Source organism: Buttiauxella sp. B2, from assembly GCF_006376615.1.
Lineage (GTDB): Bacteria > Pseudomonadota > Gammaproteobacteria > Enterobacterales > Enterobacteriaceae > Buttiauxella.
On the sequence record NZ_VEXQ01000024.1, the window covers coordinates 1 to 52,393 of the forward strand.

The window sequence follows — 52,393 nt, forward strand, 5'->3', positions numbered from 1 at the left end:
CAAAGAAAACATGACATCATCATATGAATCTTCGCTTTTTAGTTGTTCAATACGTTTTACCGCTTCACGTATTGATTCCATATTCAGGGGTTCTATGCCGGAACCGCCGAAATTTCCGGCAAAGAACCCCTACCAACGTCAGATAATGTCCACCCTGACAAGCCGGTGATAGCTGCTTTTTACCTGCAAAATGCTCCCCTGCACCGTGAGCTGGACGTTGCCACCCGGCTGTAGGAAAGCAACACTTTCAGCCAACGTGATATTGTTTGTAGCTATCCGAAGCCATCCGTCTTCTTCGTTGAAGAGGACACCAAAAAAAATGACTTCAGACGTGCTGGTCATCACATGCGCTGTTTGTTTTATCGTTCCCGTAAACGTTCTTTTGTTGCCTGTCATAACGTCATTGGTCCCATACGATCATTAAAAAATAGGTAGCGGAGTCTCTGATATAAAGAGTCAGAAATTAAACAGAGGCGTGAAATAGGCCGCTTGCACGGCCTATTTATCTTAACCAGTAGGCGATCATTGCTATGGCAATACAGACTGGTGAAAATACGGTCAGGAAATTATTTATCCTTGAAGGAATACCACCTTTAAGACCGAAACCCGTTGTTTCTAACGGAAGCATAAAGAACATGGTTAGTGTGCCGCCGATCCCAAGACTCATGAAAACATAAAATATCAATGATGTAGTTACCGTCATTCTTATTACCTATCAGGCTATTCATTTGACTTATTTTAGCAGGTCAGATCTTGTGCATCCAGCAGAACTGGACAGAATTACCTTTGTGTCCAACGTCGAAGGGATATAAACGGGAGACGTAAATTTTATTATTTCCAGATTAACCATTGGGATAGCCTGATAATATCAGGCCAGATCACAGCCAGCCAGCAGAGTTACGCTATGGATTCGTGGTAATCACTAGCAGTTTGCCGTCATCCATTTTAACAATGGTAAGGGCGAGGCCGCCTTGTGGAACCTGAAAATACTGACTGGCAGTTTCAGACTTCCCGGCATAAATAATATTGTAGGATTGATTTATTACCGTACCTCCCTCATTCAATGAAAGCGGCGTGTTTTTTATTAATATTGCATCCTGAGCAGATAACTTTTCTACCTGCATGTTTTTTTTGAATGCCGCCAGTGCTTTCTCAGAAGAAAGCGGCTTGCCATTTGCACTGGATTTGAAAATAATCACACTACCCTTATATGAATTTAAATCCAGTGTATTTGTCACCACTGCTGTATTAAAACCGTCTTTCTCCAGTAGCTTCACTGATTTAATCAATGCATCAGTATCGATAGATTTAAATACTCCGTAATCAGCCCCAAACACCCCGATGCTTTGTGGATTAACAACAGTAGTTGTAATGTCAGGTGTACTGGAAATAGCAGAGAACGTAGCGGCAGATGAGCAGATATAAATGATAGGCAATATTGATTTAATATTTTTCATAAAACTTCCTGTTCTGTCAAGGAGTTAATCCCGTAGGGGCTTAATTGAATCGTCCATGCTCACGATCATAGGTTTTTGCATCAAAACATAGCTCTTCAAGCCACACATCCCACGCTTTATTCATAAATACCGATTCATGTGCTCTGCCTTGTGCTTCAAGATATTCACTTTCTTTTTTGAAAAGCTCCTCATAAAAATCACGCGCATAGTCATAATTGAAATTAAAAACTATATAGCGAACCCCGCAACCAGTCAGCTCTTTAAAGTGTTTTTTTAGATACTGGCTTTCCCATTCCCACATGAATTCATTAAACGCAAGCGCATCGAGAAGGGTATCTAAATTATAAACTTTCTTTAATTTTCTGTTAATACAGGTGGCAATATGACGATGTTTTGTTGAATAGGTGCCAGATGATAATAAATCCGAACAAACAAGCGACAGACGTTGAACATCGTTGTTGATAACTGAGTTAGATATTTGTTTTAGAATACTGTTTCCCACAAAATGTTTATCGCTGGTTGACAACTGCATGAGCGAGGATAAATCATCAGTGAAATTAATATCAAGTTCAGTGAACGTAGGCTTACCGGGAATGTTATCAGGAGCCAGCAGATATTTACTTTTGACCAAAAAATAGATTCGAATTTCAGACCAGACTTCATTAATGGCACGTTTAGCAAAAACATCAAATTCATCACCAACAATGGATTTTGCATCTTCTATTATTTCTGGGTGTAAATAATCATCCACAGAAAACCGGCATTGTATTGCCTCTTGACCATCCCAGACATAGTTATCCGTCACCGAACCGTAATTGATACAAAAACGTCTTATTTTTTCCTGTACATCGTCATGCTCAGTGCAATTAATCTCATACCAATAATTTTCTGGTTCCTCTATATCAGAGGACATTAAAACAAAGCGCACGACAGGAGACTGACAAAAAAAGTTCAAATACCGGGAATTAAAATCTTTATCAATTTTCACATATCACCTTCCTATTAATTATTTCATAAAAATACCAGACCAGATCCCGCACTGCCAGCAGAACTGGGCAGAATTACCGGGATATCCTAGTACCTATGGAATTAACTGACAGCTATATTATTTGCCACTCATTAAACAAGCGAGCTTTTAAATATGTTTTATTATTCGTTTAGAACGCAAAGAAACAAAAATATAATTAAAAATAAACAATGAAAGAAATAACACAGGTGTTGCTATAAACATCCAACCTATTGGTTTTGAGTCTAATACTGTTGTGAAACAACCACTAGGGCAAGATAAAACAGGAGCTGTTACAATTTCGATTCCTGTAAAGAACATCCAAACCAAACCCGTTATAATAGCAGCATAAAATGCAGCACCAACCGCAAGACCACCTAGTAGTAAAACAATGCCTAAAACTTCAAGAATCCACATACTGATTACCCCCCAGACGTATATTAATAATCCTTTATGCACCCTAGTTATCTTATAACCAGTATGCGATCATGCAAATGGCACCAACGCTAATTACCCCTCCAGCTATAAACATATTACGCCGCCATCTAACAAGACTCTTTGCGGGATCTGTTTTCGCAAACTCTTTGAGTTGCTTATCAGTAAAGCGATCACCCGCTTTATCTGTAGTACCAGGGTGAATGTACCAGGCAGTCCAGAAACACCTGACCCCAAACCCAGAAATTACTATCAAAATACCTATTTTAAACAGTTCCATTGCCCACCTAACCTTGAGTGAAAAAATTAACCTTAATTAGTTTTATCGGCATGACAGCTTAGAACTCCAGCTAAAATTGAAGTACTAAAGACAAAAACCACCATCCCGACTGGCACCATCCACATAGACCCCGATTCCACAATACTAGAGAAGTAATCGCCTAAATCAAAAACAGCAGAACAGAAAAATAAAAATCCAGAAATTACCAAAATCCTACTAATTATAAATATTACCCTATTATCCTAAATTTCTTGATGTCGATTGTAACCCATTTCATTCTTCCCGGTTGGGGTTATATGCATAGTAGTAAACCCATTCAGAGATATGCCATTTGCGGCGATATACGATTTATTTAACAGTGCCTTTGCGGAAACAGTGCAGTTAATGACGTTTAAGCCAAGAAAGAATCGCCCCTTACTGTCCATCCTGAGCATAGCCCCGGCGCTCATTTCCCTAAGTATCTTTAATTGTCCTTTCGCCATCCACCATCCCGCCATTTAGTCCTCCTGTTTGTTAGGTAATCCCGGTAGCCCGTTAGCTGCATCTATATCACGCTGTTTAGCCGCTGCTGCGATGCGTGACATTTGTCGAGGGGAAACTTCCCAACGGTGAGCCAATTCTTCAAACGTCCATCCCTTGCTGTTGGCTATTTCCTGAATCTGCGTTACTTTTTTGCGCCTACTGGTCATATATGTCTAGTTTGCTCCTTTCCATACTACCTGTCAAATATGTCAGGTAATATTAACTTAAAACTAGTCTTTTGTTAAGAATGGGTTGTTGGTTATGGACAGAATGTTCAGGGGTGCGGGAATTAAATGAAGGGCATTAAAAAGGCCGCTGGCGCGGCCTTAGTTCGGTAACTGGTATTGTTGCAATTTCGACAAGCAATACAGGAAACCTTTACGACAGAGGGCGGCTGCAACGAAACAAACGGTAGCAAGGAAAAAAGCCATTCCTGCACTGCCAAGGCTAAGACCTTCGAAGGAATACATCCATACAGATGCAAAAAGCCTCACAGCAGCGTTAATCATAAAAATGAGTCCTGTTAAACCAAAAAAGAACAGCCCAATAAATGCTAAGAGCGTTGTATTGTTAACAGCATAACTTTTTGGCTCAATGATCTCTTTTTTAAATTTAGGCATATTCTTTCCCTTTTTCGCCAACAAGATTATAGGACAATCAACCAATCAATTCCCCACATGAGTTATGGCCTATCCAAACTGGTGACGAAATCACATTTTCTCTGAACACTGCCAGAATCGGTTGTGATAATGTTTTACCCTCCACTGAATGCCTGTCTACTTCATGACCAAATAACCCATCATAGCCCATATCAAAAGCACACTTACAAATACTCTCGATTAAACTGCGTGTTAAGTTGAGGTTAAAAACATATGTCCCATATTCTTTTGACATATCATACTCTTCGCAGTTTCGCCGGATTTCTTTATGAAAATGATGTTCAAGATCTACATCAGTCCATGCATACCTAAGAACATCCCCAGAAAGCCAGCCACGATGCCAAAAGTCGTGTTGCACATTCAATGACTTTTCCATTAACTGTATTTTCGATGTCATTACTCTTAATTTTTCAGATGCTGCATAATTACTAATAGTATTTAAAATGTTTGCATCTTTTTTTAGTGATGATACCGCTAATCTCTTACCTGCCCCCAGCGCATACTCCTTGTTAGCAGTAAAAAAAACAGGGGAATGACGAATCAAATAATTTTGATTTTTTTTCATCGGTGGAGGAAATGACCATTCCTGAAAGATGTCATCTCCACCATGAAACCATGATATTTCTGCTAATTCATTAATGTTCATTATGCACCATCTGTTATATGATTATTTTTCTTTTATAATTGAAGTTACGGTATTGTAAACAATGGAATTGTCAGGTATGTCTTTATTGACAAATGTCATGGCTCCTATTGTCACATTTTCACCAATCTTAATGTCACCAATAATACAACTATGTGCTCCTATATCAACATTATCACCGATTGTTATTATTCCTATATCCCCTATTGATGATTTACGTCCAATCGTTGTATTTTGTCTAATATTCATGTTGCGCCCAATGATACATTCTGAGCGGATTACTATCCCTACGCAGTGATTAACCTTCATACCTGCACCGATATGTGCGTATGTACTAATATCTGCACCATATTTTCGAAATATTTTTGCATTGATCTTTCTCGACCATTTTTGATAACGATTACTGGGTAAACCACTCAGATAGTTTGCCACACGCCACCAAAAATAAAATCGTTTCCTAGAGCTAAATAAACCTCTGTGTATTACCTTAAACCACGAAAACTTTTTCTTCCCACCCCGGCTGATAACTTCAATTCTTAAACATTCTTTAAGATGCTCAAGTGTATTTCTGGTCTGTATATTGCTGTATAAACCGTTATCCATATATTTAATCCTCTGCTTCCAAACAACACTCGCAGTCACCACATTTAAGATGCGCTGTAGGTTTAGCCCACGCATTAAGCCCACAGTCCGGGCAACTAAATTTAGTACGGGTTCCCGTTCCTTTTATCGGGGGAAGAAAATCAATAACCTGATCCGAACCATCGTCGTTATCATCAGGAACGATAGCGCCCTGGTTGACGGTTTTAGTCAGTTTTTGAATCAACACCATATCATTTCCGTCAGTTACCTTTAACCAATCATCAAGAATATCACTGTTAGTTTTAGCCGAAGGTGCCAGCCCTGTTGACCACTTATCATACCAGGATATTGAAAATCCATTTTTTAGCAGGTCATAAACTGCCGTTTGAAAATGCCCACCCCGGATAATGTAATGCGTCATTTGTTGGCCTGTTTTTTTACCTCCAGGCATTCCAGTATTCGAGGGCATTAAACCAATTTCCTCCATTTTCTTCCCCCAGACACGATCATGATATCCACCACGGCAGTTTTTAATGGGGATGTAATGCCTCCAAACATGGCATTGTTCATGCACTAGGGTAGAAAGTGTATCTGCCAGCGAACGACCACCAAAGTAATCTGGGTTCATTGCAAGTTCAGATATATTCGACTGCCCGGTAAAACGCTCCGGTGCAAAATACCCAAACGTCCTTTTACCGCGCTGTAGTGTGAGCAACAAATCCGGTAAAGCATTCTCGAAGAGGGTTGTATTGAAATAGTCATAAGCCTGTTGCAGTTCGGCATATGCCTGAATAGCGGGTTTAGTCATGGCTAGTGTCCGTGTTAATCTCTGTTAATTGTATTGTACAATACAATATATAAATAAAAAAACGGATTATTCAACGTATACCTGAGTACAAACATTCCTCATGCAGACATGCCAATGCACCTGCCCATTCTGAAAAAAAAAGCATCAGTGGATGGGTGATTTTTACGTTAAATTGGTAATTGCATATCTGAACTACCAAAAATCAGGTAGTTCAGATATTGAAGGAAATTATTCGTCAGATGATTTAATCAGGAACTCTTCTTTCGTGTGGCCGTTCTCGAAAGCTTCTTTAAATGCTGATTTTATTCTACCCCGTCCAGACCATTCATGAACAACCCCATCTTTATCCGTCAGACGGTACTTAGGTTTCACCTCAGAAGCCGGTTTCTTACCTGTTTTTTTTGCCTCTGGGTTTTCTGGCTGTAAACTCAGTAATGCAGGATCAAGCCCGATTGACTCCATGTACTTTTTCACTTTCTCGAGTTTTTCTTGTTCCTCTTGCTTTTGGCGTTGTTCAGCCAGGTACTCATCTTGTCTTTCAGCGATAACCGCCTGGAGTTTCTCACTAGCCTCTTGCAAAAACTCATAACTAACTTCACGAGCATAAACACGTAAAGACCGGATGTTAGACAATACAGACGTTACCGCACCAAAACGTTCATCACTACTCATTAAAATAACCCCTTGTTTACATGCAATTCCGATTAATCTGATTTATTTAATCAGTGATTTTATACGGGCAATGCTGGGTGCCACCAGTTCACTAGAAGAATGCTATTAATATAGCAGTTTTAACCAATGACAGCAGATCACCTATGTTGCCACTTATTTATAGACTGAATGGTACGTTTACAACCCCTGCGACAAAAACACCCATTACCACAATAGAAAACGGTAATGGGTAGAATCTTAGTCCTTATTCTTAGATATGGTTTTAGGCTTTAGTTCTGGTTTTCCTTTCACATCCGGGAAAAAACTTTTGCAGGATTGGTCAAACACCCCTTCACATGCCCAATAAAATTCACCCTCATTCTTTTTACTTTTGATGCGTTTTAATTTCTTTTTACATTTTGGGCAAGTGGTGGCTTTTTCTTCCCGCGCTTTTTTAGACTCCGCAGCCGCTTTGCCTTTCCCGTCAAAATCAGGTTGGCCCTTATAATCTGGCAGCGTTTTCTTGCATTGCGGATCAGACCGGAATCCGGTACATGCCCAAAATTCACCATTGGCTCCATTTACCTTGCGCAACGGTTTTCCACAATCGGGACACAGTGCAATATTGGCTGAGATATTGATCCCATGCTTATCCAGATCAGCAATTAGGCCGCAGATATAGTCATCAGTCACATGAATAAAATCATTTATCGTCAGCTTACCAGACCTGATAAGGGCTTGTTGTTCAGCCCATCGCGCTGAGATATCCGGTTGCGTGATTTCATCCGGCAACGTCTCGCACAATTCCTGCCCCTGCTTCGTCGTTTTCCAGACAGGCTCTGAATAACCTTTAATTTTCTCGATACAGATAAGACCCGTATTCCCCGCCAGCTTTTCAAGAATCCCCGCGCGAGTGGCCTCAGTTCCGAGGGTTCCCCCTCCTTCTTTTTCTTCCAGGGCTTTTCGTAACACAGGATCTTTAATAAATTTACCAGCATTTTTCATCGCTGCTATCAGCGTGGATGCCGTAAAATATTTTGGTGGTTTTGTCGGTTTTTTATCAATTTCTGACGACTCGCATCTACCCGTATCGTTAAACTTCAAGCTGAACAGATCGAGGCCAGTGATTTCCGTTGTTTCGGCTTCTTCCTCATCATCCTCTTTACCCAGGTTTTTACCCAGAATTTCCCAGCCTTTATTAACCAAAACACTCTGTGTAGATGTAAATGTATCTCCATTAATATCAAAGTGAACTTTGGTTTTGTTCCTTACGGAATCTGGATAAAACAGTCCAAGAAAATGGATAGCAACCAGGTTATAAACATGCCTTTCCTTTTGACTAAGACGAATATCGGCACCGTTTTTTAAGGATGGTACGATAGCATGGTGCGCTTCACCTTCCATTTTTTTGGTATTGAACGCTTTGTGCTTCTGTTCTTTATGCATCCCTGCCACGATGCCAGATAGCTCCGGCATCGTGAGACTAACAGCCGCTGCAATATCAGACGCCTGATAGTAATGTTCATCGGATAAATAACAGCAGTTTGTGCGAGGATAGCTCACAAGCTTATGCGTTTCATAAAGGCTCTGGAGTATGTCCGACGTATCTTGAGCACTATAGCCATACTTTTTTGCACAAATAATTTGAAGTGTGCCAAGATCGAGTGGTAACGGCGGTGCTACGCTTTCAGGTTTTGTAGTGGCAATCGTCACCATCGCTTTTTTATCTTTGATCCGTTCAGCGATATGTCGCGCCTGCGCTTCTGAAATCAGGCGTTTTTTATCATCAACCTGGTCACTCTCAACAACCTGATATTTAGCTTTAATGGTATGACCATTCAAGGCGATACCGCTATAAACATCATAGAAATAACTTATAGTGTGATTTTGATTCGCAAGCGTTCTGGAGTTTATCAGACCCAACGTGGCACTCTGTACACGCCCCACGTTAAGAACCCCGTCATACCCTTTTTCACGACCTTTTAATGTAAACCCCCTAGTCAGATTATAGCCAAAGCTCTGATCGGCTAATGACCGCGCTAGGGCGCTGTTAGACATTCCGCGAAACTTGCTGTTAGGCTGCATATTCGCTAGAGCCTTTTGTACTGGTGCCAGGTTTAAATCAACAATTAGAAGGCGTTCAACCTGCTTCGTGTTACGGGCATAATCAAGAATTTCATCAACCAGTAAGCACCCCTCTTCATCTGGATCGCCAGCATTAACGATGCTTGAGGCATCCTTAATTAGAGACAAAATAATGTTTGTTTGTGCAGCAGTTTGTGGCTTAATTTTTAAAGAAGGGGGATAAACTGTTTTAATGGCTAAATCACTAAAATTCCATTTGCTGTATTTTTCATCATAATCCTGTGGATCATAAAGCTCCAACATATGTCCCACACACCACGTCACTACATCATCACCACGTTTAAAATAACCTCCTTTTTTTTCGGTATCAGGATTTCCACCCAGACCTTCAAAAATTGCTTTTGCTAATGATGGTTTTTCTGCAATAAAAAGACGCATAAGTTCAGTCCTTATGTAATTTGTAACTAAGTTAATTTAAATTATTTTAACTGCGGAACTTTCAATGAGATTATTGCTTATCACACTAATTGTGTTTTCTGACAAAAGACCATAAAGAGTTAAATCTCTTAGCATCGAATCCATACTATTAGTATAAAGCCCTCGATAGTAGTGGTGAGCGGTAAGATCTTTTCTGTATTTCAAACACTCTTTATGTGCCTTTTTCATTTCATTACAAGAAAAATATACATTTGGGGTTTCAATAGGAATAGAATCAACAAAATCACCACTTGATTTATAAAGCAATTCAATAACGTTGCAAGCTTGCCCAAACCAACGTTCTTCATCGGCATTTATAGCCCAATATTCCCCACTATTATTATATTTTTCTATATAAACGCCTCTACGAAAATCAAACCTTTCGGGGTAGTCGTAACACTCCCTTGCGGCAAGTTGACGAGCTACCTCGTTAATTTTGATGAAACATTCATATTCACGCTCAGTGTAACCACGTTTATTAGCATTGAGTTCATTCAAACTTAAATCAAGTACTGCTAATTCATTATAAGCCATGCGATTACCCCCCATTGTAATCAACAGAAAAAACCCCTGCATCTAAGTAAAAGTTAACAAACTGTCTTATATATTTATTCACGCACCTTATATAAAACATCTGTACTTAACTCCCTCTTCACGTTATCAATATTTTCATTAAATCTATCAATACATTTCTCACGTTCTTCTTTGCTATCATTTCTATCTGCTTTTTGTAAACAAACCATTTGTTCATACCCTGTTGCCATTAAAATTAAGTACGAACCTAAATTTCTCGATTTACTTTCAAGGCAGGTGAATGATTCATTGTAAAACGTGTCACCATCGGCATGGTGCCACTTGTCAGAGAAAAGGTTATAATTATTTTCACTCTGACATTCTCTCATATGCAATGTACTGACCAAATATTTAATATCGCTACGCTGTGAATCAATGAAATTATAATGATAGGCAAAATTTAGATATCCTATACATGCAATCCATCCAATAGAAAACACAGTGATAACCAATAGAAAACACCTAACTTTAAGTTTTTTAAAAAAACTTATATTATTCATGTCATTTCCTTCCTTATCTTAATATCCGGTAAGAACCAGATACCTGGCATACACTTTTTTAGCGTATTTCATTCTAAATGGTGCATTCGCATTTTTAAATCCGGCATTATATGCTCCAACTGATTCCCAATTAACTCCATTTGCAGAGATGTTACTAGCCAAAATCCAAGCACCAACAAAAATGTTCTGACAGGGGGTTTCAAGCAAGTCTTTACGAGTAATCCCCATACTTGCTAACTTAGGGAACCATGAAGAGTTAATTTGCATTAGACCAACATCTTCACTAATCACCTTCCCGTTTTTCTTGTTTTGCCCTATTGCGCTAGGAACCATAGAACTTTCTACTTCCGCTATAGCAATTAACAATCGGTGATCTATCTGATACCGGGACGCAGCCTGAACAAAACACTCCCGATATGGATTTGCAGTAGTATTAGCGAAAGCCACGCTTGTGATAGTCATCAAGATAGGGATCAACAAGAGTTTCAACATTACCGTTTTATGAAAACGCATAAGGCATTACCCCTTCGAAAGTTTTATAGGCAATAAATATCAGGGACAGGAAAGGGATAAAAGGAACGGTGACTGTTTTAAACACTTTACCGACCACACATGCAAGCAAATAGGCAACACCACATAATGCAAAAGCATACTCAGGCTGAACCCACCAACCAATAGATGGCAACAAGTAAATATCGCCACTGGCAATAAGATATTTTTTATTTCTTAGCCATTCGACAAAATTCAGTAATAAAGGAAAGACCAGAATCAGCCCTGAGCTAATCAGGGACTGATTAACATTAGTATGATGAAAAGCAACGCTATACCACAACGCCCCGTAGATAACCCAATCAGGCACCCACTCGCAGACTTTATCAATGTAAGCTGCTACCGCCAAAATGAGCACAAAACCACACAATACAAGACTATGTGTACCTGAAAGCCAGAACGCGATAACCAAAACCATCCAGACAAGACACGCCAGTGGCTGTGGTTGAAGAATTTCATTACTTTCAAGTGCCGTAATTTGCTCAATTACAGAGTTTCTGGCATTACTATAGAGAAGGGGCAATATTACATATATTGCCCCCATAATTGATACAACAATGGTAATTATAATTGGAGTCATAGGATGTAAACCACGTAGTTAGCTGGTATATAACCAGGTTTACTGACCGTACCACTGGCTGTATTAATAGATGTTGCATTTGTTACCCCGATAGAAGAAGAGGACTTTGTCATTTCCATGAGTTCTTTCATCAATCCGGGCTTCAACGTGGTATAGACATATCCTTTACCATTAACAGCATACAGTTGTATGTCATTACGTGGTGACAACCACGGAGGAAGTGTTATTTGCCCGGTAACTACACCTGTGTAACCAGGGTTGCTGGCGACATATTTTTGCAGTAGTTCTTTATAAATAACAAATGTCGTAGCGGTGACATTAACATTTATGTCGGTATTCACATTTTCATCAATGGATTTACTTTCAAAGGTTAAATACGCCGCACCAAAAAAAAGGCCGAAAACAAATATGTATATCATATTCATGTTATCAATCTCGCCATTTGCGCATACAATTCATTTACACTCATATAAATCATTGACTATGAATCATACATCCGGGCACCTGGCTAATGCCAGCACCCCGAAACATATAAAATCAGATGGTCAGTAATTTAATAATAATTTGAAGCAAGAACATTGCCCTTGTTGTTGCCCTGGGTAAATTACTGGGCACCGATTATCATTTACCGGTGTATTACCAATATAATCCCATGATTTATTTTCGCTCATTGACGTATATCGGCAATAGTAACCAGGTGTACCACTGGTCGGCTTACTCCAGACATTATTAATACAAGAAAGTAAAGCCCCTGAACCATCCTGACCTATCAACCCATTTGATTGGCACCATGCACCAAGGCCCGCCCTACCATTAATTTGTAAAAACTCCCCCGTAGTAAGACGACCATTAGATTGCACATAGTTGGAGTAAACACGATTTGAATTCATATCTCCGGCTGCATCAATGTTGCCATTTGAATGAACATAGTTTGACAAAACCCGATTTGAGTTCATATCACCACTGGTGTTAATGCCAGCGTCACCCTGTAACACACCTGGTGTATAGACATTTTTACCGCCATATGCACGAATCCAGGTGCTATCCGTCATATTCCAGCCACCGCCCCATTTTTGGCTGTACCAGCCAGTGTCCCCACGCGTCCTGAACCAACCCCCTGTATATGTTTCGCCTCTAGTATCCACGTCCTGTGCATTGACAGAACCAGAAGCATTAACCGTTGCTGTATTTACGCTAGAAGAGGCGTTAACCGTCGCACCTGCTACAGTGCTTGATGCTGAAATGTTCTTTGCCGAATTGATGTCATTCCCGCCCAAACTCAGGGCTGTTGTCATAGCATTTAATTCAGGATGCCCAGGTACAGAATTACGATAAAGAAAATCATTCACTATCGCGCCGTCTGCATAAAAACCACTTACTACAATGTTTCCATCCCCCGGATTATAACCGCCGAAAACAGATAAGTTTTCTACCCATGCCGACATAGCCCCTTTTGCCTGGCCTCCTTCAATATAGCCTCCTGTACCACCAATTCTGGAAGCTATATTTCTGGCAGCACTTAGACTCGGAGTACTACCACCATAAAGAAATGTCATGGTATGAAATTTTAATGCCGATGGTTCATAAATCAGAGTTTTATAGGAGTTTGAATATAGATTTGTATCTGAAAAACCAACAGGTAGATAACCAGCGCTGACAAGCATTGGCACAGTCAACGTAAACGGCGTAGTCGCCGTCGCTGTTGCTGCAATGGTTGCATACTGATCTGAGATATATTTATTGACTGCTGTTTCAACCAGTTTAGCGTGACGCGCTGCTAACATATAATCATTCTGGTTACTGAAATACATAGCAGATGGGATGGTTAATGCTCCCCCAACAATCGCTGCAACAGCAACAGCAATTAACGAATCACCTACCTGTGCAATACCTTTTTTAAGGATTTTCATAATCGCCCCTTATATCAATCCTGAAACCTGTATTTCATAGAGCCAAGCTGGTCAGTAAGGGATTTAAAATCCCCACCTGCTATTTTTGCCTGAATGGTATCTTTGTTTGATGAGTCTAAAATATTGAATCCTGAAAGCTCTACATTATGCCCTCTGAGATACTCATCTTTAAATACAGGGCTTAACGTCTGATAGGTGATCATAAAAACAGATTTGGAAATAATAGCCTTTGCGTTTGGATTAATTTCTTCACACAGCATACAATAACGTTCAAGAGCATCTATTGCCGTTGCTCCATGAATGGTTGAAACGACAAACATACTTAGTGATGCTTTTAACACCTCATTTGCTGTAATGCTGTCTCTTATTTCACCTAACAAAAAACTCGTAGCACCCATTCTGAATGCTTTTTTTGTCGCAGATGGATAGCCATCATTTTCTGTTACTTCAAGTTGTATGCAACGCCCTGATCCATGCTGACCTTCGAGTAGGGTTTCAATAGGATCTTCAATGGCAACGCTTAATTCCCCTGTTAGCGCTATTCTATCGCTTAGAATAGCTGCTGCCGTGGTGGTTTTGCCTGAACCCATCCCCCCAGACACTAAAATAAGGCCAGATTTCTTTTTGTCCTTTAATCCCTTATTCAGATCAGAAGTAAGACCAATGTCAGATAGAGTAAGAATTTTTGAAGAAGTCTGACGAAATACAAAAGTAGGCAACCCCGCTATATTGAACGTAATCGTTATACGATAAAGACGCTCGTCATAAGTTAGCGAAAACTCCGTTCTCTTTGTTTCTTCATAAAAGTGTAAGGCCTGATCGCGGAGTTGACTAATATCAAAACGTAATTCTTCTGGAGCCGGGGCAAGCTGTGCGCTTGCCCCTTTAAGACCTTTTATCTCGAAATATTCCTTTTGTGCTCTGTCATATCCAAGATAAATATCTACAAATCCAGAATCGCGTAATCTTGATTCTGATGGCATTGAGTACCCTGCTATGATTTGGTTTTAAACGAAATGCTATTTTTATCTGAACCGGAACAAGCACCCGTTGCAGTGACCGCATCAACTGCGGTGGTAAAGGCTGTGCCGTTAATTGTTGTTGAAGCCATATCTGTAGTTCCAAACTGAGTGGCAAGCTTAATACAGTCTTTGTCTGACAAAAGTGTTTCTGCAACAATAAAGCCAACTCCACTACCTGTAACCGTCACAACACCACCAGATTTGTTATAAATTTGGTTGCCACTGATTGTTGTTGTAGTGGAAATTGATCCCCCTTTAATCAAAGCAGGTACATAGTCCGATGTACCGTAGCCATTAGCTGCTCGTAGCTGTTTTGTTTCACTGATGATGGTGGAGACTAATGATACTTCCGTTGCACCATACACCTTATTGAACAGCACCCATCCAGCCCCCAGAGCAAGACCCAATAATACAAGGGTAATAGCAACAGAAACACCGGAATCAAAAATATTAGAAATACCTTTCTTTAAAGATTTCATCAAATACGTCCTTTTTATACAGTTAATTACATATTAAAGAAGGCTTTTTGAATAAGCCCAGACAAAATAATTACTATTGCACAAATTGAAAATGCAAGGAAAAACATTGAGAAATATTTTAACCGCCCTCCAATTGTTTCAATATTTGAAATTGTTTTTTCAAGCCATTTATGACCAAATCGTTCAAGCGACCCCTCTTTGTTTCGCGTTTCAAATAAGCTTTGCATTTTTATAATCGCTTCCTCGCTCGGAAACTCATAACCCGATACATCCAAAGCCGTACCAAGATTATCCTGCCCCTCACTCAAACCATTTATCGTGGCATTGATGCGCTCTATAAACCAGTCAGAATTAGACGACTCTTTAATCCGGTTTAATGCCGCTTCAAGGTTAATACCTGAACTAAGCATAGCGTTCATGCTGAGGATGAATGTCGCACCATACATGTTTTTATATAATGACCAAGGAGGATATTTATCAAAGTGAAATCTTAGGTTTCCTGTCCACCTTGAGAATGACCAATAAATTAAATAACTTCCTCCCGCAAGAAAAATAACGATTATATAACTATACCCTGTAATAATAACGTACAGGTAATAAATTACCTTCTGGCTGAACTCCCATTTTTCCAGCGGAATAATTTGGAGTAGAATTGGGATTATCATAATGCACACAATCGAAAGCAAAGACATTGCCATTGAGAAGGTAAAAAAAGCATTTAGAACTGCTGATTTAATGGCTGCGTATATTCTTCCAGTACCCTCTGCGATTGTTATTGCCCTTAAAAATCCTTCCTGTGCTTTATTCACCACTGCGTTAGCTTCAATTACAGTTAGCTCTTGTTCGGGAATCCAGTAAGCAAGAGACTGACTTAAAGACATTCCCTCTGCAATGTTATGTGAACATTCCTCAAGAATTAGTGCGATAGGATCGTTTGGCTTTTTACCTCGGCGTGTGTAGTTAAGAATAAGCTTTTTAAGAGTTGTTTCAATATCCAGACCGTCAAGAAGGTATTGCCTAAAATTATCATACAACTCTGAGCGATCATTAGTATTAAAGGTATTGCGGTAGACAAACCGTTGAAATTTATTCACACCACACTCCGCTATAAAGCCTGTCTATTCTTTCTGACGAAATCAAATGTTTCGGGGGTAAACATTTGTGAATCCCTATCAAGATTGCAGGTATTTTTATGTGCAGTTATGGGATCTATTCGCCCATCATTAATTAATCTTGTCATGTTATCGCAAAGTGTCAGGCCACCTTTTTTATACCAATAGCTGTATGCGCTCATTTTGCCATTCTGATGGTATTCATTCATAAAAGTGGCATCTGTTTCTATAATTTCAAAAATGCCTGTACGTCCTTTAATGCCAGTGTAATTGCAATGCTTACAGCCAGATTCATCCTCCATATAAACAGATTCTGTATCACACCAGGTATCAATCACTTTCTGAAACCCTACTGGCACCTTTTCACGCTTATCCCTATAAGGCACCTTGCACTCTGGACACAACAAAGGAACCAACCTCAATCCTATCAGGCAAGTGATTAGTGAGGCATCTGTGAGTAAATCATCATCCACACCAAAGTTTTTCAAGCGAGACATAATATCAATTGGAAAAGCTGTATGGATGGTTGTCATCACATTGTGGCCTGTCTGAGCGGCTTCAGTTACACCCATAGCCGATGTTTGATCACGCGCTTCACCTTGATAAATCCAGTCAGGATCAAGACGGAGAAGGCTTGAAATAGCTTTACCCCATGCTCGAGACAACTCTACACGGTCACTGCGGTCAGTAATCGTTAATTGTGTCTGAAATGGCCCTTTCATAATCGACTCAATCGGATCTTCAACTGTAATCATGTTAAGGCCGGAGTCATTGGCTATAACCATTTCAGCAATACACTGCGCCAGCGTACTTTTACCGTGACCAGTTGGGCCGGAAAAGAAAGTCACGCCACTAGGACGATTTATAATCCGTTCTATGGCTTCCTGCTCGTTCTGTGTCATGCCTAAGTCAGACAACGTTAAGGCTTCATCACGGCGCTTAATCAGACGCACAACAACCAACAATTCATTGTTTCCACCAGGGCGGCTGGAGAATCGCCCCCCGCTCAAACCAAATTGATGCACAAACTCTTCGCGTACCCGCGCATCCATCGGTTCTGTAAATGTCACAGATGTTGCGCTATGCCCTTCGCACATAGAGTTATAAAGAGCATTAACAATCATTTGACCATTTGTTTCAGCATCAAAATTTAGATTATGTTGTCGCCGTAATTTTCCATCCACACGAAATGAGATTTCATAATACTTTTGGTAGATACGCAAATGAATATCTGAGGCGTTCATATCAGCCGCTTTTTCAAAAAGCTCCCTGATTTTTTTCTGTAACAATGACATGTCATTATTACTTGCGTCTACCGTGTCTTTTTTCTTTCGCAACCATTCAATAATTTCTTTTTTCGGCAAAAATTGCTTCTCGAATCTTACATTACGATCTTTAAGCACTCGTAAAAAATCATAATAATTTGCGTCAGTAGAAATTGTATCTGCAACTAGAAGCCAATAACCTCCATCCATTCGCTCCATTAAACACACAGACTCTTCAATACCTGAAAGGCTATTATTCCCGATAACAGATTTAATATCTCTTATCGTGCATTTTTCTAAATCCAGAACTATGTCGCTCATCGCCCCCCCTCACTTAATACTTGAGTTTTTCCGGTTGAAATATTTTTAACGGTGACACCATTTATTGAGATTCCCGTTATCTGATAGCCACCTGGCAGCATTTCGCCACTGCGCTTAATCGACATAGAACCATCGGAGAATGATAGTGTTGCCGCTATTTTGTTCCCTCCGCCTATGATTTTTGAAACCACAGGTAAAGAAACCCCCTGGGAAGGTGTAGATGCGGTATTCCCCCCCTGCTGAAACGCTTGTGGTGGCGTTTGTGCGTGTGTCTGTGAATCGCTCGAGGATGTAGGATTCTTGACTTCTTCGAGTGCTTTATCTCTTGCTGCTACCGCCTTGTAATATGTCGTTTGACTTTGCAATACATCAAGGTCATAAACTGTTTTTAATTCATCAGCCAATACATTAGATACCAGAACAGAGAAGAGAACTCCGCACAACACGTTAGCGCGTCCCATAAATCACTCCTGACGTTTTATATTTGGCGACTGAAAACTCGCTATTAATATCCATAGAGATATTGCTCAAGCGTACTCCTGAAAGATCTTTGTTATTAAATATAAGAAATGGAGAAATATCTGATTCAAATGAAAAAGTCATTTCACGCCAATCTGGAAGTGGAATATCCTCACCAAATTCATTTTTCTCTTGTTCTTTATCTGCAACCTGAGTCAGTGAAAAATTAATGTTCTGAGACTGTAATATACTTACTAGTTTATTAATTTGCTCATTCATTCCCAAAACTGACTCATCACCGTTAGGCTTGCGGGGTATTTTTAATGTCACCGACCCTGCGGAGGATTGACTGATATTTAATGTAGGTTCAACACCAAGTTTCTTGATAACCGCCGCATAAAATTCGCCTACACTCAACCCGGAGTCCGGGGGGCGAGCAAACAAGGCATTGATGCTATCGACAGAACAATCAACCGTAACAGGAATCCATCCCCCCAGAGATAGAGGAAGTCGCTTGTACCCTGTCCTGCATCCAGCAATAAAATCTTCAACAGAAGCTTGCTTTATCCACGGATGAATTAACGCTTCTTGTGCAGTTTTATAACGAGCTTCTTTATTTAAGGCTTGAAGTGCAGCCTGTGCAATCGCCTGTTCCTGCAATCGCTTTGTCTCAAGGTGGCTTTGCCAGATATTGTAAGCAATCACCCCAAACAACGTGAAAACAAGAAATGACACTAACAATGAAATTTGTGTTTTTGTCATTCCCCATGTTAAAGGAACAAGCTTGTACGCCTTTTTGAGATTTTTGCTAATCAGAATATCTTTTAGCTTTAAATCTTTAGTGACGAACATAAACACATCAGAATCACCATAAACAGGAATATCCTGATTATCTTTAGCCCCTTTTAAATCTGATTTAACATCAATGACAGCTTGCTTTACTTCACTTTTCGGAATAACAACATCTGAGAGCGGGAAAATAGCACCACGTTCAGTGACAGCGATAAGAATATAATCGGAGTCCTCATTAGTATCATCTACCGGAAAAACCCCAATCCAAGCTCCGCTAATCAGAGAAGATAACGTAACGGAAAGCGAATACGCCCCCCGCAAACGCTGCCCCGTCTTTTCAGCAAATCCCGCCTGGGTAACACTGCTTTTCCTGATTGCGACAATATCAAGATGCTTTTCTTTGCCAATACGCTTGATTTCTTTCATGTAACCAAGCGTTTTAACGTTTTGCCATTTTAGCCCAACAACAAAACGTTTGTTATCAAAAGTGATAATTGTTAAAGGTGTTATAATTTTTGGCTTTGCAGATTTAATTTCAGTTGCCATATAAATTCCTTAATGCAGGAAAGGTGTCACAGTAATGACAAACGACTGTTTAACCTTTTTACCCTTCATCCCACCACCAAAGAAAATATTATTTGGCGACCCAACACCCTGCTTAGTAACATCATCCGTATTTTGCTCAAATCCACTCAGAATTAGAGTTTCCCCTGGTTTAATCCAAACTCGGGGTTGAATAGCTCGCGTATCCTGATCCGGCCCTTCAATAGTTTGCGTGTCACTTTTTAACTGACGTAATTGCTTCAAGGAAGAAATATCAATAAACATGTTCATCATGATCCGATTATCCTCAAGTACTTTTGGGAAAATCGTTATATTCGTGCCAGTCGTCACTGAACCAGGTTCAAGCGCCTGTTGAGTACTGCCATCCGACCCGCCCGTAGCGGTTACAGAAACTGACTTTAGGTAAGTCGTTTGCTGCCCTACAAGTACTGGAGCCGATGCCATATTAGTTGTAATGATACTGGATGTTTTAACGTCAGCTACGTTGACCTGTTGCGACAACGCATTAAGCAGGATAGAAGAACCTGCCCACTGTCCGGTTGTACCCGTCGCTGTATCGAGTATCGAGAACCCTCCAGATACCGCATCCGTTCCGGCATTGAATGTATTCGATAGGTTGATACCGTAATTCTGGCCTAGAGACTTGAATACCAGATTCCAGTCAATCCCGAGAGTGTCATTAGCTTCGTTATTAATGGTGTAGATAACGACTTTAAAAAGGATTTGCTTACTAAGTGAAGCATTCTCTTTTGTAAGATAGTCACCAATATTTTTCACAACTTCGGGAACATCAGTCACTATCACTGTACCCGTCGTTTGGTTCATCGCAACTCGCCCAACACCCGGTGTCAGCATAGCTTGAGATGTTTTTAGTAAGTCTTCATAAAGACTGTTACCCATTTTGCTAGTAGAGCTAGAGCTTGATCCTCCTTGTCCTGATACACCACCCGATGAATCACTACCACCACTGCTGCTGCCACCACTTTGATTAGAAATCCCACTAGAAACTTGACCATCAAGTGTGTACTTAGCATCAGAAGGATCGATATCAAACCGCTTCGTTTCCAGATAGAACAACTTAATGGCATTGTTTTCATACTTCCATGAAATCCCCAGGCGAGCTGTAACGGCATCGAGAAGCCCCGGAAGTAACCCACTGTAAGAAATACCCGTGATCTGCTGCCCACTTCCACTGCTTCTGCCAGAAGCCGAAATATTAGGGGATGAGCCAAAAGAAGAAAGCGGCTGCATTGCACCAGGGGGCGTTGCACCAGACGTAAACATCGGAGGCGGGACATCAGTTAATTGCTTTGTTGTACTACCACTTTCCCCACCCCCACCTGTCAACATTGCTACAGCGTCAGGGGTAATAGAGGTACGGATATTACATTGCTGAGTAATATCTTGACTGAACTGATACACATCCTGTGCAGTCATAGTTTTGTAGGTAATCTGGCAACGAGCCACTTCTGGCGGCACAGAGTACTGAGGTTTCACCATCGGTACTGGGTTAACCCATTGCGTTTCGTGGAAAGTCGCCACTGGGCGATTAGAATTAACGTCTTTTAATAAAGAATCCACTTTGTTTTCTTTATTAATAGCTCTGTCCTGCGAATCATTAATGCGCTGAACAGCGCACCCTGACAGTAAAAAGACACTGAGTGTATAAACAAGATATTTAATTTTCATTTTTATTACCGAGAGGTTAAATGCTAAGATTAATTTCTTTCATAGAACTTCGTTTTAATCAACAAAGTATATTCATCCTTAGTCCATTCTTTGTTTATGACAACAAATTTAAATTCCCTAACCTCTCCAGAACCAACAAATATATGAGTGTTCAGTTTAAAAGAACTCACTTCTGGTACGTCAATACCATCGAGCTTTTTGGCTACATCAAAGCTAGTGAACTGAAACTTGACATCGGTGCTAATAAAGTTGCCATGCACAACAGGTAATACATAAACGGAAACACCAGATTCAATATCGCCAAAAGTTGTTGTTAATGATTTTTTTCCGTTCGAAACATTTTCAATTACCGCCTTTCTATACCTGTTTAAATTCTTAACTTCAATAATTGTAGGGTGTGATGAAATCGTCTCTTGAGTGAAATTTGCTTCAACCTCTCCATTTTTAAGCAAAGTAAACTCATAAGTAATAAAAGAGGATGCTGTATCTTCAACACTAACTCTCTCCCTAATCGGAGTTGGATCAATTTTCTTTGCAAAAGACAAACTCGATAAACATAATCCTAAAGCAATGCAACAAACTTTTAATACTGTTGATTTTTTCATTTATTTTACACCTCTATTTTTGGCACTTTCTGAGATAACTATCAGGCATTGAGATTTATAACCATCAGCATATAAAGGCGCATTCGCATTTATATATAATGAAAAGAGCTTCAAAGTAACTTCTTCAAAGTTGCCCGTAAACGTCAACGGAGAATCAATTTGATAATCTGTATCAGTGTTCCATTGCACTGACCAAGATTTACTCGCGTTGCATTTTTCTTTAGCTGCCCATTCATTAAACACTGTTTTGAGCGTACTTCCCTTTGAAATGTCCCAATGCTTTACAGGTTTAACAATTGGCGAAATAGGTAGTGGAACTGGTGCAATCACAGGTTTAACAGTGCCGTTCTTAACATCATGTGGTGACGTATCGCCGCTAAATGGATTTTTACTTTTGGTTAACGAAACAGGTTGGATAAGTGCATTTGTTTTGCCCGCAGAATCCAGTTTAACTGGAGTATTACTTGCTACTGTTGCTACAGGAGCAGTGTAGCCTTTTAACTCAACTGGCTTGTTAGTTAATGGTTTAGCAGCCAATAACCTTGTAGATGCGCCGCTGTTATTTTCTACAACTGTTTTACCACTTCCCGTAATATTTTTATTAACCGTTTTGCTGGCATGATTTACTAACGATTGATTCGAAACAGTCGCTATTTTATCTCCCATATAAACTGGTTTTATCTGTGGTAAAAGAGTTGTGATATCTGTATTCATGTCTACAAACTCCCCTTTAGGGGTGGCAAGCGGAGGTGCTGAATTACAGCCGGAAAGGATACCCGCTGACATAGCGGCAAGTATTATCTTTTTCATATATTTCCAGAATCACGTTAGTAAATAAATCATACATGACGGTTTATAGCTTCTAATCACTTAGAGTTTTACTTTACCAAACACACCAACGATTTTATTAAGAACATCAGGAGTTGCAGTGTCGCATTTACTGATAAATGCTTTACGTGCATCAGAAGTATGGTTAGGGAGAAACGAACCTTTTTTCTTTTTAATAATGTTAAAGAATGTTTTCTCAGGAGAACTACATTGTTCACCGCCGCTGTTCCCGGTAGCTTTACCGAACATGCACATAACCACAACACAAGGATCACCTGAATCAATGCTTTGCTCTTGTTGTTCCTTCTGATAATCATTCATCACATAATCACTTGCTGTGGCAGAGAATGAAGCCAACACAGCCAGAGCGATAGTAAGTTTTTTAACTTTACTCATAATAATTTCCTTTATAATTCTATTTATTAAAAAGAAGTGGTATCTCAATAAGATTATCTTTAGAAACTTGCACACGCCCCATGAAAATTGGATCTTCGAAGTAAACAATTTTATCTGCAATGAACGGGCGACAAGCTTCACTAAGAATAATTTCTCTAACCGACAACGAACCGCTTTTATTTTTTATCTTACCGAGGGAGACAATTTCATCAGGTAGTAAAACTGCGCGAGCAATAACATCATGATTAGTAGAATTTGACCCTCCGGCAGCACCCCGGTTATCAGATTTAGACTTACGCTTTATTTTTTCATCGCAAACCCCAATACGCTCAGATACTTCTTTAACTGCATCATCTACGTCACGGGGAGGGTATACCAGTTCTACTGCACAGTTTTTGATGAATGTTTCAGTACCTTCTTTTCTGTAAAGCTTATCATCCTCCATTTGCCCTTTATTTTGCAGAATGAATACATAGCGAAGGTTGAAACCCGCAGTATATGCAATAGATTTCTGGATAATTTCAACACGGCCCATACTGGTAAACTCATCCAGAGCAATTAAACACTGATACTTTAATTCAGGGTTTTGTTCAGGGAGTTCTTTTGTATTTTCGTTAACCACCATCGAAAAGAACAGATTGACTAACTTTGTATGAGTAACAAGGGCATCCGGTGTTAAGCCTAAATACACTGACATTTTTTCCTTACGCAAGCGCCTGATATCAAAATCACTTGCACTGGTCGCCGCCGCAGTAACAGGGTTAGCAAAAATATCAAGACCATTTGTGAAGTTGGACATAATACTGCCGCGAGTCTTATCAGGGGCAGCCATAAACCTTTCAAAATAGTTCCTGGTGTCATTGCTCACAGCGGCATCTTTTGCCAAGGTTTTTCTCATCCAAGCTGCCAGATCCCCCCCCGGTGTAGCCGAAAGTAAAATCGCAGAGATAGAAACTTTTATCGGTTTTTGGGGTTCATTCCATTCATTATCTTCCTCTGCACCTTGTTCAAGATTAGAAACCGCTCGCTCCTGCTCTTTATCCAAAAGGTAAAGTCCAAGACCAATGAAGAGGTTCATTGCAGATGTATTCCACACATCCCCATCCCCGCCACTGAGTGGATAAATGATAGCGGCAATTTTCCTTAAATCAGATTCACGCTGTAGAACATCACGGCTGACATGATCCATTGGATTCCAGCGGTGAGAACGGTATTCACCTGCTTTAGCTTTTTCCTCATTCTCAACATACCCCGCAGGGCAGAAGAGAAAACATTTTTGCTCAAGTACTTTTTGTCTGTATCCCGAGGTTAAAAACCAGTTTTCTAGTTTGATATCCAGAACTACCAAGCTTTCTGGATAATTAAGACAGTTAGGAATAACGATACCAACACCTTTACCTGAGCGGGTAGGTGCATAAAGCATCAGGAATTGTTGCCCATAGTAATAAATATATTGCCCTTTATATTTACCTTCAAACATTTTTCCGATCAGGATTGGAGGGTACTTGAATTTTTTATATTGAGAAGGAGTTGGAAAAAAACCTGATTTTCTAAAATCTTCTTGATTTGCCAAACGTGCATCACCATAAATTACCCTGACAGGACGCAGATTAACCAAGACTAAAATGCAAAAACCGAGAAAAACAATGAGTGGTAAAGAAAATGCTAACCACGTAACAGCAACAAGATTTTTGTATGCTGGGTTTCCATTATATGTGTTCACCACATCATAAAAAGTATGAAGATTTAAAAGAGAGGTATTCATACCAGAATATTTTAACGCTGCAAACCCTCCTAATAGATCCCCTCCTATTATTGCCATACCAAATAAAATCAGAATAACAAAGAGTATGCCAACTACTTTTTTCATAAAACACCACTTTATAATCTTATTTGATAACTGGATTCCAAGAGGAATCCCAATGAGGATCAAAGACAACAACAGTATCAGAAAACTTTAAAACATGAGGAATTACACCCCCTACACCTTTACATATTAACTCTTTTGAATTATCAGATGCCTTACTAGCTTTCGTTAAGAAGTCTGTTTTTTTCTTCCGGCTCAAAATAAATCTCCGTTAAATAAGTTCGGTTAAAAAACAAAATAACATCGACAGATGTTTTAATTGTTTTCATTATCAAGTTCATATCAACAGTCATACCGACATCTGATTGCTTAACAATACTCGCTAACCGGGAAAATGATGCATAAGTGTTGTTCGCATGAATTGTTGATATTGATCCTTCATGACCTGTATTAAGTGCTTCAAGATAGCTCCAGGCTTCATCACCACGTAATTCGGCAAGAAAGATGTGATCTGGTTTAAGTCGCATACAGGCTTCTATAATGGTTTTAGAGGTAATGACTCCTTTTTTATAAAACAAATGAATATGGTTAGGATGGTTAGGCAACTGCATTTCGTGAACATCTTCAATCGTTGCATATCGCCTATCGGGAGGAAAAATATCAGCTACCGCTTTAGCAAGGGTAGTTTTGCCTGAACCAGTACCACCAACAATAAGGAAATTTAGCCTTTCCTTTACCGCTTCATAAAGAAACTGTTCCAGGCTATTCGCGTCACCTTTCAGATACAACGTATATAAATACTTCTGGCGCTCAGTTAATTCAACCGTCTGTTTCTGTGCAATTCTGACATTATCAAAGCGCCCGGACGCTACATAATCAGCTATTGAAAATCGTTTCAATGAAGGCTTTCGAATTGATATAACTATACATCCAGGTTCCGTTGCAGGTGGCATAATTATCTGGCCCCTTTCACCACCAGGAAGAATCACCGATGCAATTGGATTTTCCTGGTTTAAGCCTGGCAGATTGGAGTAAGTTGAAAGGCTTTCCGCAAGATGCTTGAGGTTTTCGAAATTTGCAGCCGGTTGTTCAACAAACTTCCACCCATCACTACTTTCAAACCAGACTTTACCAGGTTGATTGACTGCTACTTCTGTTATTCCATCAACATCAAGCAGGTCTTGAATACCTGTTTTAGCTAGATACAAACGAGCTAGGTCGGATTTGTCATCCTCCATTAGTTCACCTCGTAAACATTAGAAAAATCTACGTTGCGCGGAACAATGATAGAAATCACAGTACCCTGATTTATATAACCAGTAGGCGCAATATTGATACTGTTTTGCAAAGCAATTGCCGCTTGTTGCTGCGAGGCGTCACTCGTATTGTCATACGTAATTGACCCCTGATTACCGCTATTACTCTGAGTAAGATTTTTAACAGAGTCCATCGCATCACCGATGAGGGATAGTAGAATTGAGTTACCAAACCGCTCCCAAAAATGAGAGTCTATCCATGCAGGCAGACCAGCAGCACCGAGACTATCCGTACCCAAAGCATCTACTCGCACTTTAATGTTACCGTCTTTAATTGTTGTCCAGTTAACAAAGACCCTAGCCACACCCTGTGTAATTGCTTTCTTCTGCTCGCCTATGAGCATTGCTCCAGCCCTTACAAGCAATGTTTTCCCATCGTCTGAGTAAACATCCCTTGCCATCTGACAAAGTGTAATAGCAGGATAAGACGTGATGATTTTCGTTTTAAGTATGCAGCTCAAACTTGTACCAGCAGAAAGCAGATAGCGACGCTTCAAGACAACACTTGCTGAACCATCGGCATATTCATTACCTTGAAGATAATCCTTCTCATGGCTTGCCCCTTCATCCTGCTTGTCAATTTTAACGAGTGTTTCCCCTGTTAAAATCCGCTGCGATTTAGGCAAAGGTACATTGTTGTCATCCGATTCATGGCTACTATCAGCACGAAAACTCTGTTCATGGTTAGAACTAGAGTTCCCAGTTTCCCCCGGCTTAATGTCCGATTCTTGAAGTGCTAATTTTTCCTGAACCAGTCGATTTTTCTCTTCCTCTTCCCTTTTTTTATCCGCAGCGCGTTTCTCAGCAGTTTCTTTATCAACTATCATCTGCTTCATAGAATCGAGAGAAGAGTTAGTAGATGTTTTGGGTTGCAGGACTTCATTATTCGTAGGGTTTTTAACTAGACCTGTTTGAATTGACTCCTTTTTTCTTGTAAGGATAAAAACCGCACCGATAGCGGTAATAACCAGAACAAAAATAACCAAACCTACTATAATTCCCTTTTTATTAACTACCGCCGCTGAAATATCAAGTTTATTTCTATTTCCATCCTCCACGCGACCATTACTCATCAATAATTTTCTCCGTTCTTGTCTGCCCTGTAGTTGTGCCTTTTTTATCGTATAAGCGTTTAACGATTGAGGTTGTTTTTACGCGCATAACTTGATCGCCGTTACGTAGTAAAAATTCTGGAGAAATATCATGCACAACCATTACATTTTTTTCCATACTGCTATTCACAATATTTTCATTACCGTCAGCATCGACCCTGTATACCACTGGCATTGTTTTACTATTATCCCATGTAAAACAAGTAAACCGTCCATCATCCCATATTTTATTAGGTTTGATAGATTCATTACCCTGTATTTGATAGCGACCGTTAACAACACCACCATCAGTGCAAGGTATTTTATTATTATCAAATAAAATAGGCTTCGGTTTTTGGTATTCAAACCTCAGTATAAACGTAGGATTCGATTTAACAGAGGACAGGAACAATGTATATGCTCTCTTGTCCGTAACGACAATAACGTTTGTATCTGGGTTATCTGCTGTTTTAGGACGAAAGAAAACAGTGTTTGCTGTTGACGAAACATTCCATGCGACTGGATCACCAAGTGCCACATTAAGCACTTTTTCATCACTGCTTACCTGAACGACGGAAACTGTACCCGGCATTACGCGTACTTTCACAACATCATCCGGGTTATACATCACTGTTTGCATCCTTGCATCGTATGATGAGCCGTTCGCAAATGTAGCCGCGATAGAAGGAGTTGATACAGCACTATAAATAAGTAAAGCCAGAACATGTTTACGCATTATTTTATAGCCTCCGGGTCAACCCTGTAGCTCAACGTCTGAAAACCAAGCGGGTTAATTAAACGTTCTCCTTCCGTTTTGATTGCTTTCTGATAATCAAAAGCAATTGTCGCCACCCATGATGTTTGGCTGAAATCAACGGCTAATGTCCCATCAGTATTTAGTACTGCTTTATCAAAACGCACCTGAGCAATATCTGGTTTAAGGAAAGTAACCGATTTAACCCTAACTTTAATTTTATTATTTTGCTTTAACACATTAAGCGGTGAATTATCTGCCGTTATTTGAGTCCTGTATTGAGAGAATGTTTTACTGTCCGACATAAGATTTACAGCATCATTCATTGCCTGAATTGTCTGCCAGTCATAACTTTCATAGTTAACAACATACTGTGAAAGAAAGAATTTATTTTCAACTTCACTGTATGTTTCCTGAGAGTTTGATAAAGGAGAAACTACATCTGTATATCCTGTATTGCTATCAACACGAAGCATTACAGGAACCGCTGTTTTTAACGGCGACATAAGCGCAAGCGCCCCAGCCTGAATTGCTATAATTACCATGCAAAGAACAGACACAACCTTGAAGAACTTAACTTTTCCTATCATGACTTCAAAACGGTCACTCTGGAATTTTTTGATAGCGTCATAGTAAGGATCTGACTCTTTTTTTGACTCTACTTTAGTCTTTTCAGCTTCATTCTTAGTCCTTTGAAAATATTCACGCATTATTATCCCCCTTTAACATTGTTCCTGAATTTGTTTGCCAGTGCCGCGCCGCCCCGCTTCATTGCCCCGCCAATTGCACCAGGTGCCTTATCACGCATAGCCGCTGCTGCTTTAGATAATCCAGCAGCCTTAGCAAGCGATCCAACGCCCGGAACCAATCCATTTATACCAATACCACCTGTCAGCGACGAACAAAGGACAGCTATCATTTCCACCATTGCCACACAGATTATTACAGCAAGCAATAAACTCGCAGCATCCATAAAACTGATAGATATTGGATCTAATTCAGTATATTTTTTAATTAACTCAAGTACATAAGTAAATGAAATAGAATAAAATACATTTAGTAAAATGTAATTTAGGCAATGTCCACACCATGATGTAAACATACTTCTCGTTGCTGGAAAACCAGCAAAACAAATAAATATGCTACCTACCGATAACAAAATCCCTGTCATAAAGGTAGATACACAGAGAAATATTGTTGTATAGGTTATGAGTATTGCTCCACCTGCATATCCAATAATATAAATAAAGTATGCAGATAATAAAGGGCCGATATCCCAGCCTAGAGAATCAATAGCACTTTGCTTAAAATTCTCCATAGTAGTAGCAAGCTGTTCCCATGTGGCATCCACACCTGCTGCAACGTTACCATTCCCAGATACTTTAGCTGCAATTTCAGAACCGGAATCCATTACAAATGGGACTACCCATTGCTGATAATAACCAGCAGACCATACAAACGCACCTATCAGGGAAAATACAATGATGTTCTTAATTACTTCATTAACGATGATTTCACGATTACTGTAAATAATCATCCATGCAATCAAAACACAATAAAAAAGAAAAGCAGCCACATATAGTGGCCTAATAGTCTCCGCAACCACCGTGAAATTATTTGCAACTGCACTCGTTACCAATGCTTTCGTTTGGCTTACGAAATCGGATGCAATCCCCATTAGTTTTTACCTTTATAAGAGTGTTGCTCCATCCATTGTTTTCTAAGCTGTTCCTGTTTTAATTTATCCTGTTGCTCCATTTGCTTTTCTGCAAGTTCATTTTGCTTCATGAAGTATTGCATGTTTATCTGCTCAGTTTGTAGTTGATTAGTAAGGTCTGCTTTTTGCTGAGGCGTGGTAGCTTGATTATATTTGGATTGTAGGCTTTCTAATTTTGAAGCTCTATCCTTTAACTCTAAATTATAAGAGTCAAAAAACTTAACTTTCGCCGCAGCCCCTTCAAGTCGCGCTTTGATAGAATCACTACTATTCAACCCGAATTTATCCAACTCGGAATCAACATCGTAGTTTTTAATATCAGTCAAATCATTTAACTGATTCTTCATATAGCTAGAGGCTGTATCAAAACCAGAATCAAATTTTGTAAATCCTTCCAGTCGTTTCTTTTGATCCTCCGCATACTTCAAACTTTGTTCATAATCTTGTTTTAATTGCTTATATTGCTGTGCTGCCTCCTGAGCACGTGTAAGTCCTTCCTCAACCGTTTTAGCAATTGATGCAATATCAACTACCGGTATTCCCGAGGAATGGCTTGCTGTTACTATAGATAAAGAAATAGATAGAGCAATTAACGTTTTCCTAAACATATAATCAGCCTTTTATTTTACGGATAAATTCGGGAACCCAAACATTAGGATCATCCGTCCCTAATTCAGACCTTATTTTTTCAGCCAAGGCGATACCTTCCGTTGAACCTGAAATTATAGGGAGGAAGTCATTAAAACCATACAGATCCATTTTTGCAAAAACGCTTGAACCTGATTGTTTTATTAACATAGTACGAGACTCTTTCCCCAATCTTTTTAACCGATTAAACTCTTTCTCGGTTAAACCAACTTGACGATAAGCGTCATATTCAGCATCAGGGTTAGGGAGAAATATTTTCGTTGGCGTTTGTTGCACAATAGCTGCAAATATTTGACAAGAAATAGCATCTTCTGGTGATTGGCTCGTAAGCCACATCATTTCACCTTTTAGACGCCCCGCCTTTAATGAGGATTTAATTTGTACTTGTGTTGTGGGGAAATTACAAGGCATCCAAAACTCTTCAATAAGCGAGAGCATAAGCTTACCCTCTCTCTGCATTAAGGTTTTATAAAAGAACAATACTGCAAGGACAGGCTCGCAAGCAGGATGCACCCCCCCGCTGGCGGTTTTCTCAAGTAAGACTGTCGTATCAAAACCCACTTTCTGAAAATCTAGCGGATTAAATATGTTATCAGGCGAATCAGTCCACAACGCATATTCACCTTTGCCACACCACTTTTGAAAGCGAACAGCTAAAGCAGAACCTGTTGGTATTTTTTGCAAAAGCTTACTAACTCTGCGAGATTCTCGCGGCAACTGCATTACAGCATCAACGGCCCCGGACAAGATTTCTGCCTCTTCATCGCTACATGGATTACCCTGGGTATCACGCGCAAAGATTTTTACGTATTGCTTCAAGAATGCCATGAGTCGCCCACCCAATACCGGGTCGTCTGCATCTGCAATCTGGAATGGATTCAGGCCACTATAGCGCCCCTCATCCAATGTAAAATATGATGCTCCATAAGTACGGGCAAACAATTCTGTTGAACGGTTGTAATCAACGATAAACATCGAAGGATTGAAACGCTGTAGAAAACCAGCAGCTACACCTTCAAAAGTAGTTTTACCTGCGCCAGTAGCTCCAAGGATAAGTGCATGACCTGCTATTTTCTGTCCTGTAACGTTCCTGTGTAGTTCAGAGTAGTGGGTGTTGAAGTAATACAACCCATCTGAAACCGTCTTTAAAGGCATGATAGCGGAACCATCACCGATAGGATTTCCCAATTTCTTACCAACTGAGTAGTTGTGCATAGAAAAGGTACAGGCAAGGTTAGTAATTGTTCGTCGTGAATCCAAAGGTCTTTTCTTGTTTAGTGGAAGGTGGCTGAAATACACGAATGGAGCCGCCGCCGCAGTACGTGCAAACCTGAACCCCTTGCCACTGGTGATAAATTCAGCGGAAACCTTTTTACCATTTGATCTTGCGTTTTCTGGAGATGATCCATACACAGTAAGAGCGCAGTGATAAGAACCGAATACAGTTTGCCCACTAACTACTGATTCCTGACCAATAACAAGTTCTTCTTGCTGGCCCACCCCTGCATCGTTTGCCGAATTTAGTTTATTTAGCTGACTATCAATACGGCGTAATGTTTTTGCCGGGGATTCGAAAATAAAACTTTGCGTGATCAAAAACTCATACGGAAGTGTGAGTAAGAAGTTCCAATGCCCCGGCTCCGTAAACATCGGAAAGTCTTTTATTATATAATTTGTCGCAAATAATTTACCATCTGCATCGTTGTTTCTTAACTCGAGCACATCGTTACCAAAGTACCATTCAGAATCAATTATAGATTGTGAGATTGGAGTTGAAGAGGCCGGTATTGATATATGGTTTTTATTAAATAAACTAGAGAGATAAGCGGCGGTTTCGCTAACATAATTCTCCCCAACGACAAGAACAGAAGGGTTAAAAACTTTAAAAGCAACAAGTGCCTGATCAACTAAATCGTGTAAACGTTCAACACCCGCATCGACCTGATTAAATGGCATCCCAAATGTAATATACCAGGTCGATTTAAAAAAATTACCGCTTCTAAAAGTGGATATATATTTATCTGTGAAGTTGTTTAGGAAATCGCTATCAAAATTATAATCATCACCAAGAGTAACTCTTTCTCTTACTAGATGAGTCCAGAGGTACAACTCACCTTCTTTCCCTGCTCCTACAAGAAAATCTTTTGCATTTAAGAAAGCATTTTCTAATGCGGCATCAGTTACGCTCTCAAATGGCAAACCTTCCAGGATAATCGTAGAAAGCATTTTATTATCGTCGGTAAAGACAACGCTTTCAGAAACGTGAAATTGGTAGTTTGGATACAAAGGTGCGACGGGTTTATTCTTTCGTTTTTTTAACTGATTTGCATTCACTGACCATATCCTCCAGAGTCAAACCCAGTAATCCAGTCCCCATGTTTTAGCTTTAATATCATTCCACTGAATGAAAGCTTTACAACTCTCAACGCGTTTGGATCATTCTCACAAATGATTTTAACAGCAAAAAGAAATGCTCCGATTACTAAAGGAAAAACCAAGCCAAAAATGCCAAGGAAGTAAACACCAATAAATCCGGTGAAGGTTGCAAGGAACCCGCATGATAATAACAACATCAGGGGAACGCCTCTTACCATTGCAGGGCGATTTAAACCGTTATATGTGAAATAAACATCTTTACCATTCATAACATCATCCTAGCCCGTCTTATAGACGGGCAGCTTTTTGACATTTACTTCATTAGGGATAAACCCCAATTACCCGCAGCCAGAGCACCGCCAGCACAAATAACTTGCAATAATGCAACGCCCACGTCGTTCCAAGATTTTTTCTCCATAAATGCCCAAATAATGACATATGCGAGATATACAAGTGCAGCAAGGCCAAGAATAATGAATATCCATGTTTTCAGATCCGTTAAAGCGCTTGTGCCAGCATCAAGCCCCCCCGCTAACGCTCCCATAGAGAGTAAAAGCAAAGAAAAGCAAAACGCATTTAAAAAACCACTACGTGTATTCATTTAAAGTCTCCAAAAACATCCCAAGGGGGTGCTTCCTCAGATAAAATAGATTCGTTTTTAACAAAAACACTTCCTCCCGTATCATCTAGTTCACGAGAATCTTTTTCTGTTGGTAAAATCGCTGGCACTTTGTAGGCTTTTTGCTCTACTCGTTCAACATAACTTTTTCCATCATAGTTTATTTCTTTTACATACCCTCTCTTGTCATTACCTGAATAATAACGAGATAAAGCATTGCGTATTTTTTTTTGTTCACCTCCTTCTTTCTGTGCTGCATAATTGTCAGTAAGGATTTTTGCACCTGCTTCTATGTTTTTACAAACATCAAATACAGTATTATTATCAAGCCCATAAGCCTTGAAATTTTTACTATTAATTTGCATCAAACCAGCGCTGTAATTCTTCCCCTGCCGTTCCAGATTATTCACATAAGCAATAGCAGAACTGAGTGATTTGAATTGTTTACTTTCATTGTCACTTACATTTGCTACAGCATATGGATTTCGCCCTGATTCGGTATCTATTAGCGCATTAATAGTTACTGGATGCACATCAGGGGCGCAACGAGATATCAGTGCATCATTAACTGACACACTGACTATATTATTATCGGTTTTGGTTGTTGCTTCTGGAGGAAGGGGTACTACTTTTGTTTTTTAAGAAAAGGTATGTTTTTCCCTACGATCGTTGTGTACTTGAGGTTTTGTTCATCAACATAGGTAAACATTGGACGCTTAACACCGTTTAAAACCTGAAAAAGTTGTCCTTTCTCTTCAACCGCCGGATATTCATGCGTACCTGTATTACGATCTTGAATTTGTAGCTTATAGTTATCACCATCTTTGCTGATAGTATAAGTAGCGTTGGCATTTGGCTTTGCTTTCCATACACCTAAAAATTTACCTGTCATTTCTGCGGAAGCAGAACCAGTAAAAAATGCCAGTACAAGAACGGCAAGTAGAGTAGCTGGTTTTTTCATAGTATCCCTTTTGGGTATGTTTGAAGTTATTGTTTACTAGCCCAAACTTTACCACGCCACAGCTTGCGCCTAAACAATTTTGCCACACTCTCGCAGTGGCTGCGCTCATGCCCTTGAGATTACTGTCGCACTCAGGCCGCCCATAACCAGTTCGGGATTGGCTATCCCGTCGCTTCCCCGGCGCTACTTCTATTTATTAACCCTCACCAGATGCGAAGCTGGCTCTCAATGAGATTCGGGATCGCATCATAACTGCGATATAATCACGGTCTGACCGTTTAGCTACTTCAAAATTCATTCCCCTTCTTTTACTGATTTAAGAAGCTCGCCATAGAGTTCTCTAGGCGGCATTGATTTACCTTTTCTCTTTTCCCGTCCAATAGCACTGATACCATAATCAGAATAAGGATTGTAATTCCTTTTCTTCTTTGGCTTTACCGGTTCTTTTGCTTTCTTTGGAGGACGTTCTTGCTTAACTACTAAAGATATTATTTTTTCTGACTTTGAAACTCGTTCCTTGTTCAGATGGGTTTCTATAGCAGATATTTGTTTCTGATACTTCCTTAACCTTACATGTAGCATTGCCATAAATCATTCCTTTTTTCGGACTTAAAAAAACCCTCAAAAAACAATGATCTACTCTTATTAAGATGTTAGAGATTTACCATGCTACATTTCATAGCATATTAGGCACGAAACCTTTAAGGTTCTCTTTTCGCTTTTTGATTTTTAAAGAGCAGATACTGATTTTTACTTGCTTTCTGATTCAGAATTTGTTTTTAAAGCATCTTCAATGATTTTCAAAATCATTGCTTTTTTAGTAGATCCTTTATCAAAACACTTCTTTTCTAACAAGTAATTCAGCTCTGCATCAATATGCAATGACATCGAGATTGAACGCCATGATCTGTCCGTTTCAATGTCCGTTGGTTGATAGTTATGAAGCATAAAAACCTAGCTTTTAAGTAATCCGTACACATGCTGTATTTTAAGGATGTTCCGATACATTCATATGGTAATTTTTACTATATTTCTTACTTTTTTTCTTTTTGTTTCATTTGTATAAAAGCAGCAATACGCCGCTTTTATATACTAAATAGTAATCAATACTAGTGAATAACTTTCATCATATGTTCGGTCAACTTCATACAAACATATGCTTTAATCATGTCTGTATCTTTTAAACCTAACTCAGTCGTTGCAGAATCTAAAAGCTCAGAAACCGAATCCGAGCTAATGTGCCTCTCATATGAGATTGCTTGCTCGCTCGAACCTGATGCATGCATCAACACAACATCTACTTGATTTGAGTTAAGAGTACTAAATATTTCGCTTAAATTACCATCAATCCCATCAATCATTTTCATCATCAATCTGATCATAAAAAGTGTCCTTAAATCAAATGCTGAATTTGTAGACAGCTTTAGCTTAATGTTTGCCAGGTGATTATTGACCGTTGAGACACTTTTATTCTGACTTTGAGCAATAATTGCAGGTGTCATTCCCAATGAATACAATGCCATAACATTACTTTCAGTTTGGGAAAGCTCTGGAAAAACTTCAAGTAATTTTTTATCTGGGATATGATTACAAATAGCCATAACAATCTCCTTGCAGGTTGTATTGGTTAGTCAGTAGCGCCGTGTACCAGACGACGCTACTGACGACTTTAATTACTTCAAAAGAATGATCTATTGTTCAATCATCCCTTTCTACTTCTTTCTCCGACTTCTTTCTCTATTTGTTTTTTAGAATCTTTATCACCGATAATACTGCACCATGCAGCCCACTTTTTGAGGTCTGCTACTGAAATTTTTTCTTTTTCGTCATAGGCAAGAAGATCTTGTTTGTATTGTTTCATTAATCCAATACATTTTCTTGCCCACTTCCCTTCGGCATCACTACCAGCAACTACTTGAGGTCTGCGAGGGAGGCGAGGTCTAAGCGGTTTAGCAAATGCAGAGGATTTTTCTCCATTTTCAACTACATATGAGAAAATAATTGCGTTTATGGTTCTGCCTCTTTTTACTGGCTCCCAACTGATTGAAATGTCAGTTTTAGCATTAATTTGCTTAATCGCAGGTTCCAGTAAGTCCCGTCTAAAGAATTTAAATTCTTCATACGTCTTACTCACAATCCCGGCCCGTTCCTTCATCCAATCAATATCAATGGCATCAGTAACAATCAGTCCATTGTTTCTTTTACAGCGATCAAGCTCTTTGTAACTCATTAACCAGCTATACAACCTGAATGAAAATGGAGTATCTAATTTTGATATGACCTCGAAATTTAAACGAGTAAACTCTCTTTTTAGTTCATATAAATACTCTGCTACATCTGCTGAAAATCGTATAGTAACGTCAGAGTTACCTTCTGAGGCATCATAGCGAATGGATGTAAACCAAAATCTCTCGACTTTATCAATCCGGCGTTTTTTCTCGCTCCACTCATAAGTAAAAACTGGTTTTTTACCCAAAGATGAAGCTGCATCTCTCAACTGTCGATGTGTGTTTTTTGGATTGATTCCAAAATGATTTTCAAACTCTTTAGGATATAGAGTGTAATAACCGTCAGGTTGCGGTTTTGAACTATCAATTTTCGTTAACGCCAAGTATAGAAAACGGATTTCATCGAGGGTAATGTTAAATGCACCTTCAATTAATGAATTGCCCTGGTATACAACAGGTTTTGTTCTGGCTTTTTCCTTTTTCACTCTACTCTTGTCCCGAAAGGTGATGTTTCATAAAAATATATCACCCATAAAACAAAAGTGCAAACCTCACCGCTAATCTTCTCACCTATGAGATTAATATTTATTTAAGGTATTGTTTTATATATAAAAAACAAAGAATGGTTTGTATGCGCTAAAAAGTTCACCTAACGATACTCTTATCGTTCTCGGAAAGTTATCCACAATAAATCTTCTCACCTATAGCCGTAAATCTTCTCACCTGTAGCCGTAAATCTTCTCACCTTTAAATCCGTATTGAGCTTAAACAACCGTAAATCTTCTCACCTATAGCCGCTAATCTTCTCACCTATAGCCGCTAATCTTCTCACCTATAGCCGCTAATCTTCTCACCTATAGTGAAAATTATTGTTATATATCAATATGTTTAGTTGCCCTGAAAAGGAAACAGAAACAGAAATCTATTCTTTTAGATCGAGTAAGAAAAAGAAAAAAGAAAAACAAACTAACGCGCTTACAGCTTGTTATTTTCTGTAAAAGAATGGGTTAAGGCTGTTGAATCGCACTAAAATTGCGAACATAAGGCAAACTGATCACACTAGTAACTAATTTTTCCTATATAAATCAATGTAATGCTTGCGCTAATCTTCTCACCTATCTTTTTAGCAACTATTCACAAATACCGTCGAATTACCGTATTGCATAGGGTAGATTGCATTAGCAATAACTAGGATCATATCAATGCGAATGCGTTAATATCATTCATGATCGTCACATTGATCGTAAGGTTGATCATATATGGATCTTTTAGAGAGCATTGGTCAAAGCCTTTAATATTGCCTGAAACGCTCTGTATGCGATTACATCGCCATATTGAAGCAAACCTATTACCTTCCTCTCGAAAGCCTCTCAGAACCGCTTACGCTTCGCCTTATTTCAAGAAGGAAACCTTCCCCCCTGGTAAAATCAGAATTTTGGTGATTTCAATATAGTTTTGTCCATATATCCACATGAGAGAAGCCAGTGCAGCGGGGAGGCCATCAAGCCACCCCCGCAAACGAGAGCGCCCTGATCGGCGGGACAAGCCGACCAGGGTCGATTGTGGGTATGTGGGCAAAGCGATCACTAAAACTTATATTGGCCCACCCGGTAAGCTGGCAAAGCCAGCACCCGCAGTACAGCGCCCCACCACGCAGGAAGCGCGGTGGCGTTCCGTTCGCAAGCTCACGCGCTAACTGCGCCCTTTGGGGGGCTATACAAGATTATGAGTGGTCTGTTAGTCAGTAATAGCTTTGCAGTGAAGGGGTTGGCGAGGGGGATATGATGGGGCATGGTTCGCTTTGCTCACGTCCGGGCGTTTAAATCCGGGTGATAATTTCGGCACCAGATGATCGCCCTCTTATCGCCTTTAGGCTCAAAATAATTACAGTGTATTTACAATGTAAATACGTGTATATAATTACAATGTAAATACAAATATGTAATTACGGTGCATTGTGTGTTAGTTAACAAGCACACAGAAAAAACATATAAAAATCAGTCAAAAAAGAAAAATAATCTTTGTTATTGCGCTCAAATGAGCGTAATATGTATTACATCAGGTGAGGCAATCGAGCTAAACCCAAACAGCCCAAACGGGCGGGAGCTACAAAATGAATATTCAGGAAGCATTAAACGTTTTTGGTCTGTCCGGTGAATTGTCGGAAAAAGACATCAAAGCGGCTTACAAAAAACTTGCCTTTAAATATCATCCTGATCGCAACCCTGCCATTAGTGGCGAAATCATGAAGGCTATTAATGCTGCGCGTGATTTTCTGCTGGCTAACCTTGATAACCTGAATAAATTCCAGTCTGCTGACGAAAGCGACCACTATAACTACGGTGAAGAAATGGAAAGCGTGTTAAACACCCTTTCTACCCTGGCGGGAATTGTGTTTGAAGTTATTGGCAACTGGGTTTGGATCAGCGGTGAAACCATCGTTCATAAAGACGTTTTAAAAGAAATTAAATGCAAGTGGGCACCGAAGAAAAAACAGTGGTTCTATCGCCCGGAAGAACACAAAAGCACCCGCAACCGTAAAGAGCATTCTCTTGATGAAATCCGTGAAAAATTCGGTACAGCAGGTCAACGCAGCGCCACTGGCGTTAATCGGGTAGAAGCCAGAGCGTAACCGAACGGGGGCGAAAGCCCCCTTTTCTGATCTCATCGGGGGAGACTATGCAAAATACAAAAACATTTAAAGACAGGTACGCGCCGTTATTTATAAAAGTGTGTAATTTTCTGGGCGGTGGCTGGCGTGTGGATATGCTCGAAATGAACAATGAACACCAAATCAAATTGACCGCGCCGAACCTGCGGCGCTATGCCATAAGTGCCAGACAGGAAAAAGGCCGCATTGTGCTTAGTGGTCATCTTGAATACCGTTATTATCCCTACGGTGAGGCGGCACAATGTACCGTTTCCCTTGACCGCTCACCCGCAGCTATCGCCAACGATATCAGACGAAAGATTTTACCTGGCTCGGCAGAACAAATCGCCGCCGCCAGTGACTATCACCAGGAGCAACAGGCGAAAAAGCAACACACTATGATCCTTAAAAACATGATGGCGCAACAAGTCACACTCACCAACCATCATAACGCCCTGACAGGTTTTTATAACGGTAGGGGCATTCGTGGTGCTGTGACTGAAATTGGCGGCGGGTACGGGCTTATGTTTGATGGTTTGGATACAGATCAATTGATTAAAATTGTTGGGTTTATTTCCACCCTATAGCCGCCAATCATTAATAACCCGCATCGAGCGAGTTATTAATGATTTTTCGCATATTCAACATTAGGAGATTTACATGGAATCAATTTTTCATGCCAGAAAAAACAAAGGTAATAAAATCTGTACCTTAGATGTTTTTCGTAATGGGAATGAGTTCTGCTTACATTATCTTGCATCAGGAAGAACTAATCCCGATCGCGGTGAAAAACGAGAAAGATTTACCATTTTTGAAAAAAAAATAACGGTTGAAGATATTGATCACATAGATTTTGAATCGTTACCGATTACTAGCCACACCCCAAAATTCTTACCAATAGCGGAGTGTTTTAAGGTGTTAACAGATGATTTTTTATCTCAAAATATAAGTAGTCATGGCGAATAGCATCACTCAATTTGTGTAAAAATAAATACAGTGCATGTAATGTATTTATAATTATCCATCTTGTCCACATACCCACAATCGACCCTAGTCGGCTTGCCCCGCCGATCAGGGCGCTCCCGTTTGCGGGGGGGCTTGTTGGCCTCCCCGCTGCACTGGCTTCTCTCATGTGGATATATGGGCAAGTCCGAACCGCCCGGTAAGCTGGCGAAGCCAGCACCCGCAGTACAGCGCCCCACCGCGCTTACAGCGTGGTGGCGTACCGTTCGCAAGCTCACGCGCTAACTGCGCCCTCCGGGGAGCTTTGCAGGGTATTGTGTGGCCTGTTAGCCATTAATGGTTTTGCAGTGAAGGGGTTGGCGTGGGGAATATAACGGACTGAGGCTCGTTTCACTCGCGCCCGGAGCGGTTGGCCTAGAGTAAAAAATGTTGGTCTTGATGAGCGCCCCTTTTATCGCCTGACGGCTCAAAAAACATAAAAAATTTACACTGTAAATGGAATCATTTCTTGATATTAGCCCCAATGGGGCTATAATCTATTACATGAGGTAGCGAATATGTCGCAGCCCAGAACCCGAAAGGATGAACAAGATGGAAAGTGAAATGAATACCGCAGAACTCGCAAAAATTCATGCTGAAATAGCCAAATTAATGGCTGAAACATCGAAAATTAACCGTGAAACAATGTGGTATCCGGTTGTAGTCGCTACGGGGATTATCGGCGCAGTAGCTACAATAACGACTCTCCTGAACAAATTTCTTTAAAAGAAGCCCCGAAAGGGGCTTTTTAATAGGTGCCGCATGAGACTAATTAACGATTACACCCCACCTTCACCAGATGATTTAGAGTGTTTTAAAAGTGAGTTAGGCTTTACAGGGAATCAGATGGCAGAATTGGCAGGAATCGCCAGTAATAGTCAATGGCGTAAATATACTGGCGGTGAGTCTCCACGCGCTATGTCACCACACATCTTGTTTTATATGGCGGCTCAACTCTCATTAAACAGTGATGATCTGAATAAAATAATAAAAAAAATGAAAGAGATTGGTGCTGATATATCCTGATTTTATAGTTTCTTACTAAATATAAAGCCAATAAAATCATAGAACGATATCAAATATTTCTTGATAAAACGCTCATTTGAGCGTAATATATATTACATCAGGTGAGGCAATCGAGCCATACCAAAACAGCCCAAATGGGCGGGAGCTACAAAATGAGTGCATTTATTATTAGTGAAGCAACGGCAAACATGATCGTTTCGTCAATGATTGAAATGGCAATTATTGACCAGGTAGAAGCACAGGGTTTTTTGTCGATGATGATTGCTGTTAACACTAAATCGGTAAATACCCGCTACAACGAATCTGATGCAGCACCTGATTACTGTTTTTCTCGTGTTAATTGTGGTTTTGATGGCAGCACCGCAAAGCCGCTTTTACAAATCGTAACTCTGATTGATTGTTTTAATTATCAGTCCTGTGAATTTGAAGGGTATGAAAACACGTTAGTTGTTTCAACATTGCAATCCTATCGTGATGATTTGCTGGCATCTTACAAAGAATGGTTAGTCAATAATAAATATCATAATGGCATTGGTTTAGATGATGTTAGTCCCTCATCGCTTCCTTTTGCTAATGAAATGCAATGGGATTTGTAATATAAAATAAGGAGGCATGAAGCCTCCTTTTTAATTTAGGAATTAAGAAATTTATGATCACCGAAAAACCCACACCCGAACAAATTACAGAAGCTCGTACAGCGGCGAATTTGTCGAAACAGGAAGCCGCAGACATTTTTGGCATGGCACTGCGTACCTGGCAACAAAAGGAAGAAACTGGTAAAGGAAATCGCTCTCTTTCCGTGGGAGAATGGAACTATTTACTATTGTTAGCAGGTAAACACCCAGATTATAGCCTGGTGGCTAAAAAATGATGGTGCGGAATGAGCGCCAATATAAAAAGCCTGGTTAGCGCCGGGCTTTTTTGTGCGAGCTATCCTGACTTTTTTGCTTCTTAATTCCTTTCTAATATTGTTTTGTACATTACAAAAATAAAAACATATAAAAATCAGTAAGAAAAACAAAGATAATTCTTTCAATGCGCTCATTTGAGCGTATAATGAATTGCATCAGGTGAGGCAATCGAGCTAAACCTTAACAGCCCAAACGGGCGGGAGATTAAAATGTCACTTGAGTTAACTGCTTTTGCATCATTAAACCGTAATATTAAATTCTGGGTTGAGCAATGCGGTTGCAAAGATTTAGCACTCATAAGCAAGATAAATCACTGGTTTAATTTTGCTTATTCGCCAGCAGAACAAGAAAAGGCTAAAACAGATATTTTAGAAAAAATGGGTTATCAAAGGTTAGAAAATGGGGAGGTGAAATTAAAAGATTAAAATGAGGTGGTGCCTGGTTGCTCTAACAGCCAGGCACCTTGTTAACAAATCAATCACTTTTGCGAGTAAAAATTATGTCAACAAAACAGATAGTAACGTTAGCGGATCAGCTTGTAAAGGGTTGGGAAGTTAAGATCCCCGCCATGAAAGGAACAGATTGGGATAGTTTGCTTTGGTGGCTGAACCACCTAAAGGGACACACCCTCTAAAAATAAACAAAACGGTCTGTAAAGGCCGTTTTTTTCGTCCAGGCAATGTGGTCGCTTTGCATTCAGGTAACGGCATCGAACCGTTACCTGAATGCAAAAAAAAGAAAAGCTCGGCTCCCCTCGCTTTTCTATAAAACCAAAATATCAAATCATTTTTAATTTCGGCAAGATACTTTTTATTATCTAAATAGATACAATCTATTGATTACAAGATTGTATAGCAAACAGCACTTCACTTCAAAAAAAATGATTAGCGTTCCGATTTCATTATGCTGTCATACTTCTGCTTAAAGTCTTGTTGCTGGTTTTTGGGGACTAGATTGATGGCTTTTTCTGTCAAGCTAGAAAGCTCTACCATGCCAGTACCAAACTTAGCCAGTTCGCTTTCGTGACGGGCTTCAAGAATGAAGTATGCAGAACTTGAGCAGATTGCAGACAAGCCGAGAACAGTAGTAAAACAATACGCTATAACTTTTCCGGTTGATATAGGTTTGGTTTTTTTGATTTCTTGTCGATAAGTCTCGGTTAGCGATTTTAAATCATTTTTTAAATCGCCCAAAACCAACGAAAAATGTTTAGTAATTTCATGCTTTGCATTTTCTTTAAGCCCATCCAGGCTTGCCCTGTGCTCATTAAAATCTTTTTCTATATCTTCACCTACAGTCAAAATCTCACGAAGCCTTTCGTTTACGCATGAATCTAGTGCGCCCGGCACTTCATGGATAGCAGAAACAATTGCTTCTTTAACGTTGCTAATTTCTTTTTCAAGAATAAGAAGATCCTCAATCATGCTGTTGATTTTCTGATCTTTAAACTCTTCTGTAAAGCTTGTGCTCATAGCTCGTCCCCAAAAAAATGTTTCAGCGGGGAGATATCCCCGCTGAAATAATTTAAAAACTCAGGCTTTCAAATGCTAAATCTAAATCAGAATTGAAACCATTCATAAGCATTTTCACAGTTCGACGATTTGAAAGATCTTCACGTTCTTCTTTAGAAGCTGCGGCACGAATAAGAGAACGGAAATCACGATCATCATTATAAACATCGTCATACTTCAAACTCATTTTTGTAAGAATAGTAAAAATGTTATTGTGATAGACAGTGGGTATTCTTTTACCTGCAATTCTTTTGCATTGTTTATCAGACAAGAAAATTGAGTATTGCTTTTCAATTGCAACATCTTTTTCAGCAAGATTAAAAATTGCTTTAATTCTGCTTTCTTCGATACCCATATCTAACAGGCTATTAATGGTTGCAATAGAATCTCTCTGTTGTTTTTCTTGAGCGGTCACAGGTACGATGAAGTAATCAATCAGATCATGACTACCCTGATACTCAGTCATTTGAACCATAAACTGCTCAATGTTAGATGCGCCAACGTCAATGATTGTGCAATCAACATCATCAATACGCTTGATGATCTCATCGAATTCTTTTGCAGAGATTTTTTCATCAGTAGTACCATCGGTATTGATAGTTTCTACTTTAATAATTTCTGAACCTTCAAAACGAGGTTTAAGTAATGTTTGACAAATTGTAGATTTACCAACGTTGCCACTATTGTTTAAAACTGCCATTTTTAGATACATTGTTTTACCTTATTTTTTTGAAATATAATTTGTCAGAGCATTACCCAATCTAACTGAATTAGGTGATTTCCATGATTCTATAGTGTCTATACTTACGCCACCTTCAATAGCTCTTAGTGCAATTCTTTCGTTGTTGAAACAAACTTTTATGTATTGTTTCAACAGTTCATCTGATACGTTTGATTCTAATTCTTCACTACCGTTCTTGTCTGCTTCCCTGCTAGATCTGCCTGGCAATGTTGCCCTAATCGTTACTGGCTTAGATCTTCCAGATTGCTTTTCCGATTTAGCTTTTGCCCTTGCATACATTGTCCATAACTTTTTTTCTTCAAAAACTAGCCCGGTTTTGATTTTCAGATACTCAGAAATGTTACTCCACCCGGCAATTTCTTTTGCTTCCGTTAACTCATCAAAACATAAGTTAAATGCAGCTTGTTGACTCTTAACCGTATCACTCATTAAGAGGTCTGCTAACTTTGCTAGATACTCATCAAGACCCATATGATGCCCCAATCAATTTTTTAGCATCATCTAACTAAAACAACGCGCCGTCAATCTGTCTGTATTGATAATGTATTGTTTATGTATTGCTGTCAATGATTATGTATTGAAAGTGTATAGATTGTGTTTTGTTTCAATTTTACTATGTATAGATTTTGTATTGCATCTGTAGCTCATCCTTTTCACATCCTAAACAACAGGCACGACGGCGATGTATACACGGACATTTCATGTCCGGTATAATCGCTGTGCCAAAGGGGATGCCCCTTTGAAACCCCGAACATTCTACGAATGTTCAGTTTTGCGGTTCTACGAACCTGAAAGGAAGGGAACATGGCTGTAGATCGTAAGCATGTAATCTCTGTGCGTTTAACCGAAGAAGAATATGAACCATTTAAAAAAATCCTCGAGGCTACTGAAATTTCAAAATCTGAGTTTTTCAGGCTTGTCCTGCTTAACCGTGTAGCAGAACTACCTACAAAACCCAAAGTTACTGCCGATTATAAAAAGTGTCTCTTTTACTTTAATAAAAGCAGCAACAACATAAATCAAATTGCAAAACAATTAAATATTGCTGAAAAAAAGGGTGTTGCGACAGAAACTACTTATAAACGCTTAATGAATGCACTGATCAGCATCAGTACATCACTGTCTGGGGCATTAAAATGATTTCTCTGAATAATGGAGGGTTCAATGACGATAATCCGTGTCAATGGTGGTAATGATGGCATTGCCGAATATCTGGAAAATGGGCGCAAGGCCGAACGCGAGTTTACCCGCGACGAGCTTGATCACCGTGTGATACTGGATGGTAATCTTGAAATCACCAACACCATTATTCAGTCCATAGAAAACACCGGACAAGAACGCTACCTCCACATTACACTTTCTTTTCAGGAGAATGATGTTTCTCCTGAAACACTAAAATCCATCACAGATGAATATAAATCTTTATTGATGAATGCCTATCAATCAGATGAGTATTGCTTTTATGCCGAGGCTCACCTACCAAAGATAAAAAACATTCCTAATAATGCCACTGGTGAACTGGTTGAACGTAAACCTCATATTCATATTGTTATTCCAGAAACTAATCTTGTAACGGGTAACAAACTATTACCCACAGGCAAGGTTACAGTAACTGAGCGTTACCTCGATGCCATTCAGGAGCACATCAACTATAAATATAAGTTAAAAAGCCCAAAAGATGCGGCGCGTGTCAGTGATGATAATTACGCTAACGTGCTTTCACGCACTAAAGGCGATATGTTTAGGGAACGTAATTCAGACCTTAAAAAAGAAATCTATAACGGTTTAACCACTAATGATATTACCAGTTTTTCCGACTTTGGTCATTATCTTGAACAGTTTGGTGACGTAAAGTTAAAAAATTCCGGAAAAGAAAATTCGTATTTTTCAGTAAAATTTGATGGTGATTCAAAATTTACAAATCTTAAAAATCCATTATTTTCTCGTCAGTATATTGAAAACCGTGATCTGCAACTTGTTAAGCCAACAGAAAAACAGGTTTTATCTTTAGTGACCGATTGGAAAGAAAAGGTAAGTCATGAAGTCAAACATATCTTTCCAAAATCAAGTGTGGTTAGAAATACCTATAATGCACTTAACGCAGAAGATAAAAAAAACCATTTAAAAGAGAGGATTGAAACTTATGACCGAGAAAACAAACTTTCTGGAACGCGAGGACGGAGTATACGTGATCAGCGAGGTGCTGAATCATCTACCAGACCATCTAAAGCCAGAAGAGCAAACCGCTTGTCATATATGCCCCAATGCACTTTGGTTTACGGAATTAGGGGTAGTTCAAGACAGCCAGGGGAACAACATCAGCGACCAGCAAACAGAGAAGCATCTAACCGTGTTTTGCAGAATGATGAACACCGTAATCTGGGAGAGTCACGGACAGAAAGCCTTTATGTTGATCAAGCAATGCGATGGAACGATGCCGGAGAACAACCCGAATTTACAAGAGGGATAAAAACCATTCAGGAATCATCTGTATTACATGATGAATACTGGCAACATCTGAATGAGAAAGCGCAAACCGATGAAATCCATACTATGCGGGAAATCAGGGATAACATTGATCCACTGCGCTTACTTGCCGGGCTACAGCGCCAGTACCAGGCGAATCCTTATGATTATAAGATTAGTCAGGCAAAAGATGGTTCCCCCCGTTTTAAAGTCGGTAATCGTAATATGAACGCATCCGACTTTTTGACCAAACACTTCAATCTTTCATGGAAGGATTCAAAAGATTTTTTACTTAAAACCTATGCCGCACAACAAGCTAATACACCTTTTGAAAAACCAGTTATTAGAAAAGCGCTAACCAAAAATGAAGCGAATGAACGGTTTTACTCATTAAAAGAAACGCAAAAAGAACTTAAAAATATTATTAAAGAACAGCGTAGTTCTTTGTATAATGAAATAAAGGAATTACGCAGTCAGATTTATCAGGTCAAAGGGACTGAAAGAGAAGTTGCTCGAGGTGTGATTATTTATCATAAAATAACTGGCCTTGAAGCACTTTCAGAAATTGATTCAAAAGGACGAGAGTTTCTTAACGATTATCATAATATCTGGAATGAGGATAAAGACCCTATGAAAGCTTTACAAAAGTTACGTGAATTTATTAATCAGGACGAAGATGAAAGCAGCGTTGAAGCAGCAGAAACAACATTGTCGATTAAAGATCGTGTTTCATCGCAGCAACGCATTCAAGAACTACAAAGAACACGTTTGAAAGATCTGGTTATGCAGAAATCCCCAGAAAAACTCGTTTTTTTGAATCCAGAAAGTGAAAAACCTGTATTCATTGATAAAGGTGTAAGGGTTATTGCCAGCCAAGATGCAAGCAATGAAGAAATTGCTTTGATTTTGGAATATTCAAAAGAAAAATTTGGGGGTGTTCTTAAATTAAACGGAAATGATGAGTTTAAAACTCAGTGTGCGCTGGTAGCCGCTGAAAAGGGTATGAACATCATTCTCAAACCAGATGAATTTAACCAGTTAATGAAACAACATAAAGCGGATCTGGTAGCAAATCAGATTCAACAAGATACCCAGGAACAAACGGCTCCTGAGCAATCCATTGAATCGGTACTGGATAAACCGCAACAGACCGTACAGGCAGAAACTGAGCAAGCGCAAACGGTAGTACAAGACAACACACTAGCCCCTGTTAATGAGCTTGATAACCTGACGAGTAAAGCGCGTGAGGTAATTGAACCTGTATCCCCAGTAGAGACAATTCAACAGGAAGCGGTAGCTATCGAGCATGATTTTAGTGTTATAGATAAAATAAAGTCCGATTCCTACAATAAAGAATTGCTTCTCTCGGCAGAAGATAAGGTATTTGGTTATGTGAAAGATGTAATTGATGAGTATGAAGTGGAATACGAGGTGATGGGATATACAAAAGGTGACAGCGAAGATGTATTTACGTTTGCGACTTTTGATAACGAAATTGATGCTAAATCATTTAGTGAAATGCTTAACGATTTAGGTCTAGAAAAAATGGTGGAGATAATCGATTCTCGTCAAAATGCCCAAGAAGCAGAGACACCAGTAGACCAGGTGAAAACCTTACTTGCTGACAACGGATTACGCCGAATTGCCATGAGTGACGAGCAGAAAGAACGTGAGTTTAATGCCAGCCCGGATATGGCAAATGAAGTTAAGGCGCAAATCAACTCTGAAATCATCGAATCCCGGACAGGCGTATTTATTGAGCCAGCAGCACTGGTGCAGGACGTGATTGAAGCACGTAATGCCACTCAGCCTGTTAAGGGGGCCGAACTTAAATCACTGGTCAGTGAGTACGCAGAAAAAGCAGAATCGGAGAATCTGGAGTTCTTCGTGAATGATGTGACAGAAGAAATTGAAAGTGCAGGAATGACCTTTGATGAAGCAGGACAGCACCTTGAAAAAGAACTGAACGTTATGCGCAGCGTGAAACAGGATATGCAGCAGGACGACAACGAACAGACCATGTAATCAGTAAAGCCGGGGGAACCCGGCTATGTTATTTCAGTCACCGACATCGAGAAAAAGTAATGAGTATAAAAAAGCAAGAATACCTGATGAAATTCAGGCGTTGTAAGTGCATTGATACACTTGAGAAGGTGTATGACCGATTGGTTGTAAAGCTTTCAGGGGATGATTTTGATGCACTCATGAGCGCGTCAGATCACCGAAGGGCAGAAATTCAGCATGGAAAATTGTGGGATAGAGTACCGGCGTCAGCCTGGCGAAATGTTGAGTAATTTTGCAGAATAAAAAGGCCGGGAAACTTTAGCTCCACGGCCTGAATGACATAAGTCTAATTATGCATTTTAAAATCATCTAAATTTTCTTTGACTCAAGAATCCAGTAATTTTTCTCATTTTCGTCAGGTAACCTATCGAAAGCAATCAGGGCTGCTTTCAGAATGTCCGTTTGACTTAACCCGGTTCTTTGCACCTCATTCTCGAGGATATCTATATACACTTGTTTCAATCGAAAATTCTTCGGGACGCCATTGTTTGAAGAAGGGCGTTTATCTCCGTCTGAAATGAATCTTGCCAGGTTCACTGACTGATTAGCTGATGCTGAGGGGGTACTCGCTGAATCTGGAACCGAGACAGGATTTTTTTTTATGTTTGGTAATTTCAGGCCAAGTTTCGACATTGCTTTCATTCCCCATTGCTGTATGTACATTGTATATACATCGTAATTCATATTTATTATGAATACAACGTAAATACATTGTATTTACGTTGTATTCACGCACTTTACTCATATCACTTTTATTTCTTGCGCCATTAACTCAAGAAGTGCTTTTGCTTTAGTCAGGCTCGAGGCTCTTGTGATCTCATGGACACCCGCACCAAGATTACAGGCGCTTTCGTACACATCGAGATCAGACAGGCGCGTTTTCAACGGTTGAATCCACACTTCGTGACTGCGTAGTTCATTATCAAGTGCAATGGCATCAGCAACTTTCTGAGGTTTTACGCGTGTTAACAGCACCCACGGTTGTAACTTTGGATTCCCATTATCCTGTATCGTTCTCACGGTTTCAGTCACTTCTCTGAGCGTTCCTTTTTCAAAATCAGAAGAAGGTTTAACCAGAGTAATAAGAATGTCTGCAACGCTTAACGCACTTCTGAACTCTGCACTGTCATGACCAGGGCAATCTACAATCAACACGTCACACATCCGGGAAAGACGGTTAATTTCCTTGTATGTGTCTTTACCGTAAGCAGAATAGAGCGGAATCTGAGTTAACCCGGCTTCAACCCTCTTTTCATTCCATTCAGGTAATTCAGGATTTTTGTCACATCTGAGGATGATCACACTCTTTGAATACTGGACAACCAGCATCACGGCAAAATTTACCGATGTTGTGGTTTTTCCTACCCCACCTTTATTCGAACCAAAAACCACGATACGACCCATGCCACCCTCCAGATGTATTTACGGTGTACATAAAACAGGAATACACTTATGTGTTTACTGTGTATGTACACGTTGTTACTTGCGTGTATGTACGTTGTATTTATACCACCGTGTATTTACGTTGTAAATGCACATATGTATTTACAACGTATTTAGTGTGTAATTACGAATATGTATGTACTGCGTACTTACATTGTACGTGCATTGGTGTACATGCGGTGTAATTGTGTTGTGGTTTTATTTTGTATATATGATGTATTTACATTGTGTATACATATGCGTGTGGAGGATTCTGATCAGGGAAAAGGTAAAAAAACTCGCCAGGCGGCGGATTAGCGGGGAGGGGTTGGTCAGAATTGTGTCAGTCGTTGGGTACATACAATGTTAAAGGCCGTGAAGCGGTTAACTCCACGGCCTTAGCTACGTTTCCGTTATCTTCAGAAGAAGATTCGGATCAGCTCTAAAAGCACGATAACGGCTTTCAGAACCATGATGATTTTATCAATCATGCGTTTCTCCAGATGAACTGGAGGAAGAACACCGCGACTTGCTCATACACTGCCTGTTATCGCGGTTTCTACATGGTCAGATGTTGAATGTTCCCCTCCTGCCAGAGCACTAAACACAGCACCACCTGTTTGTTCAGCCAGGACTTATAAACTGTTCATACCCACTACAACGGGGTTTAAGGGCAGGAGAGCCACTTAACAGAGCTAACCCGCTGATTATACAATGCACCATGCAAAAACCGCCATCACTCTCTTGAGTATTGCCTGGGTATTACTAGAGTATTGACAGGCAAAGCATGGGGCATATAATTAAGTGGTCAGATGTTGAATGTTCCCCTCCGGTCAGAGCACCAACTCCGCACCGGAACTGTAAAGAAACCGACCTCACCAGTCGGTTTTTTTACGTCTGTACATTTTCAATGTAGCCGCTACACCCATTGCGTTGCCCGTTCAGACTCATAAGAGAAGAACTTTCGCAGCAAGGCAATACCAGATTTTTTGGCGTAACGGTATTTTACCCTATCCAGAATATGAAATGTTCAAAGCAGTTTTAAAGTGATATAAGCAATTGAATATTATCATAATTAGTGGTCATTTCGTTACGCTAATGCGTTCTCATTATTCCAGAAGAAGACGCCTGGCAGTCTGCGCGTCATAGCTGAATGACAGCCCTTGTCCGGTCAGCACATCGAGCGAAAACACGCGCGTATACACCTCAGTGCTCCGGGCGTACCGATGCCCCAGCAATCCCTGTAATACTTTCTGCGGCACGCCGTTCATTAACAGGTGCATAGCGAACGAGTGCCGGAAGGTGTGCGGCGTGACCGTGATCGGAAACGTGACCCCGTCACCTTCTGCCCGTTGTACGGCGCTGTTAAGCCAGTTGAGCGGCGTCTGCCGCGAGCGTATATCCCACACCGGAACATGCCTCACGCGCTTTCGCCAGGTGGCAAGGTATTCGCGCATCCGTTGCGCGTAAGCGGCATCGAGCAGCGGCACGATTCTTACCCCCGGATCAGGCGGTTTCCGGTAGCGCGGATCAGGATGGAGGGTATCCGCATCGAGGGCAGGGCGACCGCGCCCCCGGCTGGCTTCTTTATGGCGTTGTTTCAGGGTTTTGAGCACCACCACCGCCTGTGGATGGCGGCGTGACGGTTCGAGGGTAAAACAGGCCGGGGTAAGTGCCAGGGCTTCATTGAGCCTCGCCCCGGTATTCCACAGCGTTTCAAAATACATTCGTGCGGTCAGATCATCAATACAGGAAAGCAGCAGACTGATTTCAGGGGCGAGTAAATATTTCGGCAGACCTGCGCCGAGGTGTGCGGCGTAATCGCGCATTGTC

At 40.0% G+C, this 52,393-nt stretch carries 63 protein-coding genes; 11 read left to right on the top strand and 52 right to left on the bottom strand.

All coding sequences use genetic code 11. The features are described from left to right. Positions 1-138: 138 nt before the first annotated feature. The 45 genes from FH968_RS19725 to FH968_RS19940 form a co-directional block, all read right to left on the bottom strand. Positions 139-396 (bottom strand): hypothetical protein, encoded by a 258-nt coding sequence (locus FH968_RS19725; RefSeq protein WP_139882479.1) that lies wholly within the window; start codon positions 394-396, stop codon positions 139-141. 506 nt (positions 397-902) lie between these two features. Next, positions 903-1,457 carry a hypothetical protein gene (locus FH968_RS19730; RefSeq protein WP_139882481.1) on the bottom strand — a complete coding sequence of 185 codons (555 nt, stop codon included), beginning with the start codon at positions 1,455-1,457 and terminating at the stop codon, positions 903-905. A gap of 40 nt (positions 1,458-1,497) precedes the next feature. After that, on the bottom strand, positions 1,498-2,445 hold the full coding sequence (locus FH968_RS19735; RefSeq protein WP_139882483.1) for a hypothetical protein: 948 nt from the start codon (positions 2,443-2,445) through the stop codon (positions 1,498-1,500). A gap of 147 nt (positions 2,446-2,592) precedes the next feature. Further along, positions 2,593-2,880: a hypothetical protein gene (locus FH968_RS19740; protein ID WP_139882485.1), complete on the bottom strand. Its 288-nt coding sequence runs from the start codon at positions 2,878-2,880 to the stop codon at positions 2,593-2,595. 52 nt (positions 2,881-2,932) lie between these two features. Continuing rightward, positions 2,933-3,178: a hypothetical protein gene (locus FH968_RS19745; protein WP_139882487.1), complete on the bottom strand. Its 246-nt coding sequence runs from the start codon at positions 3,176-3,178 to the stop codon at positions 2,933-2,935. Between the two features lie 242 nt (positions 3,179-3,420). Continuing rightward, positions 3,421-3,675 (bottom strand): hypothetical protein, encoded by a 255-nt coding sequence (locus tag FH968_RS19750; RefSeq protein ID WP_139882489.1) that lies wholly within the window; start codon positions 3,673-3,675, stop codon positions 3,421-3,423. Next, on the bottom strand, positions 3,676-3,867 hold the full coding sequence (locus tag FH968_RS19755; RefSeq protein ID WP_139882491.1) for a hypothetical protein: 192 nt from the start codon (positions 3,865-3,867) through the stop codon (positions 3,676-3,678). A gap of 159 nt (positions 3,868-4,026) precedes the next feature. Further along, entirely contained in the window at positions 4,027-4,320 is a 294-nt protein-coding gene (locus FH968_RS19760) for a hypothetical protein (RefSeq protein ID WP_139882493.1), read from the bottom strand. 37 nt (positions 4,321-4,357) lie between these two features. Continuing rightward, complete coding sequence (locus tag FH968_RS19765) at positions 4,358-5,005, bottom strand: hypothetical protein (protein ID WP_139882495.1); 648 nt, start codon at positions 5,003-5,005, stop codon at positions 4,358-4,360. Between the two features lie 21 nt (positions 5,006-5,026). Further along, on the bottom strand, positions 5,027-5,605 hold the full coding sequence (locus FH968_RS19770; RefSeq protein ID WP_139882497.1) for a serine acetyltransferase: 579 nt from the start codon (positions 5,603-5,605) through the stop codon (positions 5,027-5,029). Between the two features lie 4 nt (positions 5,606-5,609). Next, a complete protein-coding gene (locus FH968_RS19775; protein ID WP_139882500.1) occupies positions 5,610-6,392 on the bottom strand; it encodes a SprT-like domain-containing protein in 783 nt (260 codons plus the stop codon). A 228-nt stretch (positions 6,393-6,620) separates the two neighbouring features. Further along, complete coding sequence (locus FH968_RS19780) at positions 6,621-7,064, bottom strand: H-NS family nucleoid-associated regulatory protein (RefSeq protein ID WP_139882502.1); 444 nt, start codon at positions 7,062-7,064, stop codon at positions 6,621-6,623. 237 nt (positions 7,065-7,301) lie between these two features. Continuing rightward, positions 7,302-9,566, bottom strand: coding sequence for a DNA topoisomerase III (topB, locus tag FH968_RS19785; protein ID WP_139882504.1), 2,265 nt, complete (start codon positions 9,564-9,566; stop codon positions 7,302-7,304). A gap of 36 nt (positions 9,567-9,602) precedes the next feature. Beyond that, positions 9,603-10,139 carry a hypothetical protein gene (locus FH968_RS19790; RefSeq protein ID WP_139882506.1) on the bottom strand — a complete coding sequence of 179 codons (537 nt, stop codon included), beginning with the start codon at positions 10,137-10,139 and terminating at the stop codon, positions 9,603-9,605. Positions 10,140-10,213: 74 nt separating this feature from the next. Beyond that, complete coding sequence (locus tag FH968_RS19795; protein ID WP_139882508.1) at positions 10,214-10,678, bottom strand: hypothetical protein; 465 nt, start codon at positions 10,676-10,678, stop codon at positions 10,214-10,216. 18 nt (positions 10,679-10,696) lie between these two features. Continuing rightward, the gene (locus tag FH968_RS19800) at positions 10,697-11,140 is read right to left on the bottom strand and encodes a lytic transglycosylase domain-containing protein (RefSeq protein WP_370451541.1); all 444 of its coding nucleotides are present in this window, start codon (positions 11,138-11,140) and stop codon (positions 10,697-10,699) included. A 37-nt stretch (positions 11,141-11,177) separates the two neighbouring features. After that, positions 11,178-11,807 (bottom strand): prepilin peptidase, encoded by a 630-nt coding sequence (locus FH968_RS19805; RefSeq protein ID WP_139882510.1) that lies wholly within the window; start codon positions 11,805-11,807, stop codon positions 11,178-11,180. Beyond that, positions 11,804-12,232 (bottom strand): type IV pilus biogenesis protein PilM, encoded by a 429-nt coding sequence (gene pilM, locus FH968_RS19810; RefSeq protein WP_139882512.1) that lies wholly within the window; start codon positions 12,230-12,232, stop codon positions 11,804-11,806. Before pilM ends, FH968_RS19805 begins: the two co-directional genes overlap by 4 nt. 120 nt (positions 12,233-12,352) lie before the next feature. Next, positions 12,353-13,717 (bottom strand): shufflon system plasmid conjugative transfer pilus tip adhesin PilV, encoded by a 1,365-nt coding sequence (pilV, locus tag FH968_RS19815; protein WP_139882514.1) that lies wholly within the window; start codon positions 13,715-13,717, stop codon positions 12,353-12,355. Positions 13,718-13,731: 14 nt separating this feature from the next. Next, positions 13,732-14,700, bottom strand: a complete 969-nt coding sequence (locus tag FH968_RS19820; protein WP_139882516.1) for an ATPase, T2SS/T4P/T4SS family — start codon at positions 14,698-14,700, stop codon at positions 13,732-13,734. 11 nt (positions 14,701-14,711) lie between these two features. Continuing rightward, positions 14,712-15,218, bottom strand: coding sequence for a type 4 pilus major pilin (locus tag FH968_RS19825; protein WP_139882518.1), 507 nt, complete (start codon positions 15,216-15,218; stop codon positions 14,712-14,714). A gap of 26 nt (positions 15,219-15,244) precedes the next feature. Then, a complete protein-coding gene (locus tag FH968_RS19830; protein WP_139882520.1) occupies positions 15,245-16,312 on the bottom strand; it encodes a type II secretion system F family protein in 1,068 nt (355 codons plus the stop codon). A gap of 11 nt (positions 16,313-16,323) precedes the next feature. Then, positions 16,324-17,916 (bottom strand): GspE/PulE family protein, encoded by a 1,593-nt coding sequence (locus FH968_RS19835; protein WP_139882522.1) that lies wholly within the window; start codon positions 17,914-17,916, stop codon positions 16,324-16,326. Then, positions 17,913-18,377 carry a type IV pilus biogenesis protein PilP gene (gene pilP, locus FH968_RS19840; protein WP_139882524.1) on the bottom strand — a complete coding sequence of 155 codons (465 nt, stop codon included), beginning with the start codon at positions 18,375-18,377 and terminating at the stop codon, positions 17,913-17,915. Before pilP ends, FH968_RS19835 begins: the two co-directional genes overlap by 4 nt. Beyond that, positions 18,364-19,713 (bottom strand): type 4b pilus protein PilO2, encoded by a 1,350-nt coding sequence (gene pilO2 / locus FH968_RS19845; protein WP_139882527.1) that lies wholly within the window; start codon positions 19,711-19,713, stop codon positions 18,364-18,366. Before pilO2 ends, pilP begins: the two co-directional genes overlap by 14 nt. A 9-nt stretch (positions 19,714-19,722) precedes the next feature. After that, positions 19,723-21,420, bottom strand: a complete 1,698-nt coding sequence (locus FH968_RS19850) for a PilN family type IVB pilus formation outer membrane protein (RefSeq protein WP_139882529.1) — start codon at positions 21,418-21,420, stop codon at positions 19,723-19,725. A gap of 29 nt (positions 21,421-21,449) precedes the next feature. Continuing rightward, a complete protein-coding gene (locus FH968_RS19855) occupies positions 21,450-22,025 on the bottom strand; it encodes a type II and III secretion system protein (protein WP_139882532.1) in 576 nt (191 codons plus the stop codon). Continuing rightward, the gene (locus FH968_RS19860; RefSeq protein ID WP_139882534.1) at positions 22,026-22,835 is read right to left on the bottom strand and encodes a toxin co-regulated pilus biosynthesis Q family protein; all 810 of its coding nucleotides are present in this window, start codon (positions 22,833-22,835) and stop codon (positions 22,026-22,028) included. Between the two features lie 60 nt (positions 22,836-22,895). Further along, complete coding sequence (locus tag FH968_RS19865; protein ID WP_189389234.1) at positions 22,896-23,249, bottom strand: KikA protein; 354 nt, start codon at positions 23,247-23,249, stop codon at positions 22,896-22,898. A gap of 19 nt (positions 23,250-23,268) precedes the next feature. After that, positions 23,269-25,119: a type IV secretory system conjugative DNA transfer family protein gene (locus FH968_RS19870; RefSeq protein ID WP_139882536.1), complete on the bottom strand. Its 1,851-nt coding sequence runs from the start codon at positions 25,117-25,119 to the stop codon at positions 23,269-23,271. A gap of 155 nt (positions 25,120-25,274) precedes the next feature. After that, positions 25,275-26,294 (bottom strand): P-type DNA transfer ATPase VirB11, encoded by a 1,020-nt coding sequence (virB11, locus tag FH968_RS19875; RefSeq protein WP_139882538.1) that lies wholly within the window; start codon positions 26,292-26,294, stop codon positions 25,275-25,277. Then, positions 26,294-27,445: a TrbI/VirB10 family protein gene (locus tag FH968_RS19880; RefSeq protein ID WP_189389237.1), complete on the bottom strand. Its 1,152-nt coding sequence runs from the start codon at positions 27,443-27,445 to the stop codon at positions 26,294-26,296. Before FH968_RS19880 ends, virB11 begins: the two co-directional genes overlap by 1 nt. After that, entirely contained in the window at positions 27,438-28,199 is a 762-nt protein-coding gene (locus FH968_RS19885; protein WP_139882540.1) for a TrbG/VirB9 family P-type conjugative transfer protein, read from the bottom strand. The genes FH968_RS19880 and FH968_RS19885 overlap by 8 nt, the downstream gene beginning before the upstream one ends. Continuing rightward, positions 28,199-28,927: a virB8 family protein gene (locus tag FH968_RS19890; protein WP_189389240.1), complete on the bottom strand. Its 729-nt coding sequence runs from the start codon at positions 28,925-28,927 to the stop codon at positions 28,199-28,201. The genes FH968_RS19885 and FH968_RS19890 overlap by 1 nt, the downstream gene beginning before the upstream one ends. A gap of 2 nt (positions 28,928-28,929) precedes the next feature. Beyond that, on the bottom strand, positions 28,930-29,895 hold the full coding sequence (locus FH968_RS19895) for a type IV secretion system protein (protein WP_139882544.1): 966 nt from the start codon (positions 29,893-29,895) through the stop codon (positions 28,930-28,932). After that, the gene (locus FH968_RS19900; protein WP_139882546.1) at positions 29,895-30,542 is read right to left on the bottom strand and encodes a type IV secretion system protein; all 648 of its coding nucleotides are present in this window, start codon (positions 30,540-30,542) and stop codon (positions 29,895-29,897) included. The genes FH968_RS19895 and FH968_RS19900 overlap by 1 nt, the downstream gene beginning before the upstream one ends. Before the next feature lie 4 nt (positions 30,543-30,546). Next, positions 30,547-32,916 (bottom strand): VirB4 family type IV secretion system protein, encoded by a 2,370-nt coding sequence (locus tag FH968_RS19905; RefSeq protein WP_139882548.1) that lies wholly within the window; start codon positions 32,914-32,916, stop codon positions 30,547-30,549. Next, the gene (locus FH968_RS19910) at positions 32,913-33,227 is read right to left on the bottom strand and encodes a VirB3 family type IV secretion system protein (RefSeq protein WP_139882550.1); all 315 of its coding nucleotides are present in this window, start codon (positions 33,225-33,227) and stop codon (positions 32,913-32,915) included. Before FH968_RS19910 ends, FH968_RS19905 begins: the two co-directional genes overlap by 4 nt. A 44-nt stretch (positions 33,228-33,271) precedes the next feature. Continuing rightward, on the bottom strand, positions 33,272-33,559 hold the full coding sequence (locus FH968_RS19915; protein WP_139882552.1) for a conjugal transfer protein: 288 nt from the start codon (positions 33,557-33,559) through the stop codon (positions 33,272-33,274). Continuing rightward, entirely contained in the window at positions 33,556-34,152 is a 597-nt protein-coding gene (locus FH968_RS19920) for a lytic transglycosylase domain-containing protein (RefSeq protein WP_223271350.1), read from the bottom strand. The genes FH968_RS19915 and FH968_RS19920 overlap by 4 nt, the downstream gene beginning before the upstream one ends. A 50-nt stretch (positions 34,153-34,202) precedes the next feature. Continuing rightward, positions 34,203-34,538, bottom strand: coding sequence for a hypothetical protein (locus FH968_RS19925; RefSeq protein WP_139882555.1), 336 nt, complete (start codon positions 34,536-34,538; stop codon positions 34,203-34,205). A gap of 294 nt (positions 34,539-34,832) precedes the next feature. Continuing rightward, complete coding sequence (locus FH968_RS19930; RefSeq protein ID WP_139882557.1) at positions 34,833-35,126, bottom strand: hypothetical protein; 294 nt, start codon at positions 35,124-35,126, stop codon at positions 34,833-34,835. A 162-nt stretch (positions 35,127-35,288) separates the two neighbouring features. Continuing rightward, complete coding sequence (locus tag FH968_RS23705) at positions 35,289-35,426, bottom strand: hypothetical protein (RefSeq protein WP_189389243.1); 138 nt, start codon at positions 35,424-35,426, stop codon at positions 35,289-35,291. Positions 35,427-35,647: 221 nt separating this feature from the next. Then, entirely contained in the window at positions 35,648-36,139 is a 492-nt protein-coding gene (locus FH968_RS19935) for a LuxR C-terminal-related transcriptional regulator (protein WP_139882559.1), read from the bottom strand. Positions 36,140-36,240: 101 nt separating this feature from the next. After that, positions 36,241-37,251, bottom strand: coding sequence for a replication initiation protein (locus tag FH968_RS19940; RefSeq protein WP_139882561.1), 1,011 nt, complete (start codon positions 37,249-37,251; stop codon positions 36,241-36,243). Between the two features lie 1,628 nt (positions 37,252-38,879). On the opposite strand from FH968_RS19940, the gene FH968_RS19945 reads away from it, so the two are divergent. The 8 genes from FH968_RS19945 (at position 38,880) to FH968_RS19975 (ending at position 42,780) form a co-directional block, all read left to right on the top strand. After that, positions 38,880-39,398, top strand: coding sequence for a J domain-containing protein (locus FH968_RS19945; protein ID WP_139882563.1), 519 nt, complete (start codon positions 38,880-38,882; stop codon positions 39,396-39,398). A gap of 47 nt (positions 39,399-39,445) precedes the next feature. Then, positions 39,446-40,003 (top strand): hypothetical protein, encoded by a 558-nt coding sequence (locus FH968_RS19950; RefSeq protein ID WP_139882565.1) that lies wholly within the window; start codon positions 39,446-39,448, stop codon positions 40,001-40,003. A 73-nt stretch (positions 40,004-40,076) separates the two neighbouring features. Continuing rightward, positions 40,077-40,382: a hypothetical protein gene (locus FH968_RS19955; protein WP_139882567.1), complete on the top strand. Its 306-nt coding sequence runs from the start codon at positions 40,077-40,079 to the stop codon at positions 40,380-40,382. Positions 40,383-40,970: 588 nt separating this feature from the next. Continuing rightward, positions 40,971-41,144, top strand: a complete 174-nt coding sequence (locus tag FH968_RS23710) for a hypothetical protein (protein WP_189389252.1) — start codon at positions 40,971-40,973, stop codon at positions 41,142-41,144. 36 nt (positions 41,145-41,180) lie between these two features. Then, positions 41,181-41,444 carry an XRE family transcriptional regulator gene (locus tag FH968_RS19960; RefSeq protein WP_139882569.1) on the top strand — a complete coding sequence of 88 codons (264 nt, stop codon included), beginning with the start codon at positions 41,181-41,183 and terminating at the stop codon, positions 41,442-41,444. 152 nt (positions 41,445-41,596) lie between these two features. Next, positions 41,597-42,040, top strand: a complete 444-nt coding sequence (locus FH968_RS19965) for a hypothetical protein (protein ID WP_139882571.1) — start codon at positions 41,597-41,599, stop codon at positions 42,038-42,040. A gap of 53 nt (positions 42,041-42,093) precedes the next feature. Then, entirely contained in the window at positions 42,094-42,315 is a 222-nt protein-coding gene (locus FH968_RS19970) for a hypothetical protein (RefSeq protein WP_370451539.1), read from the top strand. Between the two features lie 249 nt (positions 42,316-42,564). Further along, positions 42,565-42,780 (top strand): hypothetical protein, encoded by a 216-nt coding sequence (locus FH968_RS19975; protein ID WP_139882573.1) that lies wholly within the window; start codon positions 42,565-42,567, stop codon positions 42,778-42,780. Positions 42,781-43,239: 459 nt separating this feature from the next. Here FH968_RS19975 and FH968_RS19980 read toward each other — a convergent pair whose 3' ends face one another. From FH968_RS19980 to FH968_RS19990, 3 genes are read right to left on the bottom strand one after another with little or no spacing between them, the layout of a single operon-like run. Beyond that, complete coding sequence (locus FH968_RS19980; protein ID WP_139882575.1) at positions 43,240-43,827, bottom strand: hypothetical protein; 588 nt, start codon at positions 43,825-43,827, stop codon at positions 43,240-43,242. Positions 43,828-43,879: 52 nt separating this feature from the next. Then, the gene (stbB, locus tag FH968_RS19985) at positions 43,880-44,578 is read right to left on the bottom strand and encodes a StbB family protein (protein WP_139882577.1); all 699 of its coding nucleotides are present in this window, start codon (positions 44,576-44,578) and stop codon (positions 43,880-43,882) included. A 9-nt stretch (positions 44,579-44,587) separates the two neighbouring features. Continuing rightward, positions 44,588-45,079: a hypothetical protein gene (locus tag FH968_RS19990; RefSeq protein ID WP_139882580.1), complete on the bottom strand. Its 492-nt coding sequence runs from the start codon at positions 45,077-45,079 to the stop codon at positions 44,588-44,590. Positions 45,080-45,412: 333 nt separating this feature from the next. Between FH968_RS19990 and FH968_RS19995 the strand changes: the two genes are divergently transcribed. The 3 genes from FH968_RS19995 to FH968_RS20005 all read left to right on the top strand — a co-directional run bounded on the left by FH968_RS19995 (position 45,413) and on the right by FH968_RS20005 (position 49,368). After that, a complete protein-coding gene (locus FH968_RS19995) occupies positions 45,413-45,748 on the top strand; it encodes a DUF6290 family protein (protein ID WP_139882582.1) in 336 nt (111 codons plus the stop codon). Between the two features lie 24 nt (positions 45,749-45,772). Continuing rightward, positions 45,773-49,099, top strand: coding sequence for an LPD7 domain-containing protein (locus FH968_RS20000; protein WP_139882584.1), 3,327 nt, complete (start codon positions 45,773-45,775; stop codon positions 49,097-49,099). 86 nt (positions 49,100-49,185) lie between these two features. Continuing rightward, positions 49,186-49,368, top strand: a complete 183-nt coding sequence (locus FH968_RS20005) for an Hha/YmoA family nucleoid-associated regulatory protein (protein ID WP_223271351.1) — start codon at positions 49,186-49,188, stop codon at positions 49,366-49,368. Between the two features lie 79 nt (positions 49,369-49,447). On the opposite strand, the gene FH968_RS20010 is transcribed toward FH968_RS20005, so the two are convergent. The 4 genes from FH968_RS20010 to FH968_RS20020 all read right to left on the bottom strand — a co-directional run. After that, positions 49,448-49,771, bottom strand: a complete 324-nt coding sequence (locus FH968_RS20010; protein WP_139882588.1) for a stability/ partitioning determinant — start codon at positions 49,769-49,771, stop codon at positions 49,448-49,450. Positions 49,772-49,879: 108 nt separating this feature from the next. Beyond that, positions 49,880-50,542, bottom strand: coding sequence for a ParA family protein (locus tag FH968_RS20015; protein ID WP_139882590.1), 663 nt, complete (start codon positions 50,540-50,542; stop codon positions 49,880-49,882). A 437-nt stretch (positions 50,543-50,979) separates the two neighbouring features. Beyond that, the gene (dinQ, locus tag FH968_RS24195; protein WP_370451542.1) at positions 50,980-51,051 is read right to left on the bottom strand and encodes a damage-inducible type I toxin DinQ; all 72 of its coding nucleotides are present in this window, start codon (positions 51,049-51,051) and stop codon (positions 50,980-50,982) included. 618 nt (positions 51,052-51,669) lie between these two features. Beyond that, positions 51,670-52,393, bottom strand: a 724-nt coding sequence (locus tag FH968_RS20020) for a tyrosine-type recombinase/integrase (protein WP_370451540.1), incomplete at its 5' end; no start/stop codon positions are given.

Excerpts from the sequence above, each read along its gene's own strand:
- FH968_RS19725 (WP_139882479.1), bottom strand. The coding sequence starts at position 396 with ATGACAGGCAACAAAAGAACGTTTACGGGAACGATAAAACAAACAGCG.
- FH968_RS19730 (WP_139882481.1), bottom strand. The coding sequence starts at position 1,457 with ATGAAAAATATTAAATCAATATTGCCTATCATTTATATCTGCTCATCT.
- FH968_RS19740 (WP_139882485.1), bottom strand. The coding sequence starts at position 2,880 with ATGTGGATTCTTGAAGTTTTAGGCATTGTTTTACTACTAGGTGGTCTT.
- FH968_RS19745 (WP_139882487.1), bottom strand. The coding sequence starts at position 3,178 with ATGGAACTGTTTAAAATAGGTATTTTGATAGTAATTTCTGGGTTTGGG.
- FH968_RS19750 (WP_139882489.1), bottom strand. The coding sequence starts at position 3,675 with ATGGCGGGATGGTGGATGGCGAAAGGACAATTAAAGATACTTAGGGAA.
- FH968_RS19755 (WP_139882491.1), bottom strand. The coding sequence starts at position 3,867 with ATGACCAGTAGGCGCAAAAAAGTAACGCAGATTCAGGAAATAGCCAAC.
- FH968_RS19760 (WP_139882493.1), bottom strand. The coding sequence starts at position 4,320 with ATGCCTAAATTTAAAAAAGAGATCATTGAGCCAAAAAGTTATGCTGTT.
- FH968_RS19765 (WP_139882495.1), bottom strand. The coding sequence starts at position 5,005 with ATGAACATTAATGAATTAGCAGAAATATCATGGTTTCATGGTGGAGAT.
- FH968_RS19770 (WP_139882497.1), bottom strand. The coding sequence starts at position 5,605 with ATGGATAACGGTTTATACAGCAATATACAGACCAGAAATACACTTGAG.
- FH968_RS19775 (WP_139882500.1), bottom strand. The coding sequence starts at position 6,392 with ATGACTAAACCCGCTATTCAGGCATATGCCGAACTGCAACAGGCTTAT.
- FH968_RS19780 (WP_139882502.1), bottom strand. The coding sequence starts at position 7,064 with ATGAGTAGTGATGAACGTTTTGGTGCGGTAACGTCTGTATTGTCTAAC.
- topB (WP_139882504.1), bottom strand. The coding sequence starts at position 9,566 with ATGCGTCTTTTTATTGCAGAAAAACCATCATTAGCAAAAGCAATTTTT.
- FH968_RS19790 (WP_139882506.1), bottom strand. The coding sequence starts at position 10,139 with ATGGCTTATAATGAATTAGCAGTACTTGATTTAAGTTTGAATGAACTC.
- FH968_RS19795 (WP_139882508.1), bottom strand. The coding sequence starts at position 10,678 with ATGAATAATATAAGTTTTTTTAAAAAACTTAAAGTTAGGTGTTTTCTA.
- FH968_RS19800 (WP_370451541.1), bottom strand. The coding sequence starts at position 11,140 with ATGACTATCACAAGCGTGGCTTTCGCTAATACTACTGCAAATCCATAT.
- FH968_RS19805 (WP_139882510.1), bottom strand. The coding sequence starts at position 11,807 with ATGACTCCAATTATAATTACCATTGTTGTATCAATTATGGGGGCAATA.
- pilM (WP_139882512.1), bottom strand. The coding sequence starts at position 12,232 with ATGAATATGATATACATATTTGTTTTCGGCCTTTTTTTTGGTGCGGCG.
- pilV (WP_139882514.1), bottom strand. The coding sequence starts at position 13,717 with ATGAAAATCCTTAAAAAAGGTATTGCACAGGTAGGTGATTCGTTAATT.
- FH968_RS19820 (WP_139882516.1), bottom strand. The coding sequence starts at position 14,700 with ATGCCATCAGAATCAAGATTACGCGATTCTGGATTTGTAGATATTTAT.
- FH968_RS19825 (WP_139882518.1), bottom strand. The coding sequence starts at position 15,218 with ATGAAATCTTTAAAGAAAGGTATTTCTAATATTTTTGATTCCGGTGTT.
- FH968_RS19835 (WP_139882522.1), bottom strand. The coding sequence starts at position 17,916 with ATGAGCGACATAGTTCTGGATTTAGAAAAATGCACGATAAGAGATATT.
- pilP (WP_139882524.1), bottom strand. The coding sequence starts at position 18,377 with ATGGGACGCGCTAACGTGTTGTGCGGAGTTCTCTTCTCTGTTCTGGTA.
- pilO2 (WP_139882527.1), bottom strand. The coding sequence starts at position 19,713 with ATGGCAACTGAAATTAAATCTGCAAAGCCAAAAATTATAACACCTTTA.
- FH968_RS19850 (WP_139882529.1), bottom strand. The coding sequence starts at position 21,420 with ATGAAAATTAAATATCTTGTTTATACACTCAGTGTCTTTTTACTGTCA.
- FH968_RS19855 (WP_139882532.1), bottom strand. The coding sequence starts at position 22,025 with ATGAAAAAATCAACAGTATTAAAAGTTTGTTGCATTGCTTTAGGATTA.
- FH968_RS19860 (WP_139882534.1), bottom strand. The coding sequence starts at position 22,835 with ATGAAAAAGATAATACTTGCCGCTATGTCAGCGGGTATCCTTTCCGGC.
- FH968_RS19865 (WP_189389234.1), bottom strand. The coding sequence starts at position 23,249 with ATGAGTAAAGTTAAAAAACTTACTATCGCTCTGGCTGTGTTGGCTTCA.
- FH968_RS19870 (WP_139882536.1), bottom strand. The coding sequence starts at position 25,119 with ATGAAAAAAGTAGTTGGCATACTCTTTGTTATTCTGATTTTATTTGGT.
- virB11 (WP_139882538.1), bottom strand. The coding sequence starts at position 26,294 with ATGGAGGATGACAAATCCGACCTAGCTCGTTTGTATCTAGCTAAAACA.
- FH968_RS19880 (WP_189389237.1), bottom strand. The coding sequence starts at position 27,445 with ATGAGTAATGGTCGCGTGGAGGATGGAAATAGAAATAAACTTGATATT.
- FH968_RS19885 (WP_139882540.1), bottom strand. The coding sequence starts at position 28,199 with ATGCGTAAACATGTTCTGGCTTTACTTATTTATAGTGCTGTATCAACT.
- FH968_RS19890 (WP_189389240.1), bottom strand. The coding sequence starts at position 28,927 with ATGCGTGAATATTTTCAAAGGACTAAGAATGAAGCTGAAAAGACTAAA.
- FH968_RS19895 (WP_139882544.1), bottom strand. The coding sequence starts at position 29,895 with ATGGGGATTGCATCCGATTTCGTAAGCCAAACGAAAGCATTGGTAACG.
- FH968_RS19900 (WP_139882546.1), bottom strand. The coding sequence starts at position 30,542 with ATGTTTAGGAAAACGTTAATTGCTCTATCTATTTCTTTATCTATAGTA.
- FH968_RS19910 (WP_139882550.1), bottom strand. The coding sequence starts at position 33,227 with ATGAATGGTAAAGATGTTTATTTCACATATAACGGTTTAAATCGCCCT.
- FH968_RS19915 (WP_139882552.1), bottom strand. The coding sequence starts at position 33,559 with ATGAATACACGTAGTGGTTTTTTAAATGCGTTTTGCTTTTCTTTGCTT.
- FH968_RS19925 (WP_139882555.1), bottom strand. The coding sequence starts at position 34,538 with ATGAAAAAACCAGCTACTCTACTTGCCGTTCTTGTACTGGCATTTTTT.
- FH968_RS19930 (WP_139882557.1), bottom strand. The coding sequence starts at position 35,126 with ATGGCAATGCTACATGTAAGGTTAAGGAAGTATCAGAAACAAATATCT.
- FH968_RS23705 (WP_189389243.1), bottom strand. The coding sequence starts at position 35,426 with ATGTCATTGCATATTGATGCAGAGCTGAATTACTTGTTAGAAAAGAAG.
- FH968_RS19935 (WP_139882559.1), bottom strand. The coding sequence starts at position 36,139 with ATGGCTATTTGTAATCATATCCCAGATAAAAAATTACTTGAAGTTTTT.
- FH968_RS19945 (WP_139882563.1), top strand. The coding sequence starts at position 38,880 with ATGAATATTCAGGAAGCATTAAACGTTTTTGGTCTGTCCGGTGAATTG.
- FH968_RS19950 (WP_139882565.1), top strand. The coding sequence starts at position 39,446 with ATGCAAAATACAAAAACATTTAAAGACAGGTACGCGCCGTTATTTATA.
- FH968_RS19955 (WP_139882567.1), top strand. The coding sequence starts at position 40,077 with ATGGAATCAATTTTTCATGCCAGAAAAAACAAAGGTAATAAAATCTGT.
- FH968_RS23710 (WP_189389252.1), top strand. The coding sequence starts at position 40,971 with ATGGAAAGTGAAATGAATACCGCAGAACTCGCAAAAATTCATGCTGAA.
- FH968_RS19960 (WP_139882569.1), top strand. The coding sequence starts at position 41,181 with ATGAGACTAATTAACGATTACACCCCACCTTCACCAGATGATTTAGAG.
- FH968_RS19965 (WP_139882571.1), top strand. The coding sequence starts at position 41,597 with ATGAGTGCATTTATTATTAGTGAAGCAACGGCAAACATGATCGTTTCG.
- FH968_RS19970 (WP_370451539.1), top strand. The coding sequence starts at position 42,094 with ATGATCACCGAAAAACCCACACCCGAACAAATTACAGAAGCTCGTACA.
- FH968_RS19975 (WP_139882573.1), top strand. The coding sequence starts at position 42,565 with ATGTCACTTGAGTTAACTGCTTTTGCATCATTAAACCGTAATATTAAA.
- FH968_RS19980 (WP_139882575.1), bottom strand. The coding sequence starts at position 43,827 with ATGAGCACAAGCTTTACAGAAGAGTTTAAAGATCAGAAAATCAACAGC.
- stbB (WP_139882577.1), bottom strand. The coding sequence starts at position 44,578 with ATGTATCTAAAAATGGCAGTTTTAAACAATAGTGGCAACGTTGGTAAA.
- FH968_RS19990 (WP_139882580.1), bottom strand. The coding sequence starts at position 45,079 with ATGGGTCTTGATGAGTATCTAGCAAAGTTAGCAGACCTCTTAATGAGT.
- FH968_RS19995 (WP_139882582.1), top strand. The coding sequence starts at position 45,413 with ATGGCTGTAGATCGTAAGCATGTAATCTCTGTGCGTTTAACCGAAGAA.
- FH968_RS20000 (WP_139882584.1), top strand. The coding sequence starts at position 45,773 with ATGACGATAATCCGTGTCAATGGTGGTAATGATGGCATTGCCGAATAT.
- FH968_RS20005 (WP_223271351.1), top strand. The coding sequence starts at position 49,186 with ATGAAATTCAGGCGTTGTAAGTGCATTGATACACTTGAGAAGGTGTAT.
- FH968_RS20010 (WP_139882588.1), bottom strand. The coding sequence starts at position 49,771 with ATGTCGAAACTTGGCCTGAAATTACCAAACATAAAAAAAAATCCTGTC.
- FH968_RS20015 (WP_139882590.1), bottom strand. The coding sequence starts at position 50,542 with ATGGGTCGTATCGTGGTTTTTGGTTCGAATAAAGGTGGGGTAGGAAAA.